The following is a 56,812-nucleotide window of genomic DNA, read 5'->3' as shown; positions in this document are numbered from 1 at the left end:
GTGAGCGGATCATGGCCGATCAGCGTCTTGACCTGCGGATGCGCGGCGAGGATCGCGCGCCGGCGGATCGCATGCGGGCGAGGCTCGGCCGTCTTCAGAAAGCCTTCCGCCGGGGCGGCGGCGTCGACGCCGGCGGCTTCCGTGAATTGCGTCGCTTGCAAGCTCATTCTCATCTCCTGAAGATGGACCGGCCCGATCCCAGGACGGTCCGCTTCATGTCGATCTGATCCAGCGCAGGCGCCCCGGCGCTGCGGCGTTTGGTCCGCGTCAGAGGCGTTTTTCGTAGATGCGGTGGATCTTGTCGAGGCTCGCGCCGGCGAGCTCGATCGGCCGGCGCATGCCCATGTTGTCCTCGAGCACCCAGCCGAACTCGACCTCCCGATAGGCGCTGCCGGAGCTGCGCCGCCTGATCTCCTCTATGAAGGCGAGGATCACCGCGCCTCCCGCCGCCTTGCGCTGCAGCGCCCGGCGCAGGCCGAACAGCAGCAGGCGTCCCGACCTGAACTTGTGCCCGCGCACGCGCGAGACAAGCTTCGGCAGGCCGAACGGAAGCAGCCGGCCGCCAAGATCGGCTGTGATTTCATTCAGGTTGGGCAGTACGATGGCGAAGGCCTGCGGCTCGCCGTCGAGCTCGATCATGAAGCCGCCCTCGGGCGGCATGACGAGCTTCAGCGCGTCGGCGCTCGACATGAACTCCTCAAGGGTGAACGGGACGAAGCCCCAGTTCTCCGCCCAGGCGTCGTTGAAGATGTCGACGATGATCGCCGCCTCGGCCTTGAGGTTCTTCATGTCGAAGCCGCGGATCTTCAGCCGGTCGCGCCACTCCGGCCGATTTATGATCACGGGCTTCGCCGTCCGGTCCTTGTCCGTCACATGGTAGCTGTAGGAGACGAGGTCGCGCGCCTTGACGTAGCCGAGCCGCTCGACGAGCGGGCCGAGCCAGGGCGGGCTCCACGCCGAGAAGATCATCGGCGGCGCCTCGAATCCCTTGACGAGGACGCCCGGCTCGCCCCAGACGGAGGGCGAGAAGGGGCCGTGGATGACGTGCGCGCCGCGCTCGGCGAGCCAGCGCTCGGCGGCGCCCGTCAGGGCCGCGACGACGGCCTCGTCCTCGACGGCGTCGAGGCAGCCGAACTGCGCGCGCGAGGCGCCGACCGGATCGGGATGGTCGGGCTTGTAGGCCTGCGCGAGGATGCGGCCGGCGGGCGCGCCGTCCTTGAGGGCGAGGAAGAATTTCGCCTCGACCTGCCTGAAATGCGGATTGAGCTTTGGCGCGAACAGCGTCCAGCGCTCGGCGTCGAGCGGCGGCGCGAAGCCGGGCAGGCCCGTGTAGAGCTGGCGCGGCAGCCGGCAGAAGGCGAGGAACGCCCTGAGGCCGTCGGCCGGAACGACCTCGATCCGCGACGTCGAGCCTGCGTGCGCTTTCGCGTCCAAATTCCTCGCTCCGGCGCTTTTGCGGCCATGCGCCGCCCTGATGCGAAAAGGCGCAGCCTCGCGGCTGCGCCTGGATGTTGCGAGGCCTCGCGTCGCGCCCGTCAGGGCGCGAGGGCCGCTCCGGCGGCGGCGGGCCGCTCCTTGGCGACGGCGGCGCGGGCGGCGAGGCAGTCGATCACGCCCTTGACGTCTTCCCGCGTATGGGCGGCCGAAATGAAGAAGCGCAGGCGCGGCTGGTCCTTGGGCACGCCGATCTGGATGATCGGCGGCACGTAGAAGCCGTTCTCCAGGAGATGCTGGGAGGCCGCGAGCGTCTCGAAGCTGTCGGGGAACAGGATCGGCGCGACGCCGCGCCCGATCGCCGGCCCTGTGTCGAGCCCGGCCTCATGGGCGAGCGCGACGAAGGCCTCCGCGTTCTCGCGCAGCTTTCTCACGCGCCAGCTCTCCTCCTGCGCGAGCCGCAGGGCGGCGGAGGCGGCGGCGCAGATGACCGGCGACAGGCCGACCGAATAGACGAAGCCCGGCAGCGTGTAGCGCATCCACTCGACCACCGCCGACTTCGCCGCGACGAAGCCGCCGCAGGAGGCGAGCGACTTCGACAGCGTGCCGACGATGAGGTCGACGCGGGCCGGATCGACGCCGGCGAATTCGCACAGGCCCCGGCCCGTGTCGCCGAGCACGCCGACCGAATGCGCCTCGTCGACCATCAGCCAGACGTTGTGGCGCTCCTTGAGCTCGATGAGGCGCTCGAGGTCGGCGACGTCGCCGTCCATGCTGTAGAGGCTCTCGACGACGATCAGCACGTTGCGGTAGCGCTCGCGCCGCTCGCGCAGCAGGAAGTCGAGATGGTCGAAGTCGTTGTGCCGGAAGGTCACCGTCTGCGCGACGGCGCCCTTCGAGCCGCTGACGATGCTGTTGTGCGACAATTCGTCGATGAACAGCGCGTCGCGGCTGCCGAGCAGATGTGAAATCGTCGTCACATTGGCGAGGTAGCCTGAGACGAGGACGAGCGTCGATTCGACGCCGAGAAAGCGCGAAATATCCTGCTCGAGCGCCGTGTGCAGCGAGCGCTGGCCGCCGACGAGGCGCGAGGCCAGCGCGCCGACGCCCTGCGCCTCAAGCGCCTCGGCCGCCGCGCGCTTGACCTCCGGGTGCGTCGAGAGGCCGAGATAATCGTAATTGGCGAAGCTGACGAAGCGCCGGCCGGCGGCGGCGGCCTCGCGCCGCAGCGTGTCGACGGGCGCGAAGAAAGGGTCCCCGCCTTCGAGATAGGCCTTTCCGGCGAGGCGGAAACGGCGCGTGGCGTGGTCTTCGAGGCTGTTGAACTTGCTCACGTAAGCCGGCTGTCCATTGGTTCAGGAGCTTGAGATCCCGCGCCGAATGGAGCGCCCGCGCGGCGTTGGGGGCCGAGCAATAGCATCGAGGCGGCGGCGGAGCAAAAGCGTATTGGCGGGCGCGGCGCGCCGGCGGTGGGCCAACGCTAGGAAGATTATAGTTTTCAAAATGTTAATATGCCTGTCAATTCCGATTACAAAACGTAACAATCGCCGCCGGCCCGACGCGCTCCGCTTTTCGCGCGATCGCGATTTCGCGCCCGCGCGCGAGCGGCTAGCATCAAGGCGAGACCGTTGAGATTGGTCACGCTCATCGCGATTTCGCGCCCGCGCGCGAGCGGCTAGAATGGCCGCGCAGGAGGACGCCCCATGAACGACGTAGTGCTGCGCACGCCGATGCAATATCTCGATCGCGCCAATGACGCGCTGCGCGATCTCGGCCTCCTGCCGGCGAAGGTCGAGCCGGCGCCGATCAACGCCCTGCTCGAGAAGATCTCCGACCTCGCGCCGGACAAGATCGCGGTGATCGCCAAGACGCTCGGCGAAGCCTCCGTGTTTAACGAGGTGGTGCGCGACGAGACGGCCTCGATGTCGATCGGCCAGCGCTACCAGGACATCGCGAAGAGCTTCGATTCGATCCGCGACGACGCCAAGTCCATGGTCGACCAGCTCGACGACGGCAAGATCGACATCTTCGAGCGCGTCGGCAACGTCTGGATGAAGATCTCGCGCGGCGACGTCGGCGACAGGTTCGACAAGATCCGCGCGACCTATCTCGAGGTCGCGGCCGCGACCGCCGACCAGATCCGCCGCGAGGGGCGCATCCTCGACGCCTACCGCGAGTTCCGCGGCGCGCTGAAGCACGCCGAGGTGATGGCGCTCGAGGTGCAGGAGAAGGCGCAGGAGTCGCTCGAAAAGGCCAAGGCCGGACTCAAGGCGGCCGCCGACGCGGTCTCCGGCTTCGCCGGGACGGCGCCCGCCGAGCGCGCCGAGCTCGAGATGACCCGCGACGCGCACATGAACCGCGTGCAGGACGAGGAGAAGCGCTTCCAGATCGCCAAGGACCTCGCCGACAACCTGACCATCGGCTACAACACCTCCGAGGTGGTGATGGCGCGCCTGATGCAGACGACGCACGCCAAGGAGCGCGTCTACGCCCAGTCGGTGAGCTTCTTCTCGACCAACGAGAGCGTGCTGACCGCGCTGCGCGCCTCGTTCAGCGGCCTGTTCGGCCTGCACGAATCGACCGCCACCCTCGACGCGATGAAGGAAGGCGTCTCGAAGTCGCTCGAGGCGCTCGCCGAGGTCGGCGGCTCGGTGCAGGACGCGGCGCTGCGCTCGGGCTACGGCCCGACGGTGCGCGCCGACGCGGTGAAGAAGCTCGTCGACAGCGTCGTCTCCTATCAGGAGCATGCGCTCGACGTCGTCGACGAGATGCGCGCGATGGCGACGAGGAACTCGACCGAGATCCGCGACGCCGTGGAGGCGGGGAACCGGCGGATCGCCCGCCTCGTCGCCGAAGGCAGGGCGCTCGGCGTCGATGGCTGAGGCGGCCGCCCCGACGACGCGTCCGCAAGGCGAAGTCAGGCTCGACGACCTCATGCTGGCGATGGACGTCGTCGACACGCTGCGCCGGCAGGACGCCTTCCTCGCGCGCGAGCTCGACGAGGAGGGACGCGAGGAGGAGCTCAAAAGCCGTCTGCGCCGCATCTACCGCGAGCAGGGGATCGAGGTCTCCGACGCGGTGATCGACGAGGGCGTCAACGCGCTGAAGGACGCCCGCTTCGTCTATGCTCCGCCCAGGCCCGGGCTCTCCCGCGCCCTCGCCCTGCTCTGGGTCTCGCGTCGAAAGGCCGGAATTTTCCTCGCCGCCGCCTTCGTCCTCGCGGCCGCGCTGCTCGGCGGCTTTCTTCTGCTGCGCGAGCGCAAGGTCGAGAGCATCCGCATCGAGCACCTGACGGGAGCGCCGTCCGCGCCTGCGGGCGCTCGCGCAAGCGGCGATCAATCCGGAACGCGCGCATGATGACCGGCCAGCAGGCCCTGTGGCGGATCGAGCAGGCGACGGCGGCGGCGCGCGCCGAGGAGGAGCGATGCCGCGCCGAGCTCGCCGAGGCCGACGCCGAGCTCGCCCGGCTTTCGACCGCGCGCGGCGCGCTCTTGCGCGAGCTGGCCGGGGCGCGGCTGGAGGCGCTGCGGCGCGAGGGCGTCGTCCCCGACTACGCCTCCGCCGAGGCGCGCGCCCTGAAGCTGCTCGACGGCGAAAAGGCCGCCCTCGACGCCCTGCGCGGCAAGATCGCCGCGGCCGAGGGCGCCCGCGCCGCGGCCGAGGCGGAGCGCCGCGCGCAGGCGCAGGCGGCGGAGGCGGCGCTCGCCGCCCTTGAGGAGAGACAGGCGGGCGTCGAGGCGCAGACGCGCGGCTCGGCCTCCTGGCTCGCGGCCAGGGAGGCGCTCGACGAGGCGCAGCGCACGCTCGACGCCGCCGAGCGCAAGGCGGCGTCCTCCGAGGCCGACCGCGCGGCGAAGGGCGCGCCCTACGAGGCCGATCCGCTGTTCATGTATCTGCTGCGGCGCGATTTCGGCGGACGGGATTATCGCGCGGGCGGGCTGACGCGCTATTTCGACGGGCTCGTCGCCAGGCTCGTCGGCTATCAGGACGCGCGCGCCAACTACAGGATGCTGAACGAGATTCCCGTCCTGCTGCGCGAACACGCGGCGCGGCGGCGGACCGCGCGCGAAGCCGCGCGCGAAAAACTGGCGGCGGTCGAGGCGGAAGGGCTCGAGGCGGCCGGGCTGAAGCCTCTCATCGAAGAGGCGCGCGCCGCCCGTGAAAAGCTCTTCGCGACCGACGCCAGGCTCAAGGCCGCCGACGCGACGCTGACGCAGCTCGACGCCGAGCAGGACCGGGCGCTCGCCGCGCGCCAGCGGCAGGTCGAGGACGAGGCGATCGGCCTCGTCGCGCAGGCGGACGCCGGCGCCGCCGTCGCCGAGCTCTACCGCAAGGCCGCGGCGACGATGTCGGACCGCGACGACGCGCTGGTGCGCCAGATCGAGGCCGGCGACAGGACGCTCGCCGCCGCGCAGCGCAAGCGCGTCGACCTGCTGTCGCGCGCGCGGGGGTTGGCGCAGCGCCGCCACGAGATCGAGGCCGAGCGCGCCCGCTTCCACCGCGCCGGCTACGACAATCCGCGCGGGGGCTTCTCCAACGAGGGCGCGATCGCCGACGCGCTCGCCGGCTTCCTCAAGGGCGCTGTGACCGGGGCGGTGCTCGGACAGGTGCTCCAGCAGGGCTACAGCGAGCGCGGGCGGCGCGCCGGCGGCGGCTGGCTCGACGCGCCTTCTGACGCCGGCTCGTCGCAAGGACCCTGGGGCGGACGAAGCGGCGGCGGCGCCTGAACCCGCGCCCGCCTCGCGCGCCTTTTCGTCCACAGCTTTCGGCGCCTCGAAATGCGGCGCCGGGAAACCGGGAACGCCCCCATGAGTTTGACGCGCTCCATCGCCCTTCGGGGCTTCGCGCTCGCCATTCTCGCCGCAGTGGGGTCCGTCATTTCAGTCTGTTGCGCCGAAGAGACGCTTTGCCAGGGGCGCAGGTTCGACCTCGTGCGGGCCGGCGGGGGATTCGCAACTCATATCCGCGCCGCCGCCGCCGGCGCGAAAGGCGCGTTCCTGATCGACTACGGCGCGACGCGCAGCTCGCTCTCGGCGGACGATTTTCCCGGCGCGCGCGGGCCGATCAGCGCGGACGTCGACCTGCCCGGTTTTTCGCGCGGCTCCTTCGCGCTGCGGCGCTACCGCATGTCGCGCCAGCCCGAGGGCGGGCTCTCGGGAGTCATCGGCACGGATTTCCTGTCGCTGATCACGGCTCAGATCTCGGACGAGGACGTTTATCTCGGCGAAGAGCCCTGCGACGGCGCGGCGCTCGAGGCGAGAGGCTTCACGCCGATCTCGCAACGCGGCTTCTTCTCGGCGGACCTCGCCAGGACGACGCCGGGGCGTCCCAACGTGCCCGTCGTCTTCGTGCGGATCGGCGGGCTGCGCGCCTTCGCCCAGATCGACACGGGCTACGACGATTCGCTCGAGCCGCACAGCGTCGACGTCAACGAGCCGTTCTTCGACGCGCTCGAACACGGCGGCGCCGCGCTCGAGCGCGGCCGCGACATCTGGGTCGCGACCTGCGACGGCCGCGAGAGCCGGCGCGTCTACAGGGTGGTCGGCCGGCCGCTGATGATCGAGAACGAACAGGGCGCGCCGATCCGGCGCGTCGACGACTTCGCCCTGATCGTCAAGCGCCCGAACGGCTGCGGCGGCATCGCCCTCATGTCGACGCCGGCGGCGCAGCTCGGCGCGTCCTTCCTGAAGACCTTCGGCACGACGATCTTCGATCCCAAGGCCGACCGGGTGTGGATCGGGGGCGAGGCGGGCGGGCGCTGAGCCGCGTCAGTCCTCCACGATCAGCAGCAGGAAGACGATGAACAGCGCGAGGTGGGAAAGGCCCTGCAGCGCGTTGGTGCGCCCGCTCGAGAAGGTGACGACCGACAGGGCGAGCGTCAGCACCAGCAGGACGAGGTCGGCGCCCTCGACGCCGAGCGAAATCGGCAGGCCGAGGACATAGACGAGAACGAGCATGATCGGCACGGTGAGGCCGATCGAGGACAGCGCCGAACCGAAGATGACGTTGATCGCGCGCTGGAGATGGTTCGCGCGCGCCGCGCGGGCGGCGCTGAGCCCTTCGGGCGAGATCACCAGCAGCGCGATGGCGACGCCGCCGATGAGGGTCGGCAGGCGCAGCGTCTCGATGATGTAGTCGACCGGATGCGCGAACTGCTCGGCCAGATAGACGACCGGGACGAGATAGGCGACGAGCATCGCGGCGTGGAAGCCCGTCGAGCGCGGCGGCGCGTGGTCCGGCGCATGCGGCGGCGCATTCGGCGGCTCCTGCGCCTCTGCGGCGTCGACGAAGAAGCTGCGGTGGCGCCCGGTCTGGATGGCGAGGAAGACGCAATAGAGGCCGACGCAGACGAAGGCGAGCGCGAAGCGCTGCGCCGGCGAGTACGTCGGGCCCGGCGTCGTGGCCGTGAAGCCGGGCATGACCACGCAGAGCACGGCGAGCGGCAGGATGACGCCGAGATAGGCGTTGGCGCCCTGCAGGTTGTAATGCTGCTCCCTGTGCCGCAGCCCGCCGATCAGCAGCGACAGGCCGACGAGGCCGTTGAGGTTGATCATCACCACGGCGAGCAGCGTGTCGCGCACCAGCGTCGGGTTCGGGTCGCCGTGCAGCATCACGGCGGAGATGCTCATGACCTCGATGAAGGTCACCGCCAGGGTGAGGATCAGCGTGCCGTAGGGCTCGCCGAAGATCTCGGCGAGGCGCTCGGCGTGGCGCGCGGCGCTGAAGGCCGAGCCGATTATCACCGCGAACAGGCTGATGAAGGTCGCGGCGAAGACGAGCGGGTTGGCGAGGCGCGCGTCGAGGCCGCCCCCGAGCGTCCAGAACGCCGCGCAGGTCGCGAGGGCGACGCCGAGGAACCAGTCGTCGCGCCATCCGGCATGACGGCGCGCGGCCATCGGACGCCTCCTCTCGAACCGCCGGACCGGCGCCGGCCCGATTCGGCCCCGAACTTACTCGATCACCATCAAAAGATCGCGCGCGTCGATCTGCGCGCCGGGGGCGACGAGGATTTCCGCGACCTTGCCGGAGCAGGCGACGTGCAGGGCCGTCTCCATCTTCATGGCCTCGAGCGTCGCCACGACGTCGCCGGCCTTGACCTCCTGCCCGAGCCGCACGGCGATGGTCGAGACCGCGCCGGGCATGGGCGCGGCGACATGATGGTCGTTGCCGTCCTCCGCCTTGCGCCGCGCGACCGCCGTGACCGCCGCCGAGCGGTCCTTGACGCGGACGATGCGCTGCTGGCCGTTGAGCTCGAAGAACACTTTCTTGTGCCCTTCCTCGTCGACGTCGCCGAAGGTGACGAGCAGGATGACGAGCGTCTTGCCGGGCTCGATCTCGACGGCGATCTCGTCGCCCGGCTGCATGCCGTAGAAGAACGCCGGCGTCGGCAGCACGGAGACCGGGCCGAAACGGCGGACCGTGCCGGCGAACTCGACGAACACCTTCGGATACATGAGATAGGAGGCGAGGTCGTCCTCGGTGAGCGCGCGCCCGACGAGCTTTTCGGCCTCGACGCGCGCGGAGCCCAGGTCGATCGGCGCCAGCAGCGCGCCGGGACGGCCCTCGATCGGCTTCTCGCCCTTCAGCGCCTTGGCCTGCAGCGCCGGCGGCCAGCCGCCCGGAGGCTGGCCGAGGTCGCCCGCGAGCATCTCGACGACCGAGGTCGGGAAGGCGATCTCGCGCTCGGGGTCGAGCACGTCGGCCGGCGTCAGGTTCTGGCTCACCATCATCAGCGCCATGTCGCCGACGACCTTGGACGACGGCGTCACCTTGACGATGTCGCCGAACAGGTCGTTGGCGGCGCGGTAGGCCTTGGCCACCTCGTGCCAGCGCGTTTCGAGGCCGAGGCTGCGGGCCTGCTCGCGCAGATTGGTGAACTGGCCGCCCGGCATCTCGTGCAGATAGACTTCGGAGGTGCCGCCCTTGAGGTCGCTCTCGAAGGCGGCGTACTGCATGCGCACCGCCTCCCAGTAGAAGCTGAGCTGGCGGATGACCTCGGGGTCGAGCCCCGTGTCGCGCTCGCTGTGGCGCAGCGCCGCGACGATCGAGCCGAGGCAGGGCTGCGAGGTCGCCCCCGACAGGGCGTCCATCGCCGCGTCGACCGCGTCGATCCCGGCGTCGATGGCGGCGAGCGCCGTCGCCGCCGAAAGCCCCGAGGTGTCGTGCGTGTGCAGATGCAGCGGCAGCCCGACCTCCTCGCGCAGGGTCTTGACGAGGACGCGGGCGGCGGCCGGCAGCAGCAGGCCGGCCATGTCCTTGATCGCCAGGATGTGGCAGCCGGCCTTCTCGAGCTCCTTCGCCGCGCCGACGTAGTATTGCAGCGAATATTTCGAGCGGTCGGGGTCGAGGACGTCGCCGGTGTAGCAGATCGCCCCTTCCGCGAGCTTTCCGGTCTCGAGCACGGCGTCGATCGAAACGCGCATGTTCTCGACCCAGTTGAGGCAGTCGAAGACGCGGAAGATGTCGATGCCGTGCGCCGCCTGGCGCACGAAATATTTCACGACGTTGTCGGGGTAGTTGGTGTAGCCGACGCCGTTGGCGCCGCGCAGCAGCATCTGCGTCAGAAGGTTCGGCGCGCGCTCGCGCACGAGGGCGAGGCGCTCCCAGGGATCCTCCGACAGGAAGCGCATCGAGACGTCGAAGGTCGCCCCGCCCCAGCATTCGAGCGAGAGGAGCTGCGGCAGCCCGACGGCGTAGGCGGGGGCGGCGGCGACGATGTCGCGCGTGCGCATGCGCGTCGCGATCAGCGACTGATGCGCGTCGCGCATGGTGGTGTCGGTGACGAGCACGCGCTTCTCGTCGCGCATCCATTGCGAAAAGCCCTTCGCGCCGAGCGCCTCCAAGCGCTGGCGCGTCCCGTCCGGGATCGGCGAGCCCTCGACATAGGGCGCGACCGGCGGGCGCGCCGAAGCCGGCGGCCTCGCCCGTCCGCGCGTTTCGGGATGGCCGTTGACGGAGACGTCGGCGACCCAGGTCAGGAGGCGCGTCGCGCGGTCCTGACGCTTGCGGAAGTCGAACAGCGAGGGCGTCTCGTCGATGAATCTCGTCGTGTAGTCGCTGGCCGCGAAGGCCGGGTGGTTGATGATGTTGTGCAGGAAGGCGAGATTGGTCGCGACGCCGCGGATGCGGTATTCGAGCAGGGCGCGGTCCATGCGCCTGATGACCTCCTGCGGCGTCGGCGCCCAGGCGGTGACCTTCTCCAGCATCGGGTCGTAGTAGCGGGTGACGATCGCGCCCGAATAGGCGGTGCCGCCGTCGACGCGGATGCCGAAGCCCATGGCGCCGCGATAGGCGGTGATGCGGCCATAGTCGGGAATGAAGTTGTTTTCCGGGTTCTCGGTGGTGATCCGGCATTGCAGCGCGTGGCCGGACAGCCTGACGTCCTTCTGCTCGGGGATCCCGGTCTCGTCGAGGGCGCCGATGCGCCCGCCCTCGGCGATGCGGATCTGCGCCTTGACGATGTCGAGGCCGGTGACGACCTCGGTCACCGTGTGCTCGACCTGGATGCGCGGATTGACCTCGATGAAGTAGAATTTGCCGGTGTCGGCGTCGAGCAGGAACTCGACCGTGCCGGCGTTGACGTAATTGGCCGCCCGCCCGATCTTGAGCGCCGCCTCGCACAGGCCCTGGCGCGTCGCCTCGTCGAGATAGGGCGCGGGCGCGCGCTCGATCACCTTCTGGTTGCGCCGCTGGATCGAGCAGTCGCGCTCGAACAGATGCACGAGCGAGCCGTGCTGGTCGCCGAGGATCTGCACCTCGACGTGGCGGGCTCGGCGCACCAGCTTCTCGAGATAGACCTCGTCCTTGCCGAAGGCGGCCTTCGCCTCGCGCCGCGCGCTGGTGACGAGGTCGATGAGCTTGTCCTCGCTCTCGATCGGGCGCATGCCGCGCCCGCCGCCGCCCCAGGACGCCTTGAGCATGACCGGATAGCCGATCTCGCGGGCGAGCCGCCTGATCTCGGCGGGATCGTCGGGGAGCGGCGGCGTCGCCGGCATCACCGGCGCGCCGGATTTGACCGCGATCTCGCGCGCGGCGACCTTGTTGCCGAGGTCGCGCATGGTCTGCGGCGAGGGGCCGATGAAGATGATTCCGGCCTGCGCGCACGCCTCGGCGAACTCCGGGCTCTCGGACAGGAAGCCGTAGCCGGGATGGATCGCGTCGACCTTGGCCTGCCGCGCGGCGCGGATCACCTCCTCGATCGACAGATAGGCTTCGAGCGGGCCTTTGCCGACGCCGATCTGATACGCCTCGTCGGCCTTGAAGCGATGCAGGGAGAGCTTGTCTTCCTCAGCGTAAATCGCCACCGTCCTGATGCCGAACTCGCTCGCCGCGCGGAACACGCGGATGGCGATCTCGGACCGGTTGGCCACCAGAAGACGACGGATGCGCGCCATGGGTACTCGCTGTCAGTTGGGATCGAAAGGCCGCTCGGCCGCAGGGGGCGGGAAGGCGACGTTCAAGCTCGCGCCCATTTAGGCGCAGGATAGGATATAAGGGAATGGCGCGGCCGGCGAGCCGGCGACCGCCTCCACCTTAACAGACCTCCGTCGAAGCAAGAAGCAAGCCTCGAGCGTCACGAGCATGCGGACCCGCCCCCCGCCGACGCGCGGCCCCGGAACCCGAAGCGGCGCGCGCGCCCTGCTGGCCGCCGCGCTCCTTTCGGGCGCGTCAGCCGCGGCGCAGGATTGCGCCGATCCGCCGCCCGACGCCGCAGGACGCAAGAGAATCGAGCGATTCTCCGCCCGCGTCGCGGACGTCGACGCGCGGCTCGAACTCATCCTCGCGGACGGGCGCAGGGTCAAGGTCGCGGGCCTCGACCCGCCTCGCCCGACGCCCGACGCGCCCGACCTCGACGAAACGACCGCGCGCCGCCTCAAGAGCTGGCTGGGGGGTCGCGACGCGCTCTTCGTCCCGCTCTACAAGGCGCCCGACCGCTGGGGCCGGATCGTCGCCGAGGCCTATGCGCCGGTCGGCGCCGGGAAGGCGCCGGCCTCGGTCGCGGGCGTTGCGCTCGAGGCCGGGCTCGCGCGGTTCGAGGCCGGCGAAGCCTCGCGCCGCTGCCGCGCCTATCTGCTCGGGCGCGAGGGCGCCGCGCGCGCCGCCGGCCTTGGCGTTTGGGCCGATCCGTATTATGCGGTTCTCGCGCCGGGCGACCGGGCCGCCTTCGCCGAACGCGCCGGGACCACGGCGATCGTCGAGGGCGAGGTGGTCGACGTCGAGACGTCGGATTATCGCGTCGCGCTGCTGTTCGGCGAGCGGCGCGGGCGCGATTTCTCGGTCTCGATCGAACGGCGCGACCTGAAGCGTTTCACCGCGGCCGGCCTCGATCCCGCGGCGCTGAAGGGCGGGAAGGTGCGCGTGCGCGGCGTGCTCGACCTGCGTTTCGGGCCGCGGATCGAGATCGAACGGCCCGAGGAGATCGAGTTGATCGCCCCTGCTGACATGCCGGCCGCCGGCGCCGCCGCGCCGGAGCCGCGTTGAGCGAGGGGCGCGTGATCTTCGTCGTCATCGAGCGTCTTCGTTCGCGGCGCGGCCTCGCCGGCGCGCTGGCGGCCGTCGCGCTCAGCCTTTGCGCCTGCGCCTCGATCGAGCCGCAGGGCGAGCCGCCGGCGCAGGCGGCGGCGCCCGCGCCGCCGCCCCGCCCGGCGGCGATCGAGACGAAGCCCTCGCCCGAGCACGCCCGCATGTCGGCGCTGTTCGACGGCGACTACAAGGATCCGCCCGCCGAGCGCTACCTGAACGACGTCCTCGCCAAGCTCGCCAGGGCCGACGAACATCCGGGCGAGCCCTATCGCGTGACGATCCTCAATTCGCCGATCGTCAACGCCTTCGCGCTGCCGCCGCGCGAATTGTTCGTGACCCGCGGCCTGCTCGCGCTCGCCAACGACGGCTCGGAGGTCGCGGCGGTGATGGCCCATGAGATCGCCCACCTCACCGCCCGCCACGCCGCCCGCCGCGAGGAGGAGGAGAAGCGCGCCGCGGTCATCACCCAGGCGGCGAGCGTCGTGCAGGACAAGAAGAAGAGCGAGGAGGTCGAGGCCTCGGCGCAGCGCACGATCGCGACCTTCTCGCGCCAGCAGGAGCTCGAGGCCGACCAGATCGGCATCAGGACCGTCGCGCGCGCCGGCTACGACCCTTACGGCGCCGCCCGCTTCCTCAGCGCGCTCGGCCGCTCCTCGACGATGCGCGGCGCCCTGATCGGCCAGAACGCCGGCCCCGAGCGGCCCGACATCCTCGCGACCCACCCGTCGACGCCCGAGCGGGTGAGCCTCGCGCGCGCGGCGGCGCGCCAGATCGGCGCGCCCGGCGTCGGGACGCGCGACCGCAACGCCTATCTTTCGGCGATCGACGGGCTCGCCTTCGGCGATCCGCCCTCCGAGGGCATGGCGCGCGGGCGAAAGTTCCTGCACGCGCGGCTCGGCCTCGTCTTCATGGCGCCGGACGGCTTCACCCTCGAGAACGCTTCGAAGGCGGCGCTCGGCGTCTCGGCCGACGGCGACGAGGCGCTGCGGCTCGACAGCGTCAAGGCGCCGGCGGGCATGTCGCTCGAGGCTTACATGGGCTCGGACTGGATCGAGGGAGTCGATCCGGCGACGATCGAGACCCTCGACGTCAACGGCGTCCCGGCGGCGATCGCCAGCGCCAAGGCCGGCGACTGGAGCTTCCGCCTCGCCATCCTGCGCTTCGACCCTGGCGAGCTCGTGCGGCTGATCTACGCCGCGCGCAAACCCTCGGCCGAAACGGAGAAGCGCTTCCGCGAGGCGCTCGCCTCCTTCCGCCGCGCGAGCCCGGAGGATCTGCGCGCGCTCCGCCCGCAGCGCCTCGACGTCGTGACCGCGAAGCCCGGCGACACGGTCGACTCGATCGCCGACAAGATGGCCACGGGCGAGCCGAAAGCCGAGCTGTTCCGGCTCATCAACGGGCTCGAGGCGGGCGCGGGCGTCGAGACGGGCGAGCGCTACAAGATCGTCGAGGCGCCCTGAACCGCAAATCCGCGATTGCATCGGGGCCGCCTTGAGCTAGCATCGACCGACCATCGAAAGAAACGGCGATTCGAGGACGTCCCATGCGCGCGCTCTGGCTGCTGCTGCTCGTTCCTTACGTCGGGTTGCTCTGGGTTCCCTTCTACAACCACCTCGAGCCTCGCCTTTTCGGCTTCCCCTTCTTCTACTGGTATCAGCTGCTCTTCGTGCCCATCACCTCCGGCCTCATCTACGTCGTCTACCTCGCCGTGAAGGACGACGCGCTCGGCCGCGAGAGCGGACCTTCTGGCGGCGCGCATCACTAGGCGCGAGCCGCCCCGCCGCGCTCCCGGCGGCGAAACTTCCTGAAGACATCCAGCGAGGGAACGGCCCATGACCTCCGGCCTCGACATTCCCGCCCTCGTCGTCTTCGTCTTCTTCTTCGCCCTCGTCACCGTCATGGGCTTCGTCGCGGCCCACTGGCGGCGGCCGAAGACGCTCGCCCATCTCGACGAATGGGGCCTGGGGGGGCGCCAGTTCGGCACCTGGATCACCTGGTTCCTCGTCGGCGGCGACTTCTACACCGCCTATACGGTCATCGCCGTGCCGGCGCTGGTGTTCGCCACCGGCGCCTTCGGGTTCTTCGCCCTGCCCTACACGATCATCGTCTTCCCGTTCGTCTTCGCCGTCATGCCGCTCCTGTGGAAGATCGCCAAGGACAACGGCTACGTGACGGCCGCCGATCTGGTGCGCGGGCGGTACAATTCGCGCGCCCTGGAGCTCGCCGTGGCGGCGACCGGCGTCGTCGCCACCATGCCCTACATCGCGCTGCAGCTGATCGGCATGGCGGCGGCGATGCACGCGCTCGGCATTCCCGGCGAGGCGCCGCTGATCATCGCCTTCCTGATCCTCGCCTTCTACACCTACTCCTCGGGGCTCAGGGCGCCGGCGCTGATCGCCTTCGTCAAGGACATCATGATCTATATCGTGGTGTTCGTGGCCATCGCCTTCATCCCGATCAAGCTCGGCGGCTACGAGGCGGTGTTCGCGGCGGCCGACGCCGCCTTCAAGGCGAAGGGCTCGGGCGGCATATTGCTCGCCCCGACGCAGTACGCCGCCTACGCCACGCTGGCGCTCGGCTCGGCGCTCGCCGGGTTCATGTACCCGCACACGCTGACCGCGATCTTCGCGAGCTCGGGCGCGAACACCATCCGCAAGAACGCGATGCTGCTGCCCGCCTATACGATCCTGCTCGGCCTCATCGCCCTGCTCGGCTACATGGGCCACGCTGCGGGCCTCAAGCTCACGAACAACAACGACGTCGTGCCGGCCCTGTTCAAGACGCTGTTTCCCGGCTGGTTCGCCGGCTTCGCCTTCGCCGCGATCGCCATCGCCGCGCTGGTGCCCGCCGCGGTGATGAGCATCGGCGCGTCGAACCTGTTCGCGCGCAACTTCTGGAAGGCCTACGTCGACCCCAACGCGACGCCGCAAGCCGAGGCCAAGGTCGCCAAGATCACCTCGCTGCTGGTCAAGGTCGGCGCGCTGCTCGTCATCATCTTCCTGCCGACGCAATTCGCGCTCGACCTGCAGCTATTGGGCGGCATGTGGATCCTGCAGACCTTCCCGGCGCTGGTGTTCGGGCTGTTCACGAGCTGGCTGGTCGCCGAAGGGCTCCTCGCCGGCTGGGCGGCGGGCTTCCTCGGCGGCACCATTCTCGCCTGGTCCGACGACTTCAAGCCGCTGCACTGGTTCGGGACAGGCGCCGACCGCTTCGCGATCTACTCGGGCCTTCTCGCCCTCGCCCTCAACATCGTCGTCGCCTCCGCCGTCACCGCTTTCGTGCGGGCGCGACGTCCGGCGCCCACGGAAATTTAGCCCGCCCTAAACTTTTTGCGTAGGCCAAGACGAGCGTTGGGCGTTTCCGCGCCCTCCGCTTTTGGATATGCTGCCTCCAGTCGCCAGCGCGAACGCCGGCCCGGCAGGGTCGGGCGTCCACCCTATTCTCTCGTTCTCACGCATGCGCCCGCCCGGAAATTCTTCGGCTTTTCGGACGCATGCTCCAGGAGCGCCGTAAATGGACAAATTCGACCGCCCCCGTGAAATCATCGAATTCTGCCTGAAGCCCCTCGGCCTCGACGCCGCCGGCGACTCCTACAAGGAGGCCTATCGGCGGCTCGAGCACGTGATCAAGACCTACCAGCTCATGATCATCAAGGAGAAGATGCCGGTGGTGGTGGACTTCTCCAAGATGAAGACGATCACCATCAACGAATCCGCCCACGGCGACGACTGATCCCGCGCCCGCGTCCTCGCCGGGAGCGTCATTCATGCAGTCGGCGGCGCCTGACCTTTCGTGCCGCTGCTGCGTCGTGGGCGCAGGCCCGGCCGGGCTCGCCCTCGCGCTGCTGCTCGCCCGCGCCGGCCTCGAGACGATCGTCGTCGAGAAGCACGCCGATTTCCTGCGCGACTTCCGCGGCGACACCATCCATCCCTCGACGCTCGAGGCGCTGAACGACCTCGGCCTCTACGACGCCTTCCTGCGCCGTCCGCATCAGGAGATGCGGACGATGTCCGCCCGCTTCGGCGACGAGACGTTCGCGCTCGCCGACTTCGCCCGCCTGCCGACGCGGGCGAAATTCGTCGCCTTCGCGCCGCAGTGGCATTTCCTCGACTTCCTGGCCGAGGCGGCGGGGCGCTATCCGCAGTTTCGCCTCCTGCGCTCGACCGCGGCGGTCGATCTTCTGACCGAGGGCGCGCGCGTCGCCGGCGTCGCGGTCGAGGGCGAGAGCGGACGCTTTTCGATCCGCGCCGACCTCACCTTCGGCTGCGACGGCCGCCATTCGGTCCTGCGCGAGCGGGCCGGGCTTTCGCCGCAGGTCCTCGGCGCGCCGATGGACGTCCTGTGGTTCCGCCTGCCGCGCGAGGGGGACGAGAAAGCCGACGCGTTCCTGCGCTTTTCGCCCGGCCGCGTCCTCATCCCGATCGACCGCGGCGATTACTGGCAATGCGCCTTCGTCATCCCCAAGGGATCGGCCGACGCGCTCAAGGCGCGCGGGCTCGCGGCGCTCGTCGAGACGATCGCCCCGCTCGCGCCTTTCCCGCGCGCGCGGTTCGAGGCGCTGCAAAGCGTCGACGACTTCAAGCTCCTGTCCGTCGCCGTCGACCGGCTGCCGCTCTGGCACAAGCCCGGCCTCCTCTTCCTCGGCGACGCCGCGCACGCCATGTCGCCGATCGGCGGCGTCGGGATCAACCTTGCGATCCAGGACGCGATCGCCGCGGCCAACCTGCTCAGCCAGCCGCTGACGAGCCAGCCCCGGCCGCCGCGCGACTGCCTCGCCAGGGTGCAGGCGCGGCGCGAATTTGCGGCGAAGGCGACGCAGGCCGCGCAGGTCGCGATCCAGAACCATGTCGTCGCCCCGACGCTTCGCGGCGAAAAGGTCGAGGCGCCGTGGCCGCTGCGGCTCGTCGGCGCCGTCCCCGCCCTGCGCCTTCTCGTCGGACGCATGATCGGCCTCGGCGTGCGGCCCGAGCGGGTGCGCTCGCCCGCGGCGGCGCCGATCGTCCGGGCGCCCCTCGGCCCAGGTTAAGGCGACGCCGCCATAATGTCGGCGCAAGCGGCGGTCAGCATTCAAGGCGTGAGCTTGGCCGCTGGACGGGCGGTCATGCGCCGCTTTTTTGCAACGCTGCGAAAAAAAATCGCGCGCGCCGGCGGTCCGCGTCGTTTCGGCGCGGCGCCCGCTTTCGAGTTTCGCTAAACTTTTCTGCGATGCTCTGGTGAGACAGGCGCGCCCGACCGCGGCGCGGCTTCCATGAAGGCGAGGCGGCGGCGCGCGAGGCCGCAGCTTCACAGCAGGCGTCGAGGATCATGAACCGCGAAACGTCGTCCACGACCCCGCCGCGCCCCGTCGCCAGCCGCCCGCGGGCCGCCCGCGTCCTCGCCGCCCTCCTCGGCCTTGTCGGCGCGCTCGGCTTCGGCGCGCCGCGCGCGGCGGCCGCCCCCACCCTGCTCATGGACATGCCGAGCGGCATGGTGCTCTATGAGGACGACGCGACGCGGCCATGGTTTCCCGCCTCGCTCACCAAGATGATGACCGTCTATGTGGCGCTGAAGGCGGTGCGGGACGGGCGCATGTCCTTGCAGACGCCGCTGCGCGTCACGGCGCGGGCGGCCGCCATGCCGCCGTCCAAGATGGGCTTCCGGCCGGGGACGATGGTCTCCCTCGACACGGCGCTCAAGATCTTGATGGTGAAGTCGGCGAACGACGTCTCGGTGACCGTCGCCGAGGGCGTCTCGGGCTCCGTCGAGGCCTTCGCCGACGAGATGAACGCCGCCGCCGCCTCGCTCGGCATGCGCAGCTCGCATTTCGCCAATCCGAACGGCCTGCCGAACCCGCAGCATTATTCGTCGGCGCGCGACATGGCGCTTCTCGCCCGCGCGCTCTACCTGACCTTTCCCGAGCAGGCCGGGCTGTTCAGCATCGGCGCCCTGGAGCTCGGCGGCAAGGTGATGAACAACCACAACAATCTGCTCGGCCGCTATCCGGGGACGGACGGCATGAAGACCGGCTTCACCTGCGCCGCCGGCTTCAACGTGGCGGCGACGGCGACGCAGGGCGGGCGCAAGCTCATCACCGTCGTGCTCGGCGCCCCGACCGTGGCGCTGCGCACCGTGCGGGCGGCGGCGCTGTTCGACCGCGGCTTCGCCGGCGTCGACCGGCCGATGGCGCCGATCTCCGCCCTGCCGGCGCAGGGGGGCGCGCCGCCCGACATCGGCGCCTCGGTGTGCCGCAACCGCGGACCGGCGATGGCCGCCTACGCCGCCGAGAACGAGCGGCTGATCGCCCCGCTCGAGGCCGCCTCGGCGCAGGCCTTCGCCTCGCAGCAGAGCTACTCCTATTATGACGCGAGCGCGCTCTCGCGCCTGTCGCCCATGGCGACCCGCATCGCGCTCGTGCCGCGCCCCAATTTCGACCCGGTGTCGATCCGCGTCGCCGGCTACGCCGGGACGGAGTCGGCCGGCTCCGAGGCCGAGGACGACGCGCCGGCCGCCGCGCCGACGATCGCGCCGAGGCCGGCGGCGAAGGCGCAGCCCGCCGTCAAGGCCAGGGCGGCCGCGAAGTCCCATGCCCATGCGCATGCGAGGCCCGTCCCGCCGGCGAGGGCGCTCGCCGCCAAGACCAAGGTCGTCGCCGACGACGAGGACGACGACGCGCCGAAGGCGAAGGGCCAGGGAAAACACGGCGCCAGGCACGCGGCCAAGCCGGCCAGGGCGGCCGCGCACAAGGCCGAGCCGGCGCAAGGCAAGCACGCCGCCAAGCCCGCCAAGGGCAAGCCGGCCGAAGCCAAGGCGGACGCCAAGCCGACGAAAGCGGCGCAGGCCGGGCGCAAGTCCCAGGCCACGGCCGTCCAGTGAGCGGCGAGGCCGCGGGGAAGGAGACGGCGGCCGCGCGGGCGCAGGAGCCCGCGCCCGACGATCCGTTGCGCCGGCGCCCGCCCGCGCCGATCCCGCTCGCCGTCGTCACGGGCTTCCTCGGCGCCGGCAAGAGCACGCTGCTCAACGTCCTGCTGCGCGACCCGGCGCTCGCCGGGACCCTCGTCGTCGTCAACGAATTCGGCGAGATCGGGCTCGACCATCTGTTCATAGAAAGCGCCGGCGAGAACCTCCTGACGATGAGCTCGGGGTGCCTGTGCTGCTCGATCCGCGGCGACCTCGTGACGACGCTCGAGGACGCGCTGCGGCGGCGCGACAACGGCCGCTGCCCGCCCTTCGACCGCGTGGTGATCGAGACGACGGGGCTCGCCGATCCGGCGCCGGTGCTGCACACGGTGATGAGCCACCCCTATCTCGTGCTGCGCTTCCGGCTCGAGGGCGTGGTCACGCTCGTCGACGCCGTCAACGGCGCGGCGACGCTCGACGCGCATGAGGAGGCGGTGAAGCAGGCGGCCATGGCGGACCGTCTCGTGGTGTCGAAGACCGACCTTCTTTCCGGCGAGGCGGGCGCGCGCGCCCGCGCCGAGCTCGTCGCGCGCCTGCGGCGGCTCAATCCCGGAGCGCCGATCCTCGACGCGGCCGCCGGCGAGGCGAGCGTCGAAGCGCTGCTCAACGCCGGGCTGTACGATCCCTCCACCAAGACCCTCGAAGCGCGCCGCTGGCTCAACGCCGAGGCTTTTTCGCACGAACACGAACACGAGCATGGGCATGATCACGAGCGCGGGCACGCCCATTCCCATGACGTGAACCGGCACGACGACCGCATCCGCGCCTTCTGCCTGCGCGCTCAGGCGCCCATCGAGCCCGCCGCCTTCGACCTGTTCGTCGAGCTTCTGCGCAGCGCGCACGGCCCCGGCCTTTTGCGGGTCAAGGGTATCGTGGCGCTCGCCGACGATCCCGAGCGGCCGATCGTGGTCCATGGCGTGCAGCACGTCTTCCATCCGCCGGCGCGCCTGCCGGCCTGGCCCGACGCCGACCATTCGACGCGAATGGTGTTCATCCTCAAGGACATAGAGCCGGAATTCGTCGAAGGCCTGTGGCGCGCCCTGGCCGGCGCGCCCGCGCCCGACCGGGCGGACGCCGACGCCCTCCTCAACAATCCGCTGGCGCCGAGGAAAACCGGCCTGCTCGGCTAATTCCGCGCCCGCGCGAACTTTCGCGAGCCACGGCCGTTCTCCATCGCGAGGAATCGGGACAGGGAATGGCCGAGGGCCAGCGCATCGACAAGTGGCTGTGGTTCGCGCGCGTGACGAAAACGCGCAGCCTCGCCGCCCGGCTCGTCGCCGACGGCCACGTGCGCGTCAACGCCCGCCGCGTCGAGGCGCCGGCCAAGCCGGTCGCGCCCGGCGACGTGCTGGTCGTTTCGCTCGAGCGGCAGGTGCGCGTCCTGAAGGTTCTGCGCCTCGGCGAGCGGCGCGGCCCCTATTGCGAAGCGAGGTCTCTCTTCGAGGATATCGGCGAGCGCCCGCCGGCCGGCGCCTGAGGCGCGACGTGGCCTGCGACGGCGCGATCCTTGATTATCATCGGCAAAGGCGCTAGAGCCGGCTTCGCCGGACCGGACCGGCCCTCTCTTGAGCCCGCGACCGCGCGGCGCGGTCCGGCGGACGCCCGCCTTTGGACGCGGCGCGCCGATTTTCCCTTGAAGAGCTCAGCGCCGGCGCGGCTCAGAGCCGCGCATTTCCTGACGGGCGATCTCGAGAAGCCCGCAGGCTGCGGGCGGCGTCCGCGAAGGAGCAGGTGATGGCCTACGTCGTCCTCGAGAACTGCATCAAGTGCAAATACATGGATTGCGTCGAAGTCTGCCCGGTCGACTGTTTCTATGAAGGCGAGAACATGCTCGTCATCCACCCCGACGAGTGCATCGACTGCGGCGTCTGCGAGCCCGAATGCCCCGCCGAGGCGATCAAGCCCGACACCGAGCCGGGGCTCGAGCAATGGATCAAGCTCAACGCCGAGATGGCCTCCTCCTGGCCGAACGTCACCGTAAAGCGCGAAGCCATGCCCGACGCCAAGAAGTTCGACGGACAGCCTGGCAAGTTCGCCGAATTCTTCTCTCCCGCCCCTGGCCGCGGCGACTGAAGTCGCCGACGACAAAAATGTGAAGCCGCCGACGCGGCGCCAGCGCTCGCAGCGCGGCTTTTTCGTGTGTTTACGGGGCTTTTTCCGGTCGCGCAGCCTGTTTCTTGTCTATCGCGGCGCCGCGCCGGCGGTGGACAGGCATGCGCGCGCCGCGGGAATGCTTTGATTCTTTTGAAGCTCCATGATATATAAACTGGACGCAGGTTGTTGGGTTCGGGATCGACTTTCGTCACTCTTCGCGTTTCGGCGCTGTTCCAGGTCGAAGCGTGACGTTGCGAATTAGTTCCGTCAGCAGGAGCTTTCGGACCGCAGCGTTTGATTCTCGTCTCCTTGCGCCCGTTTGAGGGCTTTCGCGAATGGCCTGTCGCCATCGTCGCGAATTTTCGTCGGCGGCGAACTCCCCGGTTCGACGCCGAAATGATCGTTCCGTCTCCAACGCGGAGCAAACCAGGGAGCGCCGATGAGGTCCGCCACCAAGACCGTTCCGTCAGCGAGGGCGGAGTCCGCCGCAGTTGAGCGCGCCGCCCGCAGCCGCGGGCCTGACGTCGAAGCGCAGGACGTTCCGCCGGGGCCGGCGTCCGCCTCGGACGTTTTATCTTCTTCGCCGGACGACGCGCCCTGCGCGCGATGCAGCTCCAGCCAAACGGCGGCGCCGGGCCGCCCCGAGGCGTCGTCCAGTTTCGCCCCGGAGACAAACGAGCAGGCCAGAGTGACAAAGAAAGTCGAGAAGAAAGCGGCCGTCGACGCGGCGGACCTCGTTTCCCGCGGCGCCGGCCAGAAGCCGCTGGCCGCGCGCGCGGCCGAGAAGCCGTCGGTCAAACCCGCCAAGCCTTCCGGCGCGCGTCAGGGATTCAAGCCGAGCGAGTTCATCGTCTATCCGGCCCACGGCGTCGGCCAGATCCTCGCCATCGAGGAGCAGGAAGTCGCCGGCTTCAAGCTCGAACTGTTCGTCATCAGCTTCGTCAAGGACAAGATGATCCTGAAGGTGCCGACGCCCAAGGTCGCGAGCGTCGGCATGCGCAAGCTCGCCGAAGCCGACGTCGTGCGCAAGGCGCTCGACACGCTCGCCGGCCGGGCCCGCGTCAAGCGCACGATGTGGTCGCGCCGCGCTCAGGAATATGAGGCGAAGATCAATTCGGGCGACCTCATCTCCATCGCCGAAGTCGTGCGCGACCTCTATCGCTCCGACTCGCAGCCCGAGCAGTCCTATTCCGAGCGCCAGCTCTACGAAGCCGCGCTCGACCGCATGGCGCGCGAGGTGGTCGTGGTGCAGAAGCTCACCGAGACCGAGTCGCTGAAGCTTATCGAGGCGCAGCTTCAGAAAGGGCCGCGGCGCGGCAAGGCCGAGGAGGCCGACGTCGAAGAGGCCGACGCCGAGATCGAGGAAGCCGCCTGAGCGGTTCCGCCGGACGACTCCAAAAAAGCCCGGCGACCGCACCGCCGGGCTTTTTCGTCGCCGCGCCGGGCGTCGGGCCGCCCTTGAAACGCTCTGGCGCGCCGCCATATCCCGTTGACGCGTCGGCCTCTTCGGGCCTGCGCAATTGCTTCGGCGCACGGCTTTCCGCCGACGCGGACGAGGTTTCCAGAGAGCTTCGCCGATGTCGCGCGGTTCGGGGTCGCACAGCCTGTTCGTGCTCGGCTTCAAATCCGTCGAGCGCCGCCCCCCGCATGCGGGAAGGTCGGGCTCCGACGGTTATCCGCCCTATGACATCGAGCGGATTCCCGCGGCCGACGGCGCGCCCGAGCGGCTGCGCGTCACGCTCGCGGTCGCCGGCTTTCCGGCGGAGCGGCTCGAGATCGTCGAGTTCGTGGGACAGCTCGTCGTGCGCGGGCGCCAGAAGGAGGACCGCGCGGGCGAAGACGCGCGAGAGCATTTGCATCGCGGCATCGCCGCGCGTCAGTTCCAGCGCGTGTTCCTTCTGGGCGAGGCGATGCGCGTCAGCAAGGCGCTGCTTGAGCGTGGCCTGCTGTCGATCGAACTTTCGCCCGGAATGGATGCGCGGACCGGCCCGGACCTGGCGCCGGCGCGAGAAGGAGACATGACATGACGCCAGTCGACGACGGCGAAGCCCCGCTGACCCGGGACGAGCTCGCGCAGCTCTGCGGCGGCCGCGTCGCCTATCTGAAGCCGATGCGCTCGGAGGAGGTCAACCGCCTGTTTCGGGAGGCGCCGGCGATGCGGCCGGGCCTCAGCCTGTTCGCGCTGCTGGCCGCCGACGGCTCGCCGATCGCGCTGACGCAATCGCGCGACGCGGCGTTCGCCAACGCCCGCGAGAACGAACTCGAGATGGCGAGCCTCCATTGAGCGCGCCGGCGAAGCTTTTCCAGGAACCTTCTCCCGCAAGGCCACGTTCGACGGACGCGCCGGCGAGCCGGCGAATTCGCCAGGGAGGAGTTCATGGGACGCAGTTTGATTCTGTGGCTGGTCGGGGTGCCGATTCCGATCATCATCCTGCTCTGGCTGTTCGTTTTCCGCTGACCGCGCCGCGGGGGCGCCGATGAGCGCCTCGCCGCCCCCGCCCGACTCCCCCGAGGCCGCGCCCTATGACGCTCTGGGCGAGGCGAAGCGCATCCTGCGCGAGGCGCGCGCCGCCTCGCTCGCCACGCTGACGCAGGACGGCTCCCCCTTCGCGAGCCTCGTCAATTTCGCCGCCGCGCCCGACGGCTCGCCGATCCTGCTCATGTCGCGGCTCGCCGCGCACACCCGCCATCTCGAACGCGATCCGCGGCTTTCGCTTCTCCTCGCCGAGAGCGGCGCCGGCGACCCGCTCGCCCATGCCCGCCTCACTCTGGCCGGCGGCGCGCGACGCGTGGAAGGGGACGAGCGCGCCGTCCTGCGCGCGCGCTTCCTCGCCCGCCATCCCCGCTCGGCGCTCTACGCCGATTTCACCGACTTCTCCTTCTGGAGCGTGAGCCTCAAGAGCGCCCATCTCAACGGCGGCTTCGCCCGCGCGGCCAATTTCGCCGCGGCGGCGCTGCTTACGTCGCTCGAAGGCGCGCAGGCGCTCCTTGCGGCCGAGCCGGGCGCGCTCGCGCATATGAACGCCGACCACGCCGACGCGCTCGAGCTTTACGCGCACGTCTTCGCCGGACGTTCGGGAGCCGGCTGGACCGCCGTCGGGATCGATCCCGAAGGGATCGACCTCGCCCGCGGCGACGAGAGCGCGCGGGTGGCGTTTCCACGCCTCGCGCGCGATTCCGGCGAGCTTCGCGCCATTCTCGTCGAGCTCGCGCAGGCGGCGCGCTCTGGAAAGGCCACGCAGAAATGACGGGCATGACGCCAAGCGTCGCGCAAGCTCATGATAAGTATCGCGGCAGGAAATAAAGTTTACAAATAGCACAGGCCGCCACATGAACCAAATGGGCGAAGTCGTCAGCCGGCGATGCGAGTAAACTCCGCCGGGCGCGTCCCGCGCATCGCGCCGCGGCGCAGTAACTCGACGTCCATATAGCCAAAATGGCGGATGCCGCGTTGCAGCGCAAACGCGTAAGCTACCCTATGCCAGCCGTCCCGCGCAGGGACGCGGGCCTCGCCGGAGCTGCGGCCCCGACCATTTGGCGGAGAGACAATGTCCAAATACATCGGTGTGTTCAATCCCTCCTTCACGGCCGACGCCTTCGGCCTCGTGGCGGCGGGGACGGTCTATTACAATCTCGAGGCGCCGCAGCTCTACGAAGAAGCCATCCGCCGTGGCGAGGCGCGCATCGCGAAATTCGGACCGCTCGTCGCCGACACCGGCGCGCACACCGGCCGTTCGCCCAAGGACAAGTTCATCGTCCGCGACGCGCTCACGCAGAACGACATCTGGTGGGACAACAGCGCCCCGCTCTCGCCGGAGCATTTCGACGTCCTGCATGAGGACATGCTGGCGCACGCCGTCGGCCGGGACCTGTTCGCCCAGGACCTCTACGGCGGCGCGGAGCCCGCGAACCGCGTCAAGGTCCGGGTCCTCACCGAATACGCCTGGCACTCGCTGTTCATCCGCAACCTGCTGATCCGCCCGACGAGCGAGGAGGCGAAGGCCTTTTCCGCCGACCTCACCATCCTCGACCTGCCTTCCTTCAAGGCCGACCCGGCGCGGCACGGCTGCCGCACGGAGACGGTCATCGCCATCGACTTCACGCGCAAGATCGTGCTCATCGGCGGCACGAGCTACGCCGGCGAGATCAAGAAGTCGGTGTTCAGCTATCTGAACTTCGTGCTGCCGGCCAAGGGCGTGATGCCGATGCACTGCTCGGCCAACGTCAGCAAGGAAGGCGCCTCGACGCTGTTCTTCGGCCTTTCCGGCACCGGCAAGACCACGCTTTCGGCCGACGCCTCGCGCACGCTCGTCGGCGACGACGAGCACGGCTGGAGCCCCGAGGGAATCTTCAATTTCGAGGGCGGCTGCTACGCCAAGGCGATCAAGCTCTCCAAGGAGGCCGAGCCCGAGATCTACTCCACGACCGAGCGCTTCGGCTCGATCATGGAGAACGTCGCGCTCGACGAGGCGACCCGCGCGCCCGACTTCGACGACGCCTCGAGGACCGAGAACACGCGCATCGCCTACCCGCTCTACTTCATCCCGAACGCCTCGGAGACGGGCCGCGCCGGCCATCCGACGAACGTCGTGATGCTGACCTGCGACGCCTTCGGCGTGCTGCCGCCGATCGCCAGGCTCGATCCGGCGCAGGCGATGTACCACTTCCTCTCCGGCTACACCGCCAAGGTCGCCGGCACCGAGAAGGGCGTGACGGAGCCGCAGGCGACGTTCTCGACCTGCTTCGGCGCGCCCTTCATGTCGCGTCATCCGAGCGTCTACGGCAATCTGCTGCGCGACCTCGTGCACAAGCACGGGGCCAATTGCTGGCTCGTCAACACCGGCTGGACCGGCGGCAAGTACGGCGTCGGCCGGCGCATGCCGATCAAGGCGACCAGAGCCCTGCTCGCGGCGGCGCTCGACGGCTCGCTCGCCAAGGCGGCGTTCCGCACCGACCCGTTCTTCGGCCTCGCCACGCCGATGGCCGTTCCGGGCGTCGAGTCGGCGATCCTGAACCCGGTCGACACCTGGGCCTCGCGCGAAGAGTTCAACGCGCAGGCGGCCAGGCTCGTCGCCATGTTCCGCGAGAACTTCGTGAAATTCGCCTCGCATGTCGATCCGGAGATCATGAAGGCGCAACCGGCCGCCGCCGCCGCTTAGCCCTTCCGCCGGCCGACTGAAAGCCGCCCTTCGGGGCGGCTTTTCTTGCGCGGTCGGCGCGCTAAAATCGAAGCGCCTTCGCCTCCCTGACGCCGGGAAGCTCGCGCACCGCGGCGAGCACGCTCTCGGGCGTCTCGCCGTCGATCTCGACGAGCGCGATCGACGAGCCGCCCTCGCGGTCGCGGCCGAGCGCGAAGGTCGCGATGTTGACGCCGGCGTCGCCGAGCAGGCTGGCGAAGCGGCCGATGAAGCCCGGCCTGTCCTCATTGGTCACATAGATCATCGAGGGGCCGATGGCGGCGTCGACCTTGATGCCGTTCACGCTGACGATGCGCGGGCGCCCGTCGTTGAACGCCGCGCCGCTGACGCAGCGGCTCGCCCCTCCCGCCTCGACGCAGAGCGAGACGACCGAATCGAAGTCGCTCTGCGCCGCCCGCGTCACCTCGTCGATGACGACGCCGAGCTCGCGCGCGACGAGCGGCGCCGAAACGACGTTGACGTTGGCGAGCAGCGGGCGCAGCAGCGCGGCGATCATCGAGGCGGAAAGCGCCTTGATCTTGAGGTCGGCGACCTCCCCTTCGTAGGTGATCGACACCTTGTCGATGTTCGAATCGATCAACTGGCCGACGAACGAGCCGAGCCGGTCGGCGAGCGCGATGAACGGCTTGAGCTTTCCGGCCTCCTCGGCGGTGATCGAGGGGAAGTTGACGGCGTTGGAGATCGCGTCGCGCGTCAGGTAGTCCGACATCTGCTCGGCGATCTGCAGCGCGACGTTCTCCTGCGCCTCCTTGGTCGAGGCGCCGAGATGCGGCGTCACCACGACGGACGGATGGCGGCGCAGCGCCGCCTCGGCGGGCTGCTCCTTTTCGGCGAGGTCGATCGCCGCTCCCGCGACATGGCCGGAATCGAGCAGGGCGAGCAGCGCCTCCTCGTCGATGAGCGCGGCGCGGCAGGAGTTGACGATCATCACGCCGGGCTTCGTCCGGGCGAGCTTCTCGCCGGACAGGATGTTCTTGGTGTGCGGGGTCACCGGCGTATGAAGCGAGATGAAGTCGGCGCGGGCGAGCAGCTCGTCGAGGTCGACCTTCTCGACGCCGAGATCGAAGGCGCGTTCGGGCGACAGGAACGGATCATAGGCGATGACCCGCATCCTGAGGCCGACGGCGCGGTCGGCGACGATCGAGCCGACGGCGCCGCAGCCGATGAGGCCGAGCGTCTTGCCGGTGATCTCGACGCCGAGGAAGCGCGTCTTCTCGAACTTGCCGGAGCGCGTCGAGGCGTCGGCGGCCGGAATGCGGCGCGCCAGCGCGAACATCAGGGCGACGGCGTGCTCGGCGGTGGTGATGGAGTTGCCGAACGGCGTGTTCATCACGATCACGCCGCGCGCAGTGGCCGCGCCGAGGTCGATGTTGTCGACGCTGGTGCCGGCGCGGCCGATCACCTTGAGCCTGCCGGCGCGCTCGAGCAGCTTCGCGGTGACTTTCGCGCCGGAGCGAACGACGAGTCCTTCATAAGCGCCGACGCGCTCGGCGAGCGCGACCCGGTCGCGGCCGAGCTCGGGCGCGTAATCGGCCACGACGCCGCGCCCGGCGAAGACGTCGAGGGCGGCGGGGGACAGCGGTTCGGCGATCAGGACGCGCGGCGCCAAGCGGATGCGGGCTCCAGGCCTTGAAGCTTCAACGCCCGGGCGGGGCTTCGCCTCTTCTATGGAGGGCCGCGGCGCTGCGCGCAAGGGGCGCGCGGCTCAGGCGCGCGGCCTGAAAAAACGACGGGCGCCGTCGCGCGACGGCGCCCGCGAAAGAGTCGGAAAGGCGGCGCGTCAGGCCGCTTCCGCAAACATTTCGTCCTTGACCCGCGCGTAGGCGTGGTCGAGCCAGCGGGTGAGGCATTCGAGGTCGGCGGCGTCGACGGTCGCGCCGCACCAGATGCGCAGACCCGGCGGCGCGTCGCGATAGGAGCTGACGTCGAAGCCCGCGCCCTCCTCCTCGAGCAGGCTCACCATTTCGGCCGCGAAGGCCGCCTCCGCCACGCGCCCGCCGCGCGCAACCTCGGGATCGACGACCTTGAGGCACGCCGAGGTCGTCGAGCGAATCGCCGGATCGGCGGCGAGGAAGGCGACCCACGGCGTGCGCTCGACCCAGTCGGCGAGGACGCGGGCGTTGGCCTCGACGCGGGCGCAAAGCGCCGACAGGCCGCCGATCGACTTCGCCCAGTCCAGCGCGTCGAGATAATCCTCGACGCAGAGCATCGACGGCGTGTTGATCGTCTCGCCCTCGAACACCGCTTCGAGGATGCGGCCCTTCTCGGCGAGGCGATAGAGCTTCGGCACCGGCCAGCTCGGGATGTGCGTCTCGAGCCGCTCGGCCGCGCGCGGCCCGAGGACCAGCATGCCGTGGCTCGCCTCGCCGCCCAGCACCTTCTGCCAGGAGTAGGTGACGACGTCGAGCTTGTCCCAGTCGAGCCTGGTCGCGAACGCCGCCGAGGTGGCGTCGCAGATGGTCAGGCCCTTGCGGTCGGCCGGAATGACGTCGGCCGAAGGAACGCACACGCCCGAGGTGGTGCCGTTCCAGGCGAAGATCACGTCATTGTCGAAATCGACGGTCGCAAGATCGACGATCTCGCCGTAGTCGGCGACGCGGGCGCTGGCCTGCGGCAGGCGCAGCTGCTCCATGAGGTCGATCGCCCAGTGCTCGCTGAACGCCTCCCAGGCGATCGCTTCGACCGGACGCGGGCCGAGCAGCGACCACATGGCCGCCTCGACCGCGCCGGTGTCGCCGCCCGGAACGATGGCGATGCGGTGCGTCGCGGGAATTTCGAGGATTTCGCGGGTGAGGTCGATCGCGCGGCGGAGCTTGGCCCGATTGCCGGAGGCGCGGTGCGAACGTCCGGGGTTATAGCCGGAGATCGCTTCGAAGCTCCAGCCCGGCCGCTTCGACGCCGGGCCGCACGAAAAAAAAGGCCTCGCCGGCTTCCCGGCGGGGGTCGCATTGGTCATTTTCCGTCATCCTTCCAGATGTCCGCCCTTCGTTGGGGAAGGGTGTCCCACTTATCTGGATAGGGTGAAACGCCGTCGCGGTCAAGGCGCGGTTCGCCGCAGGCTGCGCGCGCGGCGGCGCCTTCCGGCCGATTCGCGCAGTCCGCGCGGCGGAAATGTTCGATTTCGCGCGAATTTGCCGCGCCGGGCCGCGCGCGGGCGTCCGATCGGCCGCCGTCGTCCGTCTTGCGCCGCCCTGCGCTCGTCATATAGTCCGGCGAAGTCCTCGCCTGTTTATGAGACGCCTTTTCCGGAGATCCCATGGCGCAGCAAAAGAACGACGTAAAGAAAGTGGTCCTCGCCTATTCGGGAGGCCTCGACACGTCGATCATCCTGAAATGGCTCGAGACGACCTATGGCTGCGAGGTCGTGACCTTCACCGCCGACCTCGGCCAGGGCGAGGAGATCGAGCCGGCGCGCCAGAAGGCGATCCTGCTCGGGGTGAAGCCGGAGAACGTGTTCATCGAGGACCTGCGCGAGGAGTTCGTGCGCGACTACGTCTTCCCGATGTTCCGCGCCAACGCCCAATATGAGGGGCTCTATCTGCTCGGCACCTCGATCGCCCGTCCGCTGATCGCCAAGAAGCAGATCGAGATCGCGAAAAAGACCGGCGCCGACGCCGTCTGCCATGGCGCGACCGGCAAGGGCAACGACCAGGTGCGCTTCGAGCTGTCCTATTACGCGCTCGACCCGGAGATCAAGGTGATCGCGCCGTGGCGCGAATGGGATCTCGCCTCGCGCACGCAGCTCATCGACTTCGCCGAGAAGCACCAGATCCCGATCGCGCGGGACAAGCGCGGCGATGCGCCCTTCTCGGTCGACGCCAACCTGCTGCACTCCTCCTCCGAGGGCAAGGTGCTGGAGGACCCGGCGCAGGAGACGCCCGGCTATGTCTATTCGCGCACGATCGACCCGGAGGACGCCCCCGACAAGCCGACCTATGTCGAGATCGACTTCGAGAAGGGCGATCCGGTCGCGGTCGACGGGCAGGCGCTGTCGCCCGCGAGCCTGCTCGCGCGGCTCAACGAGCTCGGCCGGGCGAACGGGGTGGGACGGCTCGACCTCGTCGAGAACCGCTTCGTCGGCATGAAGTCGCGCGGCATGTACGAGACGCCCGGCGGGACGATCCTTTACGTCGCCCATCGCGGGATCGAATCGATCACGCTCGACCGCGGCGCGGCCCATCTCAAGGACGAGCTCGCGCCGAAATACGCCGAGCTGATCTACAACGGCTTCTGGTTCTCGCCCGAGCGCGAAATGCTGCAGGCGCTGATCGACAAGAGCCAGGAGCTCGTGACCGGCCGGGTCCGCGTCAAGGTCTATAAGGGGTCGGCCTTCGTCGTCGGACGTTCGAGCCCCTATTCGCTCTATGACCAGGAGCTCGTCACCTTCGAGGAAGGTGCCGTCGCCTACGACCACCGCGACGCGGCCGGCTTCATCAAGCTCAACGCCCTGCGGCTGCGCACGCTCGGCAAGCGCGCGCGCAAGATCGCCGGCTGAGACTTTTTCGCTCATGCGTCGTTCATCGCGACGCGCGCATTCTCTTCCGCGATCTGGTGTGGAGACCTTTCATGCAGCAAAGCCCCGACCGTCTTCGGTTGCTTGCGGCGCTCGCCGCCCTGACGATCGCGCAGGGCGCGGCGGCGGCCCCCGCGCTCGATCCGGCGGTGCCGTCGGTCGCCGCGCAGTCGGCGCCTTTCGCCGACGCGCAGTTCTTCTTCGGCGGACGCCAGTTCTGCTGGTATCCTGTCGGCTGGAACGGCCCCGGCTGGTACTGGTGCGGCTATCCCTGGACGAACGGCGTCGGCTGGGGCGGCCCGGTCGGCTGGCGCGGCTGGGGCACGCCGCCGCCTCCGCCCGGCGGGTGGCGGCCACCGCCGCCCGGCTGGCGGCAGGGGCCGGGACCGGGCGGGCCGGGCTGGAACGGACGTCCTCCGCCGGGAGGCGGGCCGGGCTGGAATGGACGTCCGCCGGGGGGTGGGCCGGGCTGGCATGGCCATCCGCCGGGAGGCGGCCCGGGCATGCGGCCGCCGGGCGGCCATCCCGGCGGACGTCCGCCGGGAGGCCATCCGGGCGGCGGCCGTCCGGGCGGCGGTCCGCATGGCGGCGGCCACCATCGTTAGGCCAACGCCCGCCCGCGGGAGCGCTCCGTGCCCCTGTTGACCTCCGCCCTTGCGGCTCTCACCTTGTTTTCCGGCGCCGGCGCGACGGCGCCGGCGATGGTCGAGGCCGTCCAGTACTATCGCGACGGCCAGCGCCAGTGCTGGTATCCGAACGACCTCGACGGGCCGGGCTGGCGCCCGTGCGGCTACAACTGGCGCCGCGACGCCGGCCCGCGCGCGAGCCCGCCGACGCCGGCGCAGCGCGGCCAGCCCTATGGGACGCCGCAGACCTGGGGCGGGCGCCAATGGGGTCCCGGATACGGCCCGGTTAAGCCGCCAGCTCCCCCGCGCGGCGGCCCGCGGCCGCCGAGGCCGCCGAGCGTCCCCGCGCCGGTCTGGCGCACGCCCGACCCGGGCCCTCCGGGGCCGATCTCCTCGCGCACGCCGGGCGCGGTCAATTCGCGCGTGGATTCGCGAATCGACAGCCGCGCGCGCTGACCTCACTCCAGCGCGTCGACGACCCCGTCGATCAGATTGACGCCGAGGAGACGCGCCGTCGTCGCCTTGCGCGTCAGCGGACGCAGGAACGACGGCGCGGCGGCGATCTCCTCGAGCAGCGTCCGGCGCGCGGCGAGCGCCTCCTCGAGCGTGGCGCGCGCGAAGCGCGCCGTCTCTCCCGGACGCAGCTGGGCGAGGCGGCCGAGGTCGGCGAAGATCACATGGCCGAGCTTGGGATAGCCGCCGGTCGGCTGGCGGTCGGCCGTCAGAACGAGCGGCTGGCCGTCGCCGGCGATCTGCACGGCGCCTTGCGCGAGGCCGTCGGAGACGATGTTGAAGCCGCGCGCATGTTCGATCGCCGGGCCGCGGAAGGCGTAGGCCATGCGGTCGGCGCGCGGCGTCAGCTCATAGACGCCGGAGAAGAACGTCTCCAGCGCGGCGGGCGAAAAATAATCGTCCTGCGGCCCCGGCAGCACGCGGATCGGCGCGCGTGAGCCGGGCGCGAGGAAAGGCGCGGCGAGCTCCGCCTCGTCGAGCGCGGGCTGATCCTCCAGAACCTCCAGCGCGTCGCCGGCGCGCAGCATCCGCCCGTCGAGCCCGCCGAGGCTCGAGCGCAGATGCGTCGCGCGCGAGCCGAGCGCGAGGGGAACGTCGAAGCCGCCCGCGACGCCGAGATAGCTCCAGGCGCCGGACGCGCCCGGACGCGCCGAGAGAACCTCGCCCTCGCGCAACGTCAGCCGCGCGGCGGCGGGCGGCGTCTCCCCGCCACGGCGCCAGTCGAAGGCCCCGCCAGCGTAGGCGAGCGTAAGGGCGCCGCCCTCGGCGGCGACGGAGAGGCCGCCGAGGGCGATCTCGATCGCCGCGTCGCGCGGACCGCCGCCGAGCATGGCGGCGACGGCGGCATAGGCGGAAAAATCCATCGGGCCCGCCGGCGTCACGCCAAATCGCTGGAAACCGAAGCGCCCGGCGTCCTGGATCGTCGCCCCCGGCCCCGCCGCGACGATCCTGAGCCGCGCCATTCAGCCGCCCGCCGGACTGAGGCCGGCGCGCCGGGCGGACAGATCGGCGAAGCGGGCGGCGTCGACCGGCTCGAAGACGATCTCGTCGCCGATCCGCGCCTGCGCCATGGGCTCGCGCGCCGGATCGAACAGGACGGACGGCGTGCGGCCGATCATGCGCCAGCCGGTCGGCATCGACACGCTGGCGATCAGCGCCTGGCCGCCGGCGATGAGCAGGGCGCCGGGCGGGACGGGCGGGCGCGGCGTCGGCCGGCGCGAGATATCGAGCGCCGCCGGCAGGCCGCCGAGGAACAGATAGCCCGGCGCGAAGCCGTACATGTAGACGCGGTAGCGCGCGCCCGCGTGCAGCGCGGCGACCTGCCCGCGCGTCAGGCCCAGCGCCTGCGCGACCTCGGCCGTATCCTCGTCGAAGGGCGGATCGTAGCAGGCGGGAACGCGCCAGCGCCGCGCCGCCGGCGCTTCGCCGGGATGCGCGGCGAGGGCGAGCAGGCGACGCGACAGCCCGGCGAAGGAGACGACCCCGGGGTCGTAATGCACGGTCAGCGAGCGATAGGTCGGGACCGCCTCGACGACGCCTGCGAGATCGGCCGCGGCGAGCGCCGCGTCGAGCGCGCCGACGCGGGCGTTGAGCGCCGGGTCGATCGTCTCGCCGAACTCGACGGTGAGCGCGCCCTCCCCGGCCATGAGCACGCGCGGCGCCTCCGCGCTCATGACGGGCGCGCGAAGGGCGCGATCTCGACGCCGCCCGCCTCGAGCGCCGCGCGCAGCGTCCGCGCCGCCTGCGCCGCGCCGGGATGGTCGCCGTGCAGACAGATCGAATCGGCCTTCAGCGGCAGGCGCCCGCCGGAAAGCGAAACGACCTCGCCCTCGCGCGCCATGGCGAGCGCGCGCGCGGCGATCTCGTGCGGGTCGGTCAGCACCGCGCCCGGCGCGCCGCGCGGCGCGATGAGGCCGTCGTCGCCATAGGCGCGGTCGGCGAAGGCCTCGCAGGCGACCTCGAGCCCAGCGGCGCGGGCCTCATGTTCGAGCGGGCAGCCGGCGACGGCGAGGAAAGCGAGGCTCCCGTCGACGGCGCGCACGGCGCGGGCGAGCGCGCGGGCGACGTCCTTTTCGACCATGGCGAGATTGCTTAGCGCGCCGTGCGGCTTGACGTAGGCGACGCGCGTCCCGACCAGCGCCGCCACCGCCTGCGCCGCGCCGATCTGATAGGCGAGAAGGCGCTCGATCTCGACGAGGGCGAAGCGCTGCGGCCGCCGGCCGAAGCCCCAAAGGTCCGGGTAGCCCGGATGCGCCCCGACGACGACGCCTTTTCGCGCGGCGCCGGCGAAGACCCGCGCCATGATCTGCGGATCGCCGGCGTGGAAGCCGCAGGCGACGCTGGCGCTCGTGACCACGTCGAGCATCGCCTCGTCGTCGCCCATGGCGTAGGGGCCGAAGCCCTCGCCGCAATCGCAGTTCAGGTCGATTTTCGCGCTCATGCTCCCGCCCGGCCGGCGCGCGGCCTATTTCGGCGGCGGCGCGCGGCCCTTGAGCTGCTGGTCGATCAGCATGTTGGCGATGGTCATGCGCCGCGCCGCCTGATTGCGCAAGGCCGGCGCGAAACGGTCGGGGTGGTTCTTCTTGGCGAAGTCGCGGCGGATGCGGCGCAGGTCGCCGATGGCGAGGTTGGAGGTGAGGCCGAGCTCGCGGGCGATGGCCGCGTCCTCGTCGAGAGGAGCGGGCGGAGGGGCGGCCGGCGGCGTGGACGCGGCTTCCGGCCCCTGCCGGCGCCGGCGGCCGAGCGTCGCGGCGAAGCTGGCGATGAGGCGGCGCATCGCGTGGACCGGATTGGGCGCGCGGCGCGCGCGCGCCGACGGCCCGCCGTCGGCCGGCTTCGCGCCCGCGTCCTGCGCGCTCTTCGCGTCCGGCGCGGCGTCCTCGGGCGGCCCTTCGACGTCGGCGAAAGAGGCGCGGGACGCCGTGGACGAAGGGCGCGCCTCGTTCGGCGAGGCGGCGTCGCGCGGCCCTGCTTCGGCGGCTCGGGCGGCCTGCGCGGCGCGGGCGCGCGCCTGCGCGGACGCGAGCCAGGACGTGTCGATCGCGGGACCGGACTTTTCGGGCGCGGCCCGCCCGGCGGGCGCCTCGGGGCGCGGACGCGCGGAGCCCGCGCGCGGGGCGGCCGGGCGCGGCTCCGGTTCGGCGCGCGCGGACGTCTGGCCTTCGAGCCCCGCGAGAATGTCGCCGAACGCCGGAGCGCCGGCCTTTCTCGTCCGGTTCATGCCGCGAACTCCCTTGATGAGCCTTGTGCAGCGGCGAGTCTCGCCCGGGCGCGGTTTAATTTGCGTTAAGCATGATGCGTCGATTGCGGCGGCTGAAGCGCTGACGCTTCTAACGAAACCTTCATTTGAAGCGCGCCGGCCATACCTCTAGAGCCGACTCGTCCGCTGCGGCGTTCCGATGGGCCGACCTTTCGGCGCCCGGAGCGGACGGCGCCATCGTCACTGGAGCAAGACACCAATGCGCCTGCCAATTCTAGCCGCCGCGACGCTCGCCTGCAGCGTTTCGCTCGCCGCCTTCGGCGCCTCGGCCGAGGACCGTCCCCCGCCGCCGCCGCCCGGCAAGCCCGGCGAGCCGCCGCGCCCGCCCCGCCTGTCGCCGGCCGACCGCGAAGCGCTGTTCGACGCCCGCGTCGCCGCCCTGCACGTCGGCCTCAAGCTGACGCCCGATCAGGAGAAGCTCTGGCCGCCGGTCGAGAACGCACTGCGCGCCGCCGCCAAGGCGGCCGCGGAGCGCCGCGAGAAGATGCGCGCGGATCGTCCCTCCGACATGATCGGCTGGCTGAGGTTCGCCGGCGAGAGCGCCGTGGCCCGCGGCGAGGCGCTGAAGGCGCTCGCCGACGCCGCCGCGCCGCTCGACAAATCGCTGAGCGAGGACCAGAAGCGCCGCCTGCCGCTGCTGCTGCATAGCGTTCGTCCGTTCGGGCCGGGGATGGGCCCGATGCGTTCGCATCACATGATGGGGATGGGGATGGGGATGGGATCGGAGCGCCCCGGTCCCGCCGAGGCCGGCCCCGCCGGCGCGCCGCCGCCTCCCCCGCCGCCGCCCGCTGACGACGACGACGACTAGCAGCAGGCGCGCCTGCTGCTGTTCACGACGTTCCTGGACGGCGCGCCCGCGCGCCGTCCAGGCGAATTCAGGCCGGAAGGTTGAGGGCGGCGGCGACGTCGCCGAGCGTCGCCTTCTCGGCCTCGCTCACCGTGACGCCTCCGAAGCCGAGGAAGCCGCCCTCGGAGGCGGATTCGGCCACGCGCTGGGCGACGCTCCGCAGCCAGGCCTTGAAGCCGGGCGCATCGCCCGGCGCCTTGGCGTCGACGAGCGCGCCGACGGCGCGAAGCGCGGCGATCGCCGCGTCGCGGATGTCGGCCGGCGCAGTCTTTCCGGCGACCGCCGCCGCCAGCGCCTCGCGCGCCTGCGAGCGCTCGCCGCCATCCTCGAACGCCGTCGCCACGGCCTTCTCAAGCTCGCCGGCGGAGGCGTCCTTGCGCGCGTCGAGCAGCGCCTTGCCGCTCGCAAACCCCTCCTTCAGCATGCCGAACAGGCCGCTCGGCTCGGCGCAGGTGACCGCGACGCCTGCGAGCAGCGGCGCCGACAGCACCTTCGCCCATTCCGCATCGGTGAAATCAGACTTTCCCGCCATATTCGTTTCTCCCCGTCGCTCCGGGCGTCGTCGCGCCTTCGGCTTCATCGTTCGGCGCGCAGCGGCACGAGCATGCGCAGCGTGAAGCCGTCCGGATCATAGACGACGTTCACCTCGGCGCCGATCTGCTGCGACAGCACGCGCTTCAGAAGCATCGAGCCGAATCCCTCCCGGCGCGGCGGCTCGACCTGCGGCCCGTCGCTCTCGCGCCACTCCCAGCGCAAGGCGGCGCCCGAGGGGACGTCGGCGAGGCTCCATTCGACGTCGAGCCGCCCCTCGTGCGCGGCGAGCGCGCCGTACTTCACGGCGTTGGTCGTCAGCTCATGAACGGCCATCCCGAGCGGCACGGCGATCTGCGAGGAGAGCTCGACCGGCGGACCCTTGAGGGTCACGCGGCCGCAATCCTCGCCGGCGTAAAGGTCGAGCTCCTGATGCAGCAGATGCTCGAAGGACACGCACTGGTCGAGCTCCTCGGTCATGATGGCGTGCGTCTTGGCGAGCGAGGCGATGCGCCCGGCGAACGCCTCCTGGAACTCCTCGATCGTCGTCGAGGTCCGCGCCGTCGTGTTCATGACTCCCTGCACGGTCGCCAGCGTGTTGCGCACGCGATGGTGCAGCTCGCGGATGAGCAGCGCCTGCCGCTGCTCCGCGCGCACGATCTCGGTCGAGTCCGAGCCCTCGATGAAGACCGACGACACCGCTCCCGCCTCGTCGCGCACCGGCTGGCAGATGATGTCGAGGAAGCGCTCGACGAGCTCGCCTTCGGCGTTCTCCACGAGGACGCGCATCTTGCGGCCGGCGAAGGCCTCGCCGTCCCGGATGATGTTTTCGAGTAGCTCGTAATAGCCCTGCCCCGCGAGCTCGGGCAGCGCGTCGCGCAGCCGCCGCCCGACGGGATCGCGCCCGCCGATGAGGGCGAGGCAGTTCGCGTTGGCCGATTCGAACACGAGCTCCGGGCCGCGCAGGACGCACATGAAATTGCTCGCCTGCATGAACACCCGGTTGAGATGCTGGGTGGCGGCGAGCAGCGTCTGGTTCAGCGCCTGGATCATCTCGATCCGCCGCCCCGGCGTCTCCTCGCGCGGCGCGGGCTCGCCGAGGCCCGAGATGTCCTGCGTGGTCTGCATGATCCAGGCGACCCGCCCGTCGCCTGAAAGGATCGGCACATGGGCGCAGCTCCAGCGGCGCGGCTCGAGCCCGCCCTTGGCGCCCGCGATCGGGTGGTCGAGCATCGGCAGGGCGTCGACGACGCCCTTCTCGCGCACACGCTCGAAGGAGGCGCGCAAGGCTTCCCCCGCCGCGCCGTCGGAGGGAAAGACGTCGAACAGTTTGCGCCCGACGAGTCCCTCGCGCGCCCGCCCGGCGACGTCGAGACAGGCGTCGTTGGCGGCCAGAATATTGAAATCGGGGTCCATCACCATGGTCGGCGTCGGCAGGCGGTTGAAGACAGCCTCGAAATCCATGTGATCGACCAGTCTCGTTCCAATCCGCCGCAACGCATCCGCGCGTCGATCCGGTCGCCATCTCTTCGAAGGTCGCGCCCGCACTACGACATAAAAGGCGAGACCACAAGAACTCGGCGTCCGTCCTGCGCTCTTTCGATGGTTAGATGGCGCGAATATTCACACGAACGCGCAACCGGCTCGACGATCAACTGCGCCGCTGCGGCTCATTACAAAAAAGCTGGGACTCCGTGGAACGAAGCTTTCGCCGTAACTGGCAACGCTGCTCGCTTGTTTTGGTTGCAGCGATCGCCGCGACGGCGCTGGCGTTCGAGTCCCCTTTACGCCATCCTGCCGCTCCCTGTCTCCACCGGATAGAGCCCATGCCACCATCCGAGCGGCCCGTCGCGGCGGGAGACCACGTGTTTCTCGTCGACGGCTCCTCGTTCGTCTTTCGCGCCTACTTCCAGTCGATCCGGCAGGACGCGAAATACAACTACCGCTCGGACGGCCTGCCGACCGGCGCCGTGCGGCTGTTCTGCGTCAAGCTCCTGCAGTTCGCGCGCGAGGGCGCGGCGGGCGTGAAGCCGACGCATCTCGCGATCATCTTCGACAAGTCCGAGAACTCCTTCCGCAAGGAGCTCTATCCGCCCTACAAGGCGAACCGTTCGGAGCCGCCCGAGGACCTCGTCCCGCAGTTTCCCCTGATGCGCGCGGCCGTGCGCGCTTTCGGCCTCGTCCCCATCGAGCAGGACCGCTACGAGGCCGACGACCTCATCGCCGCCTACGCGCGGCAGGCGCGCGAGCGGGGCGCGGACGTGACCATCATCTCCGCCGACAAGGATTTGATGCAGCTCGTGCGGCCGGGCGTCTCGATGTACGACCCGGCGCAGGGCGAGTCGGGGGCGAAGGGCTCGCGCGCCGAGCGGCGCATCGGCGTCGCCGAGGTCGAGGACTATTTCGGCGCGCCGCCGGAGAAGGTCGTCGACGTCCAGGCGCTCGCCGGCGATTCGACCGACAACATCCCCGGCGCGCGCGGGATCGGCCTCAAGACCGCGGCCCAGCTCATCGGCGAATACGGCGGCCTCGACGCGCTGCTCGCGCGCGCCGGGGAGATCAGGCAGCCGAAGCGGCGCGAAATCCTCACCGACCCCGAGAGCGTCAAGCTGATCCTCCTCTCGCGCGAGCTCGTGCGCCTCGTCGACGACCTGCCGCTCGAGACGCCGCTCGACGACCTGCGCTTCGCTCAGCCGGACGGGGCGGCGCTCGTCGCCTTCTTCAAGGCCATGGAGTTCACGACCATCACCCGCCGCGCCGCGGAGATCTTCGAGGTCGACGCGGCCGAGATCGAGCCCGACCCCGACTACGCCGGGCCAAGGGGCTGGCGCGGGCGCGGCGGCGTCTTCCTCAAGCCCGAGGCCGTGGCGGCGCCGCCGCCGCCTGAAGGGCCGTCGGAGGCCCCGGCGCCAGGCGGCCCGAAGCGCAACGCCCGCTACGGCGCGCAGGCCGCGCCCGAGGCGATCGCGACCGGCCCCGGCGCCCTCGCGGCGGCGCGCCTCGCCGCGGCGAAGACACAGAGCTTCGACGTCAAGGCCTACGAGACGATCTCGAGCCTCGAGCGCCTCGACGCCTGGATCGCCGAAGGTTTCTCGGCCGGCCTCGTCGCCGTCGACACGGAGACCTCCTCGCTCGACGCGATGGAGGCCGAGCTCGTCGGCGTCTCGCTCGCCCTCGCTCCCGGCCGCGCCGCCTATGTCCCGCTGCGCCACAGGAGCGGGCCGGGCGGCGACCTGTTCGAAGGCGACGCGCTGCTCGCCGGCCAGCTCGACGAGGGCGCGGCGCTCGCCCGCCTGAAGCCGCTGCTCGAGGCGCCGGACGTGCTCAAGATCGCGCATAACGCGAAATTCGACGCCCTCGTCCTCGCCCAGCGCGGGATCGAGCTCGCCCCGTTCGACGACACGCTGCTGATGTCCTACGTGCTCGACGCCGGCCGCAGCGACCATGGCATGGACGTGCTGAGCGAGAAGTACTTCGGCCACAAGCCGATCCAGTTCGGCGAGGTGGCGGGCTCTGGACGCAGCTTCATCGGCTTCGCGCGCGTTCCCATCGACAAGGCGAGCGAATATTCGTCCGAGGATTCCGACGTCGCGCTACGCCTCCATCGCGTCCTTACGGCCCGTCTGCCGGCCGAAGCCATGGCGACCGTCTACGAGACGCTGGAGCGCCCGCTCGCGCCCGTCCTCATGCGCATGGAGCGGCGCGGCGTCATGATCGACCGCGCCATCCTCTCGCGGCTCTCCGGCGAGTTCGCGCAGGACATGGCGCGGCTCGAGGCGCAGATCTTCGAGACGGCGGGCGAGAGCTTCAACCTCGGCTCGCCAAAGCAGCTCGGCGACATCCTGTTCGGCAGGATGGGCCTGCCCGGCGCGAAGAAGACGGCGACGGGCGCATGGTCGACGGCGGCGAGCGTGCTCGACGACCTCGCCGCCGAGGGCAACGCGTTCGCGCGGCTGATCCTCGACTGGCGCCAGCTCGCCAAGTTGAAGTCGACCTACACCGACGCCCTGCCCACCTACGTCAACGCGCGCACGGGGCGCGTGCACACCTCCTACGCGCTGGCGGCGACGACCACCGGGCGGCTTTCCTCCTCCGAGCCCAATCTGCAGAACATTCCCGTCCGCAACGAGGCGGGGCGGAAGATCCGCCGCGCCTTCGTCGCCCCGCAAGGACGCAAGCTGATCTCCGCCGACTACAGCCAGATCGAATTGCGCCTGCTCGCCCATATCGCCGACATCGCGCAGCTGAAGCAGGCCTTCGCGGAAGGGCTCGACATCCACGCCATGACGGCGTCGGAGATGTTCGGCGTCCCCATCGCCGGCATGCCGTCCGAAATCCGCCGGCGCGCCAAGGCGATCAACTTCGGCATCGTCTACGGCATTTCGGCGTTCGGCCTCGCCAACCAGCTCTCCATCCCGCGCGAGGAGGCGGGAGCGTACATCAAGCGCTATTTCGAGCGCTTCCCCGGCATCCGCGCCTATGTCGAGGAGACGAAGAAATTCGCCCGCGAGAAGGGCTATGTGGCGACGATCTTCGGGCGCAAGTGCCATTATCCGCGCATATCGGCCTCGAACCCCTCCGAGCGCGCCTTCAACGAGCGCGCCGCCGTCAACGCGCCGATCCAGGGCTCGGCGGCCGACATCATCCGCCGCGCCATGGTCCGCATGGACGACGCGCTGGAGGCGGCCGGCCTTTGCGCGCAGATGCTGCTGCAGGTGCATGACGAGCTGGTGTTCGAGGCGCCCGACGCCGAGGTCGAGGCGACCATGGAGATCGCGCGCAAGGTGATGTGCGAGGCGACCGAGCCGGCGCTGAAGCTCACGGTCCCGCTGCAGGTCGAGGCGCGGGCGGCGCAAAACTGGGACGAGGCGCATTGAGGCCGCAGCGCTTGATCGAGATCAAGGCCGGCGCGCGAGATCGGAGGTTCGATGGCGGCTTGCGGCTTTTCGGCCGCCCGTCGTCGCCTCTTCCGTCCGCGTCCGGCGCGCCGCCGACGCGTCCCGTCAGTCCCAAGCGGGCGGCTGCGCCATGCCGGTTTTCACCTTCGAGGTCACGAGCGAAAACGGCGTCGCGGTCGACGTCGCGGCGCTGCCGAGCCGCAAGGCGGCCTGGTGCTACGTCGAATTTCTGGCCTCCCAGCTCAAGTCGAAGCGGGGCGCGCGCATCACCGTCAAGGACGAGGCCGGCGGCATCCTCATCCATGCGGGCGCCGCGACCGCGCTCGCCTCGATCGGCTGGTGCGCCGACGCGGCCTGCCCGCTCAAGGCGAAGCCAAAGCCGGCCGACTGAAGGCCGCGCGCCTCAGGCGTAGAACTTCTCGCCCTTCTCCGCCTTGGCGACGAACGCTTCGCCCGGACGGTAGATCGGGCCGAGCTCCTCATACGCCTTCGCCCTGTTCGCGACCGTCCCGAGCCCGAGCCAGTCGGCGTAGCGCAGCGCGCCGCCGAGGTAGCGCGGCAGGCCGAGGCCAAGGATCAGGCACATGTCGATCTCGCCGGGCGTCGAGCCCGTCCCGTCCTCGAGGCAGCGGGCGGCCTCGAACAGCATGGGGATCATCATGCGCTCGCGGATTTCGGCGTCGGTGAGACGGACGGCGCCGGTCCGACCGGCCTTCAGGAGCTCGAAGACGGCGGGCTCGGCGGTCCTCGCCGGGCGGCCCGTGTCGTCCCTGCCGTAGACGTAGAAGCCGCGCCCGTTCTTCTGGCCGAGACGCCCGTCGGCCATCAGCAGCTCATAGGCGCCAGGCTTCGGATGCTCCATGCGCGCGGAAAAGCCTTCCGAGACGATCTCGACGACGTGCTGGCAGATATCGAGGCCGATCACGTCGGAGAGCCAGGCGGGCCCCATCGGCCAGCCGAAGCCCTCCATCGCGCGATCGACGTCGCGGAAGTCGACGCCCTCGCTCACGAGCTTGAGGAAGGCGATCAGATAGGGCGTCAGCACGCGGTTGACGACGAAGCCGGGGCAGTCGCCGACGACGATCGGCGTCTTGCCGAGCGTCAGGGCGTAGTCGACGATGGTCGCAAGAGCCGCGTCCGAGGTCTGCGGGCCGCGGATCACCTCGACGAGCGCCATCGCCGGCACCGGATTGAAGAAGTGCATGCCGAGGAAATTGCGCGGCCGCGACACGCCCGCGGAAAGGTCCTTGACGCGCAGCGAGGAGGTGTTCGAGACGATGAGCGCTTTCTCGCCCACCGCCTCCTCGACGTCGCCGAACACGGCGAGCTTGATCTTGAGATCCTCGACGATCGCCTCGACCACGACGTCGACGCCGGCGAGGTCGGCGAAGCTTTCGGTCGCGTGGATCGCCGCGGCCGCCGCGTCGGCCTCCTCGGGCTTCATCCTGCCGCGCTCGACCTGCTTGTCGAGCAGATTGCGCGCATGCGCCACTCCATTGTCCAGCGCCTTGCGGGAGACGTCCTTGAGCACCGCCGGCACGCCCTTCAAGGCGCTCTGGTAGGCGACGCCCGCGCCCATCACGCCGGCGCCGAGCACGCCGACCCTGCGCACCTTCGCGGCGCCTTTGGCGTGCGACTTCGCTATCTTGCGCACCGCCTGGTCGTTGACGAAATTGCCGACGAGCGAGGTCGCGGCCTGCGAGGCGGCGACCTCGGCGAAGCGCTTCGCCTCGAGCGCCAGCGCCTCCTCGAGCGACAGCTCCGCGCCTTCCCGCAGCACCTCGACGGCCTCGTGCGCGGCCGGATAATGCGGCAGCGCCCTGGCGGCCTCGATCTGCGCGCCCGACAGCAGTTCGTCGACCTTCTCGCGCGGCAGGCCGAGGCTCGCGGCGCCCTCGCGGCGACGCTCCGCCCATCCCGCGGGATCGGCGGCGGCCGCCTTCAAAAGGCCGAGCGCGACGTCGAACAGCTCCTCGGGCGGGCAGACGGCGTCGGCCGCGCCGTCCTCCAGGGTCGTCAGCGCGCCCTGCTGCGCGCCGGAGACGATCCAGCGCGCCGCCTCGGCGAGGCCGATGAGGCGCGGCAGGCGCGCCGTGCCGCCGTAGCCGGGGAAGATGCCGAGCGTGACCTCGGGCAGGCCGACCTTCGCCGTGTCGGAGACGACGCGGTAGTCGGCGGCGAGCGCGAGCTCGAAGCCGCCGCCGAGCGCGAGGCCGCCCACCGCGGCGACGCTCGGCGCCGGCAACGCGGCGAGGGCGGAGACGATCTTCGCGTTCGCCGCGACGAAGCGCTCGACCGCCTCCCGGCCCGCCTCGAAAACCTCGGTGAACTCGAAGATGTCGGCGCCGACGACGAAGGTCTCCTTGGCGCTGGAGACGAGGACGCCCCTGAGGCCGGGCGCGGCGGCGAGCGCGGCGAGCGCGGCCTCGAGCTCGCGGAAGGCGAGCCGGTCGAGCTTGTTGACCGCCTCGCCCTTGCGGTCGAAGCGCAGCTCGTGGAAGCCTTCGCCGACTTCCCTGACCTCGATCGACTCGCCTTGGAAGATCATGTGCGGGCTCCCCTCGCGCCAAGACCCGGCGCGCGGCGCCGCGTCAAAAACGCGCCAGCTTTATCACAGCCGCGGACGAAGGAAAGATTACGGCCGCCGCGGCCATGATTTGCGCGGCCCCGCTCACGCGCCGCCGCCGAGCCGCCGCGCCGCCTCGACGAGGGCGCGCGCGTAGGCGTGGCGCGGCGCCTCCAGCACCTCCTCCGCCGCGCCCGTCTCGACGATCTCGCCGTCCTTCATCACCGCGACGCGATGGGCGAGCGCGCGCGCCGCCGCAAGATCGTGGGTGACGAGGAGGTAGCTCAGGCCGCGCTCGCGCTGCAGCGCGGCGATGAGGCGCAGGACGTCGCCGCGCAAGGCTTCGTCGAGCGCGGACGTCGGCTCGTCGAGGACGACGAGGCGCGGCGCGAGGATCAGCGCCCGCGCGAGCGCGATGCGCTGGCGCTGGCCTCCCGAGAAGGCGGACGGGCGCGCGAAGCGCCGCGCCGGGTCGAGGCCGACCGCGCGCAGCGCCTCCGCCGCCGCCTCGTCGCGCTCGCGCCGCGACAGGGAGGGCTCGTGGACGGCGAGCCCTTCGGCGACGACGTCGGCGACGCGAAGGCGCGGCGACAGCGCGCCGAAAGGATCCTGAAACACCATCTGCATGTCGCGGCGAAGCGGACGCAGGGCCTTCTCCGGCAGCGCGCCGATCTCGCGGCCCATGAAGCGGATCGAGCCTTCGCTCGGCGCGAGCCGCAGCGCCGCCCGCGCCAGCGTCGTCTTGCCCGCGCCGGATTCGCCGACGACGGCGAGCGTGCGTCCACGCTCCAGCGTCAGGCTCACGCCTTTCAGGATTTCGCGCGACGGCGGGGCGAAGAGGCCGCGGCCCCCCGCCCGCACGCTCACGCGCTCGAGGCGCAGGATTTCGGCCGCCTCGCCGGACGCTTCGCCTTGCGCCGGCGCGCGGCCCCGCGGCGCGGCCGCCGCAAGCGGGCGCGCCGCGCCTGCGCCGCCTTCGACGAGGCGCCCGTCCGCCATCACATGGACCACGCCGGCGAAGCGGCGGGCGAGCGGCAGGTCGTGGGTGATGATGAGGACGGCGAGGCCGAGGCGCCGGCGCAGTTCGTCAAGAAGCTCCATCACCTGCGCCGCGACGGTGGCGTCGAGCGCGCTCGTCGGCTCGTCGGCGAGCAGCAGCGCCGGCTCGCAGGAGAGCGCCATGGCGATGGCGACGCGCTGCAGCTGGCCGCCGGAAAGCTGGTGCGGAAAGGCGTCGAATTTCCGCTCCGGCTCGGGCAGGCGCGCGAGCCCGAACAGATCGATCGCCCGGGCGCGCGCCTGCGTCCGCGAAAGCCCCGCCCTGAGGCGCAGCACGGCGCAAAGCTGCGCGCCGACGCTGAGGAAGGGATCGAGCGAGGCCGCCGGCTCCTGGAACGCCATGGCGATGCGCCGCCCGCGCAGCGCGTCGAGCCGCCGGCGCGGCAGGGTCAGGAGATTCTCGCCCGCAAAGCGCGCGGCGCCGGAGAGCCGCGCCCCCGGCGCGTTGAGGCCGAGCAGCGCGAGCGCCGTCTGGCTCTTGCCCGAGCCCGAGGCGCCGACGAGCGCCGCCGCCTCGCCGCGCGCGAGGGAGAAGCTCACGCCGTCGACGACGGCGCGCGCGCCGTAGACGACGCGCAGTTCCTCGACTTCCAGCAACGGCGCGCTCAAGAGGCGCGTCCGGCGACGCGCGCCTGCAGCGTCTCGCCGAGGCTCTGCAGCGCGGCGAGCGTCGCCCCGAGGAACAGCGCCGGAAACAGCAGAAGATGCAACGCCCCCTGAATGTGGCGCGCGCCCTCGGCGATCAGCGCGCCCCAGCTCGTCAGCGGCTCCTGCACGCCGAGCCCGAGGAAGGAGATGAAGCTTTCAAGCAGGATGGCGCGCGGGACGAGCAGGGTCAGGAAGGCGAGGATCGGCGCGGCGGCGTTCGGCAGGATGTGGCGCGCGAGGATGGCGAAGGGCGAGGCGCCGAGCGCCCGGGCGGCGGCGACGTAGTCCTTCTCCTTGAGGGCGAGCGTCTGTCCGCGCGCGATGCGCGCCATGTCGAGCCATTCGACCGCGCCGACGGCGAGGAAGATCAGATCCAGACGGCGCCCGAAGGTCATGACCAGCACGATGACGAGGAAGATGAAGGGCAGCGCGTAGACCACCTCGACGACGCGCATCATGAGGGCGTCGACCGCCCCGCCCATGAGGCCGGCGAAAGCGCCGTAGGCGACTCCGACGACGAGCGCGACGAGCGAGGCGGCGAGGCCGACGGCGAGCGAGACGCGCCCGGCGATCAGCGTGCGGGTCAGAAGGTCGCGGCCGTTGGCGTCGGCGCCGAACGGGAAGAGCTCGCGCTTGACCGGCGCCTCGAGGCTCATCTCGCGCCCGCCTTCGCGCGCCTCGAGAAGCCGCGGCGGGCCCAGCATGTCGGAGGGCGGCTGGTCGCCGAGCGCCGCGGCCTCGATCGGACGGTCGGCGGAAATCCGCATGAGCAGCGCTTCGCCGGCGTCCTCCGCCTCGTCGAGCCGGGCGCCGAGGCGCGACGCGAAGGCTTCCGCCGCGGCGAGGAGCTCGCCGGCGCTCGGGCGCGCCTCGAACGAGGGCTCCGCCAGCACGTAATCGGGATAGACCCGGTCGAATGGATGCGGCGACAGCATGGGGCCGAACACGCAGGCGAGCGCGACGGCGGCGAGAAAGAAGGCGCTCGCCGGAACGCGCGCGAGAACGCTCACCGCGCCGCGCCGATGCGCGGGTCGAGGCGCATGTAGGCGAGGTCGACGAGAAGGTTGAAGGCGATGACCATCGCCGCCACGACCACCACCGTCCCCATGACGAGGGGATAGTCGCGCCCGAGCGCCCCTTCGACGAAATAGCGCCCCATGCCCGGCACGCCGAAGATGGTCTCGACGGCGACCGAGCCGGTCAGCAGGCTGGCGGCGGCGAGGCCGAGATAGGAGAGCGTCGGCAGCGCGCCGGCGCGCGCCGCCCGCGCGAGGATGTGAAGGCGCGGCAGGCCGAAGGCGCGCAGCGTGCGCACATAGGGCTCGGCGAGGGCGTCGCGCATCCCGGCCTGCATGAGGCGCGCGACGATGGCGATCTGCGGCAGGGCGAGGGTCAGCGTCGGCAGGACCTGGTTGCGCCAAGCGCCGTCCTCCCAGCCGCCGACCGGCAGCCAGCGCAGCCTGAGGCCGAAGCCGAGCTGCAGCAGCGGGCCGACGACGAAGGCCGGCAGCGCGACGCCGGCGAGCGCGACCGCCGCGACGCAAAAGGCGCCGACGCGCCCCCTCAGCGCGCCGGCGACGCCGAGCGCGCCGCCGATAAGCAGCGCCAGCGCCAGCGCCTGCGCGCCGAGCCGCAGCGAGATCGGCAGCGCGTGGGCGAGCAGCTCGCCGACCGAGAAATCGCGCCAGTGCAGGCTGGGCCCGAAGTCGCCGCGCGCGAGGCTCTTGAGATAGAGCCAGAACTGTTCGGGAAGCGGCAGGTCGAGCTTGTAGACGCGGCGCAGGTTCTGCGCGACATGCGGGTCGAGCGGACGCTCGGAGTCGAACGGCCCGCCGGGCGCGAGGCGCATCAACAGGAAGGACAGCGCGACGACGACGAGAAAGGCCGCGGCCGAGCCGATAAGGCGGGCGAGGATGCTGTTCAGCGCGCGGGCGGGCAAGGGAATCCGGCGTCTCGCGGGGTGGGCGGCGCCAAGTCTAGCTCGCGCGGAGCGCGGGGCAAGCCCGGCTCAGGAGCGTTTGGCGCCCCGGCGACGGCCGCGACGAACGCTGCGCCGGCCTCGCCCGAGCCCCGTCGGCGCAACCCGCCTTGCGGGCGTGAGCCCTCTCCGTTCGGGCCCGTCCTCGCGCCCGCTTTTGCGCCGGCGCGAAAAATCCTCTATTGCGCAGCGCTCGCGCCCCGTCGCACGGCTCGGGGCTGAGGAAGACCGCCGACCGATGACAGAGACCGCCGCAACCCGCATCGAGACCCGCTTCGCGCAGCTCGCCGCAGAAGGGCGCGCCGCCCTTGTCGCCTTCGTCATGGCCGGCGACCCCGATCCGGCGACGAGCCTTGAGATCCTGAAGGCCCTGCCCGGCGCCGGCGCCGACGTGATCGAGCTCGGCATGCCGTTCACCGACCCGATGGCCGACGGGCCGGCGATCCAGGCCGCGGGCCTGCGCGCGCTCGGCGCCGGCATGACGCTCGAGAAGACGCTGCGGCTCGTCGCCGACTTCCGCGCGAGCGAGCCGGACACGCCGCTGGTGCTGATGGGCTACTACAACCCGATCTACGTCCACGGCGTCGAACGTTTCCTCGCGGACGCGGCCGCGTCCGGCGTCGACGGGCTGATCGTCGTCGACCTGCCGCCGGAGGAGGACGCCGAGCTGTGCCTGCCGGCGCTGAAGGCGGGGCTCAACTTCATCCGCCTCGCGACGCCGACGACCGACGACGCGCGGCTGCCGGCGGTGCTCGCGAACACCTCGGGCTTCGTCTATTACGTCTCGATCACCGGCACGACCGGCGCCGCCACTCCCGATTATTCGACGACGGCGCAGGCGGTGGCGCGCATCAAGCGCCATACGCCGCTGCCCGTGGCGGTCGGCTTCGGCGTGCGCACCCCGGCCGACGCGGCGGCGATCGCGGCGGGGGCCGACGGCGTCGTCGTCGGCTCGGCGCTCGTCGGCGCCCTCGCCGCCTCCCTCGACGCGCGCGGCGCCGCCGGCCCCGGCACGGTCGGCGCGGTGAGCTCGCTCGTTTCGGCTCTGGCCAAGGGCGTGCGCGGCGCCGCGGCGACGGTCTGAGCAGGACCGCGCCGCCCCTCACATTTCTGTCGCAAAAGGGCGCGCGCGCCCTTAAATAACGCATCTGGCGCGCGCCTTCCCTTTTCAAAGGCGCGAGAGCGCGCCGCACCCGGACCGCCCATGAACTGGATCTCCAACGTCGTCCCTCCCAAGGTCAGGTCGTTCTTGCGCCGCGAGACTCCCGAGAATCTATGGGTCAAGTGCCCGGAGAGCGGCGAGCTCGTGTTCCACAAGGACCTCGAGGCCAATCTCTTCGTGGTGCCGGGCTCGGGCTTCCACATGCGGCTCGCCCCCAAGGCGCGGCTCGCCAACCTGTTCGACGGCGGCGTCTACGATGAGCTGCCGACGCCGGACGTGCCGCTCGACCCGCTGAAATTCCGCGACATCAAGCGCTACGCCGACCGGCTGAAGGAATATCGCCTCAAGACCGAGTCGCCGGACGCGGTCAAGCTCGCCGTCGGGCGGCTCGAAGGCGTGGAAGTCGTCGCCGCCGTGCAGGATTTCGACTTTCTCGGCGGCTCTCTCGGCATGGCCGCGGGCGAGGCGATCGTCACCGGCATGGGGGCGGCGCTCGAGCGCCGCAGCCCCTTCATCATCTTCACCGCCTCGGGCGGCGCGCGCATGCAGGAGGGCATCTTCTCGCTGATGCAGATGCCGCGCACGACCATCGCCGTGCGCCGGCTGCGCGAGCAGAACCTGCCCTACATCGTCGTGCTCACCAACCCGACGACCGGAGGCGTGACCGCCTCCTACGCCATGCTGGGCGACGTCCAGATCGCCGAGCCCGGCGCGGTCATCGGCTTCGCCGGCCCGCGGGTGATCGAGCAGACGATCCGCGAGCGCCTGCCCGAAGGCTTCCAGCGGGCGGAGTATCTCGAGGCGCACGGCATGATCGACATGGTCGTGCACCGCCACGACATGCGCGAGACGCTGGCGCGGCTCGTCTCGATCCTGACCCACACGCCCCGCCCCGCCGCAGCCGCCTGAGCCGCCGCGCCATGACCGCCGCGCCCGGCGCAGCTCCCCTCGACGACCTGCTCGCGCGGCTGTTCCTTCTGCACAAGAAGGACATCGAGCTGACGCTCGGGCGCATGGAGCGCCTGCTCGCGGCGCTCGGCTCGCCGGAAAAGAGGCTGCCGCCGATCGTCCATGTCGCCGGCACCAACGGCAAGGGCTCGACGATCGCCTTCCTGCGCGCGATCCTCGAGGCGGCCGGCAAGCGCGTGCATGTCTACACCTCGCCGCATCTCGTGCGCTTCCACGAGCGCATCCGTCTTGGAGCAAAGGGCGGCGGGCGCCTCGTCGACGACGAAACCCTCTACGCCGCGCTCAAGACCTGCGAGGAGGTCAACGACGGCCAGCCGATCACCTTCTTCGAGTTCACCACCGCCGCCGCCTTCAGCATCTTCGCGCAGGCGCCGGCGGACTATCTGCTGCTCGAGGTCGGCCTCGGCGGGCGCGGCGACGCGACCAACGTCGTCGAACGCCCGGCCGCCTGCGTGATCGCCTCGATCTCCATCGACCATCCCGAATTCCTCGGCGCGACGGTGGAGAAGATCGCCTGGGAGAAGGCCGGCATCCTCAAGCGCGGGACGCCGGCGGCGATCGCCGCGCAGACCGAGCGCGCGCTCGGCGTGCTGCTGCGCGAGGCCGCGCGCGTCGGCGCCCCGGCGCTCGTCGCCGAACGCGATTTCTCGGCGCGGCTCGAATGCGGGCGGCTCCTCTACGAAGACGCCGGCGGGCTCCTCGACCTGCCGCCGCCGCGCCTGCCCGGCCGCCACCAGGTCGACAACGCCGCGACCGCGATCGCCGCGGCGCGCCTCGTCGAGCCGCACATCCCCGCGCGCGCGATCGAGCGCGGCCTCCTCGAGGTCGAATGGCCGGCGCGCCTGCAGAACGTCCTCAAGGGCCGCGTCGCCGAGCTGGCGCCGAAGGGCGCCGAGATCTGGGTCGACGGCGGCCACAACGAGGACGGCGGGCGCGTGCTCGCCGAGGCCATGGCCGATTTCGGCGAGCGCGCGGAGCGCCCGCTGATCCTCATCTGCGGGACGCTCACGACCAAGGACACGGTCGGCTTCCTGCGCGCCTTCAAGGGGCTGGCGCAGGAGGTGATCGCCGTGCCGCTCAGGGCCGACCAGTACGGCAAGCCCGCCGCCGAGGTCGCCGGCGCGGCGCGCGAGGCGGGAATCGAGGCCGCCTCCGCCGGCGGCGTCGAGGATGCGCTGCGCTACCTGCGCGCGCGCGAATGGCGCGTTCCGCCGCGCATCCTCATCTGCGGCAGCCTCTATCTCGCCGGCGAGACGCTGGCGCTCAACGGCACGCCGCCGCGCTGAGCGGGCGGCCTGCTCGCGACGCTCGCGCGCGGTTGCGCGCGGTTGTATAAGAGGCGCTGCGGCGCGCTTCGCGTCGCGCAAGCCGCCGGTGACCCTTGCGCCCGATCCCGCTCGTCGTCCTTCGCCTGGCCCTTCCCCTGGCCGTCGCCGCCTGCGCGCTCGCGCGTCCGGCCGCCGGCGAGCCCACGGAAAACGCCTCGCCCGCGCCAAAGACCTGCGACACGGCCGGGCTCGCCCTGCCGCCGGGCTTCTGCGCCACCGTCTTCGCCGACAAGCTCGGCCACGCGCGCCATCTCGCGGTCGCCGCCGACGGAACCGTCTACGTCAACACCTGGAGCGGCCCCTACTACAAGGACAAGCCCGCGCCCGACCAGGGCTTCCTCGTCGCCTTGCGCGACAAGGACGGCGACGGGCGCGCCGACGAGGTCGGACGCTTCGGCGAGACGCCCGCGCAGGGCGGGCGCGGAGGCACCGGGATCGGCCTGTTCGAGGGAGCGCTCTACGCCGAGATCAACGACCGCATCGTGCGCTATGCGCTGAAGGAGGGCGAGCTCACGCCATCGAGCGCGGCGCAGACCGTCGTCTCCGGGCTGCCGGTCACGGGCGACCACCCGATGCATCCCCTCGCCTTCGGGCCGGACGGCGGCCTCTACGTCGATCTCGGCTCGGCGACCAACGCCTGCGAGGAGCATAACCGCATGCCGGGCTCGCCCGGCCGCGAGCCCTGCGACGAGCTTCTCACGCGCGGCGGGATCTGGCGCTACGACGCGCGCGGAAGCGATCAGCTCTTCTCCTCCGCCGAGCGCTACGCCACGGGCCTGCGCAACGCCGAGGGGCTCGCCTTCGATTCCGCGGGACGCTTCTACGCGACCCAGCACGGGCGCGACCAGCTCGCCGAGAACTGGCCGAAGCTCTATTCGCGCGAGCGCGGCCGCGAGCTTCCCGCCGAGGAGCTGGTCGAGGTCAGGCAAGGCGGCGACTACGGCTGGCCGCGCTGCTATTTCGACCCGAAGCTCGGCCGCCTCGTGCTCGGCCCCGAATATGGCGGCGACGGCGAGAAGGCGGGCCTTTGCGCCGACAAGATCCCGCCGATCGCGGCCTTCCCGGCGCACTGGGCGCCCAACGCGCTCGCCATCTACGAGGGGACGAGCTTCCCCGACGCTTACAAGGGCGGCGCCTTCATCGCCTTCCACGGCTCGTGGAACCGCGCGCCGGCGCCGCAGCAGGGTTACGCCGTCGTCTTCCAGCCGCTTTCCGACGGCGAGCCGTCCGGCGGCTATGTACTGTTCGCCGACGGCTTCGCCGGCGAGCACAAGGACCCCAGCCGCGCCGCCCATCGCCCGTCCGGCCTCGCCGTCGGCCCCGACGGCGCGCTCTACGTCTCGGACGACCAGGGCGGCCGCATCTGGAAGATCACCTATTCCGGACGCGCCGACGTCGGTCTCGCCCCGGCTGCGCCCCCGGCCGGCGAAGTCGCCTCGGCCGCCGCGGCGGCGCCGCTCGACGAAGCCTCGCTTCCCGTCCACGCCGGCTCCACGCGCGAGGAGGTCTTGCGCGGGGGGAAAATCTTCCGCGGCGAAATCGGCGACGCCACCTGCGGCGGCTGCCACGGTCCCGACGGCAAGGGCTCGCCGATCGGCCCCGACCTCACGAGCGGCCATTGGCTGTGGAGCGACGGCGACCTGCAGGGGATCACGCGCACGATCGAGAACGGCGTGCCGCAGCCCAAAGAGCACGGCGGGGCCATGCCGCCGATGGGCGGCGTCGAGCTGAAGCCCGAGGACCTGCGCGCCGTCGCGTCCTTCGTGTGGTCGATCGGACACGCCGGAGCGCCGGCCGGCGGCGCGAATTAGGCATGGCGATGAATTGTGATAGAGCGGAACAAGATGTTTCCGAAGTTCCAGGATTGGTTTGGCGAGCCGGCCGCCTTACGCTACCACTCCCAATTGAAAGTAGTATAGGTGCTTTGACAACTATTTTTGCTCTCTCTATTCCTTTTTTGGTTGTTACCGGACGCCATGACCCTACTAAAAAATGCCTCTTTCAACAGCTACCTTCCGTTAGACATATTATATCACGGGATCCATTAATTGCGAGCATCGCATGCAGCGCACAGCCAACGCTTATGTCGTTGACTATAATGCGTCTTATATTAATTGCATTCACCGTCTATTACTATATTCCTAAATACCAAAAATTATATAACTCCGCATGGCGAACAGCGCCTTATGCTAAAGATATCTGCCTAATATCGATGACGCTTGGGGGCATTTCTTTGCTTTTTGGTATATTTATAACATCTGATATTCATGGTACTTTACAAACACTATTTTATATAAAAGGACTTATATCATTCTGAATATTAATGCTATCAGAGGGAATTATTTGCACTATATTATTTACATACATGTATTTTAAATACTGGCGAAAAGCCGTGCGGCAAAGCCCCGCCGACGCTCCGTCCTAGCCTCACGCCACCTCCGCCGCCTTCGCCGGCTTCAGCGGCGCGGCTTTGACGGCGACGCAGACGTCGAGCGCCAGCGTGTCGTCGGGCGCGCCGACATAGCCGCCGGAAATCGGCAGCGCCTGCGAGGCGAGCCGCGTCTCGGCGACGCGCACGAGGTTCTGGCCGGCGAGCAGGCCGTTGGTCGGGTCGTACTCGACCCAGCCGGCGCCCGGCAGGTAGACGCCGCACCAGGCGTGCGTCGAGGCGCCGCCGCGCAATTCGCCCCTGGTGTCCTCCTCGTACAGATAGCCGGTGACGAAGCGCGCGGCGAGGTTCAGCGCGCGCGCCGCCTCCATCATCAGCACGGCGAAGTCGCGGCAGGTGCCGGTCCCGCGCTCCAGCGTTTCGGCGGCGCTCTGCGTGCCCTCCTCGTGGCGCGCGCCGTATTTGAGCTCGTCCTTGATGGCGTGGGTCATGTCGGAGAGCAGCTTCAGGGTGCGCGTCTCGCCGGGGCCGGAGACGAAGCGCCGCGCCCAGGCGTCGACGGCGCCTTTCGGATCGGGCTCCTGCCGCTCGGCGAGCCGCGCGAGGTCGGCGATCTCCTGCGAAGGGTAGGAGAAGGGGAAAAGCTCCGCCGCCGGATCGAGGCTGCACGGCGGCAGATCGGCGCCGATCGGGTAATGGGTGAGGTTCAGCGAGGAGACGACGCTGAATTTTTCGACGCGGATTTCCGGGTCGAAAGACAGATAGCAGACCGAGTTGTTGAAGACGTCATGGGCCCAGCGCACGGCCGAGGGCTGCGGATCGACGTTGAGGCTCGCGTGGTTGAGGCGCAGGTCGTGGCTGTCGCGCGGGCGCAGCATCAGGCGATGCGTGCCGAGCCCGACGGGATTGCGGTAGCTGTAGTCCGTCCGGTGGACGATCTCGATCCGGGCCATGGCGCGTCCCCAGCCGGCCTTTTCGCGGCGGTTTTGCGCGACGCTAGCAGATCGGGGAACGAACGCGCATCATTTTCGCGGTTCACCCGCCGTCGAACTCCGCCCAGCAGTCCGGCGTCTCATAGACCCGCACTTTGGCGAGCTGCGGCAGGGCCGCGCGCGCGCGCTCGAAGATCCACATCGCGATGAGCTCGGCCGTCGGGTTCTCGAGGCCCTCGACCTCGTTGAGGTAATGATGGTCGAGCCGCGCGAGCAGCGGCCCGAACGCCGCCTCGACGTCGAAGAAATCGACGACGAAGCCCGTGTCGGGATCGACGTCGCCGACGAGCTCCAGCTCGACGCGGTAGGAATGGCCGTGCAGGCGATGGCAGCGATGCGTCTGCGGCACGCGCGGCAGGCGGTGCGCCGCCTCGAAATGGAAGGCCTGGGTGATTCTCATCGGGAAAATGCTCTATCTCATCGCGCGCCGGCCGTCGCCTGAAGGCGGGCCTTCAGGGGATGCCGATCAGCTTGTGCGTCTGCAGGCTGAGGCGCCAGCGCGGATGCTCGAGGCAGTAGCGCACGGCCGCCTGCGTGTTGCGCGCCGCCGCCGCGCCGTCCATCGGCTGCAGGAAAAAATGCGCGAAGTCGAGCCCCGCCACCTCGTCCGGCGCAAGGCCCTCCTGCGGATAGACGAGCTTGAGCTCCGAGCCGGCGCGGACCTTCAGCTCCGTCCCGGCCTTCGGGCTGACGCACAGCCAGTCGATTCCGCGCGGCGGCGCCAGCGTGCCGTTGGTCTCCACCGCGATCTCGAAGTTTTGCGCGTGGACGGCGGCGATCAGCGCCTCGTCGAGCTGCAGCAGCGGCTCGCCGCCGGTGAACACGACGAAGCGCCGCCCTCCCCGCTCGCCCCAGCGCGCGGCGATCGCCGCCGCCAGCGTCCGCGCGTCGGGAAAGACGCCGCCGCCCTCGCCGTCCACGCCGACGAAATCGGTGTCGCAGAAGGCGCAGGCGGCGTCCGCGCGGTCGCGCTCGCGACCGGACCACAGGTTGCAGCCGGAAAAGCGGCAGAACACCGCCGCGCGTCCGGCCTGCGCGCCCTCGCCCTGCAGGGTGAGGAAGATTTCCTTCGCCGCATAGCGGCCCATCGGCGTCGCCCGAAACGTTCAGCCGCTCCGAGAACGCAAAAAGGACCTCTTTCGAGGTCCTTCCGCGAGCCGGATCGGCGAGGGAGGAGGGATCAGATCGCCTCGGAGATCCATTTCTTGAGCTCGCCCTTGGGGGCGGCGCCGACCTTGGTCGAGAAGGCCTTGCCGTCCTTGAACAGCATCAGGGTGGGAATGGAGCGGATGCCGTAGGCGCCGGCGACGCCGGGATTCTCGTCGACGTTCAGCTTGGCGACGGTGACC

General features: G+C 70.5%; 51 protein-coding genes (2 of these 51 running past the window's edge). 30 read left to right on the top strand and 21 right to left on the bottom strand.

From position 1 onward, the window contains the following. From ACE3OG_RS00765 to ACE3OG_RS00755, 3 genes are all read right to left on the bottom strand, one after another. Positions 1-167, bottom strand: partial view of a fatty acid desaturase gene (locus ACE3OG_RS00765; RefSeq protein WP_374305112.1) — the 5' portion only. The gene continues 883 nt to the left of window position 1, outside the view; only the first 167 of its 1,050 coding nucleotides appear in the window; it begins with the start codon at positions 165-167; its stop codon lies beyond the left edge, outside the window. 100 nt (positions 168-267) lie between these two features. Next, positions 268-1,434: a hypothetical protein gene (locus ACE3OG_RS00760; RefSeq protein WP_374305110.1), complete on the bottom strand. Its 1,167-nt coding sequence runs from the start codon at positions 1,432-1,434 to the stop codon at positions 268-270. Between the two features lie 101 nt (positions 1,435-1,535). Continuing rightward, a complete protein-coding gene (locus ACE3OG_RS00755; RefSeq protein ID WP_374305109.1) occupies positions 1,536-2,768 on the bottom strand; it encodes an aminotransferase class I/II-fold pyridoxal phosphate-dependent enzyme in 1,233 nt (410 codons plus the stop codon). Between the two features lie 369 nt (positions 2,769-3,137). On the opposite strand from ACE3OG_RS00755, the gene ACE3OG_RS00750 reads away from it, so the two are divergent. The 4 genes from ACE3OG_RS00750 (at position 3,138) to ACE3OG_RS00735 (ending at position 7,196) form a co-directional block, all read left to right on the top strand. Then, positions 3,138-4,316, top strand: coding sequence for a cell surface protein (locus ACE3OG_RS00750; protein WP_374305107.1), 1,179 nt, complete (start codon positions 3,138-3,140; stop codon positions 4,314-4,316). After that, the gene (locus tag ACE3OG_RS00745; protein ID WP_374305105.1) at positions 4,309-4,791 is read left to right on the top strand and encodes a DUF6384 family protein; all 483 of its coding nucleotides are present in this window, start codon (positions 4,309-4,311) and stop codon (positions 4,789-4,791) included. The genes ACE3OG_RS00750 and ACE3OG_RS00745 overlap by 8 nt, the downstream gene beginning before the upstream one ends. After that, positions 4,788-6,161: a hypothetical protein gene (locus ACE3OG_RS00740; protein WP_374305103.1), complete on the top strand. Its 1,374-nt coding sequence runs from the start codon at positions 4,788-4,790 to the stop codon at positions 6,159-6,161. The genes ACE3OG_RS00745 and ACE3OG_RS00740 overlap by 4 nt, the downstream gene beginning before the upstream one ends. 81 nt (positions 6,162-6,242) lie before the next feature. Beyond that, positions 6,243-7,196, top strand: a complete 954-nt coding sequence (locus tag ACE3OG_RS00735; RefSeq protein ID WP_374305101.1) for a hypothetical protein — start codon at positions 6,243-6,245, stop codon at positions 7,194-7,196. 6 nt (positions 7,197-7,202) lie between these two features. On the opposite strand, the gene ACE3OG_RS00730 is transcribed toward ACE3OG_RS00735, so the two are convergent. Both ACE3OG_RS00730 and pyc read right to left on the bottom strand, forming a co-directional pair. After that, positions 7,203-8,330, bottom strand: coding sequence for a calcium:proton antiporter (locus ACE3OG_RS00730; RefSeq protein WP_374305099.1), 1,128 nt, complete (start codon positions 8,328-8,330; stop codon positions 7,203-7,205). Between the two features lie 54 nt (positions 8,331-8,384). Next, positions 8,385-11,828 (bottom strand): pyruvate carboxylase, encoded by a 3,444-nt coding sequence (pyc, locus tag ACE3OG_RS00725; RefSeq protein WP_374305097.1) that lies wholly within the window; start codon positions 11,826-11,828, stop codon positions 8,385-8,387. A gap of 187 nt (positions 11,829-12,015) precedes the next feature. Here pyc and ACE3OG_RS00720 point away from each other — a divergent pair, with 187 nt between their 5' ends. The 15 genes from ACE3OG_RS00720 (at position 12,016) to ACE3OG_RS00650 (ending at position 27,146) form a co-directional block, all read left to right on the top strand. Beyond that, the gene (locus ACE3OG_RS00720; protein WP_374305095.1) at positions 12,016-12,915 is read left to right on the top strand and encodes a hypothetical protein; all 900 of its coding nucleotides are present in this window, start codon (positions 12,016-12,018) and stop codon (positions 12,913-12,915) included. After that, positions 12,912-14,417 (top strand): M48 family metalloprotease, encoded by a 1,506-nt coding sequence (locus tag ACE3OG_RS00715; RefSeq protein ID WP_374305093.1) that lies wholly within the window; start codon positions 12,912-12,914, stop codon positions 14,415-14,417. The genes ACE3OG_RS00720 and ACE3OG_RS00715 overlap by 4 nt, the downstream gene beginning before the upstream one ends. A gap of 83 nt (positions 14,418-14,500) precedes the next feature. Next, positions 14,501-14,722 carry a DUF3311 domain-containing protein gene (locus ACE3OG_RS00710; RefSeq protein ID WP_374305091.1) on the top strand — a complete coding sequence of 74 codons (222 nt, stop codon included), beginning with the start codon at positions 14,501-14,503 and terminating at the stop codon, positions 14,720-14,722. A gap of 67 nt (positions 14,723-14,789) precedes the next feature. After that, the gene (mctP, locus tag ACE3OG_RS00705) at positions 14,790-16,271 is read left to right on the top strand and encodes a monocarboxylate uptake permease MctP (RefSeq protein ID WP_374305089.1); all 1,482 of its coding nucleotides are present in this window, start codon (positions 14,790-14,792) and stop codon (positions 16,269-16,271) included. Positions 16,272-16,470: 199 nt separating this feature from the next. Beyond that, a complete protein-coding gene (locus ACE3OG_RS00700; RefSeq protein WP_374305087.1) occupies positions 16,471-16,689 on the top strand; it encodes a hypothetical protein in 219 nt (72 codons plus the stop codon). Between the two features lie 34 nt (positions 16,690-16,723). Then, positions 16,724-17,983, top strand: coding sequence for an FAD-dependent oxidoreductase (locus ACE3OG_RS00695; protein ID WP_374305085.1), 1,260 nt, complete (start codon positions 16,724-16,726; stop codon positions 17,981-17,983). 278 nt (positions 17,984-18,261) lie between these two features. Next, positions 18,262-19,809 carry a D-alanyl-D-alanine carboxypeptidase family protein gene (locus ACE3OG_RS00690; protein WP_374305083.1) on the top strand — a complete coding sequence of 516 codons (1,548 nt, stop codon included), beginning with the start codon at positions 18,262-18,264 and terminating at the stop codon, positions 19,807-19,809. Further along, complete coding sequence (locus ACE3OG_RS00685; protein ID WP_374305081.1) at positions 19,806-21,023, top strand: GTP-binding protein; 1,218 nt, start codon at positions 19,806-19,808, stop codon at positions 21,021-21,023. The genes ACE3OG_RS00690 and ACE3OG_RS00685 overlap by 4 nt, the downstream gene beginning before the upstream one ends. A gap of 65 nt (positions 21,024-21,088) precedes the next feature. Next, positions 21,089-21,370 (top strand): RNA-binding S4 domain-containing protein, encoded by a 282-nt coding sequence (locus ACE3OG_RS00680; RefSeq protein ID WP_374305079.1) that lies wholly within the window; start codon positions 21,089-21,091, stop codon positions 21,368-21,370. Positions 21,371-21,627: 257 nt separating this feature from the next. Beyond that, on the top strand, positions 21,628-21,966 hold the full coding sequence (gene fdxA / locus ACE3OG_RS00675) for a ferredoxin FdxA (RefSeq protein ID WP_374305078.1): 339 nt from the start codon (positions 21,628-21,630) through the stop codon (positions 21,964-21,966). 709 nt (positions 21,967-22,675) lie between these two features. Then, positions 22,676-23,362 carry a CarD family transcriptional regulator gene (locus ACE3OG_RS00670; protein WP_374305076.1) on the top strand — a complete coding sequence of 229 codons (687 nt, stop codon included), beginning with the start codon at positions 22,676-22,678 and terminating at the stop codon, positions 23,360-23,362. 202 nt (positions 23,363-23,564) lie between these two features. Then, positions 23,565-24,014, top strand: coding sequence for an Hsp20 family protein (locus tag ACE3OG_RS00665; protein ID WP_374305074.1), 450 nt, complete (start codon positions 23,565-23,567; stop codon positions 24,012-24,014). After that, complete coding sequence (locus ACE3OG_RS00660; RefSeq protein ID WP_374305072.1) at positions 24,011-24,271, top strand: DUF1150 family protein; 261 nt, start codon at positions 24,011-24,013, stop codon at positions 24,269-24,271. The genes ACE3OG_RS00665 and ACE3OG_RS00660 overlap by 4 nt, the downstream gene beginning before the upstream one ends. Before the next feature lie 193 nt (positions 24,272-24,464). Further along, entirely contained in the window at positions 24,465-25,235 is a 771-nt protein-coding gene (locus tag ACE3OG_RS00655) for a HugZ family protein (protein ID WP_374305070.1), read from the top strand. Between the two features lie 300 nt (positions 25,236-25,535). Further along, the gene (locus tag ACE3OG_RS00650; protein ID WP_374305068.1) at positions 25,536-27,146 is read left to right on the top strand and encodes a phosphoenolpyruvate carboxykinase; all 1,611 of its coding nucleotides are present in this window, start codon (positions 25,536-25,538) and stop codon (positions 27,144-27,146) included. A gap of 61 nt (positions 27,147-27,207) precedes the next feature. Here ACE3OG_RS00650 and serA read toward each other — a convergent pair whose 3' ends face one another. Together serA and ACE3OG_RS00640 are read right to left on the bottom strand one after the other, a co-directional pair. Then, positions 27,208-28,794, bottom strand: coding sequence for a phosphoglycerate dehydrogenase (gene serA, locus ACE3OG_RS00645; RefSeq protein WP_374305066.1), 1,587 nt, complete (start codon positions 28,792-28,794; stop codon positions 27,208-27,210). A 171-nt stretch (positions 28,795-28,965) separates the two neighbouring features. Further along, entirely contained in the window at positions 28,966-30,141 is a 1,176-nt protein-coding gene (locus ACE3OG_RS00640; protein WP_374305064.1) for a phosphoserine transaminase, read from the bottom strand. Between the two features lie 300 nt (positions 30,142-30,441). Between ACE3OG_RS00640 and ACE3OG_RS00635 the strand changes: the two genes are divergently transcribed. From ACE3OG_RS00635 to ACE3OG_RS00625, 3 genes are all read left to right on the top strand, one after another. Then, positions 30,442-31,680, top strand: a complete 1,239-nt coding sequence (locus tag ACE3OG_RS00635) for an argininosuccinate synthase (protein WP_374305062.1) — start codon at positions 30,442-30,444, stop codon at positions 31,678-31,680. Between the two features lie 71 nt (positions 31,681-31,751). Next, a complete protein-coding gene (locus ACE3OG_RS00630) occupies positions 31,752-32,303 on the top strand; it encodes a hypothetical protein (protein ID WP_374305060.1) in 552 nt (183 codons plus the stop codon). 27 nt (positions 32,304-32,330) lie between these two features. Then, positions 32,331-32,780, top strand: coding sequence for a hypothetical protein (locus ACE3OG_RS00625; RefSeq protein WP_374305058.1), 450 nt, complete (start codon positions 32,331-32,333; stop codon positions 32,778-32,780). A 2-nt stretch (positions 32,781-32,782) separates the two neighbouring features. Here the strand turns inward: ACE3OG_RS00625 and ACE3OG_RS00620 are convergent, their stop codons facing one another. From ACE3OG_RS00620 to ACE3OG_RS00605, 4 genes are read right to left on the bottom strand one after another with little or no spacing between them, the layout of a single operon-like run. Then, the gene (locus ACE3OG_RS00620) at positions 32,783-33,799 is read right to left on the bottom strand and encodes a biotin-dependent carboxyltransferase family protein (RefSeq protein WP_374305056.1); all 1,017 of its coding nucleotides are present in this window, start codon (positions 33,797-33,799) and stop codon (positions 32,783-32,785) included. Beyond that, complete coding sequence (locus ACE3OG_RS00615; RefSeq protein ID WP_374305054.1) at positions 33,800-34,510, bottom strand: allophanate hydrolase subunit 1; 711 nt, start codon at positions 34,508-34,510, stop codon at positions 33,800-33,802. Then, positions 34,507-35,277: a LamB/YcsF family protein gene (locus ACE3OG_RS00610; RefSeq protein WP_374305052.1), complete on the bottom strand. Its 771-nt coding sequence runs from the start codon at positions 35,275-35,277 to the stop codon at positions 34,507-34,509. The genes ACE3OG_RS00615 and ACE3OG_RS00610 overlap by 4 nt, the downstream gene beginning before the upstream one ends. A 24-nt stretch (positions 35,278-35,301) precedes the next feature. Beyond that, the gene (locus ACE3OG_RS00605) at positions 35,302-36,057 is read right to left on the bottom strand and encodes a hypothetical protein (RefSeq protein WP_374305050.1); all 756 of its coding nucleotides are present in this window, start codon (positions 36,055-36,057) and stop codon (positions 35,302-35,304) included. 238 nt (positions 36,058-36,295) lie between these two features. Here ACE3OG_RS00605 and ACE3OG_RS00600 point away from each other — a divergent pair, with 238 nt between their 5' ends. Further along, positions 36,296-36,904: a Spy/CpxP family protein refolding chaperone gene (locus ACE3OG_RS00600; protein WP_374305048.1), complete on the top strand. Its 609-nt coding sequence runs from the start codon at positions 36,296-36,298 to the stop codon at positions 36,902-36,904. Between the two features lie 67 nt (positions 36,905-36,971). On the opposite strand, the gene ACE3OG_RS00595 is transcribed toward ACE3OG_RS00600, so the two are convergent. Both ACE3OG_RS00595 and ACE3OG_RS00590 read right to left on the bottom strand, forming a co-directional pair. Continuing rightward, positions 36,972-37,475, bottom strand: a complete 504-nt coding sequence (locus ACE3OG_RS00595; protein ID WP_374305046.1) for a hypothetical protein — start codon at positions 37,473-37,475, stop codon at positions 36,972-36,974. Between the two features lie 44 nt (positions 37,476-37,519). Further along, positions 37,520-38,938 carry a sensor histidine kinase gene (locus tag ACE3OG_RS00590; protein WP_374305044.1) on the bottom strand — a complete coding sequence of 473 codons (1,419 nt, stop codon included), beginning with the start codon at positions 38,936-38,938 and terminating at the stop codon, positions 37,520-37,522. 362 nt (positions 38,939-39,300) lie between these two features. Here ACE3OG_RS00590 and polA point away from each other — a divergent pair, with 362 nt between their 5' ends. Continuing rightward, positions 39,301-42,351, top strand: coding sequence for a DNA polymerase I (gene polA / locus ACE3OG_RS00585; protein ID WP_374305042.1), 3,051 nt, complete (start codon positions 39,301-39,303; stop codon positions 42,349-42,351). A 151-nt stretch (positions 42,352-42,502) separates the two neighbouring features. Further along, the gene (locus ACE3OG_RS00580) at positions 42,503-42,763 is read left to right on the top strand and encodes a hypothetical protein (RefSeq protein WP_374305040.1); all 261 of its coding nucleotides are present in this window, start codon (positions 42,503-42,505) and stop codon (positions 42,761-42,763) included. Positions 42,764-42,775: 12 nt separating this feature from the next. Here the strand turns inward: ACE3OG_RS00580 and fadB are convergent, their stop codons facing one another. The 4 genes from fadB to ACE3OG_RS00560 form a co-directional block, all read right to left on the bottom strand. After that, positions 42,776-44,920 carry a fatty acid oxidation complex subunit alpha FadB gene (gene fadB / locus ACE3OG_RS00575; protein ID WP_374305038.1) on the bottom strand — a complete coding sequence of 715 codons (2,145 nt, stop codon included), beginning with the start codon at positions 44,918-44,920 and terminating at the stop codon, positions 42,776-42,778. A 123-nt stretch (positions 44,921-45,043) separates the two neighbouring features. Further along, a complete protein-coding gene (nikE, locus tag ACE3OG_RS00570) occupies positions 45,044-46,594 on the bottom strand; it encodes a nickel ABC transporter ATP-binding protein NikE (RefSeq protein WP_374305036.1) in 1,551 nt (516 codons plus the stop codon). Positions 46,595-46,602: 8 nt separating this feature from the next. Then, positions 46,603-47,655 carry an ABC transporter permease gene (locus ACE3OG_RS00565; RefSeq protein WP_374305034.1) on the bottom strand — a complete coding sequence of 351 codons (1,053 nt, stop codon included), beginning with the start codon at positions 47,653-47,655 and terminating at the stop codon, positions 46,603-46,605. Then, positions 47,652-48,584, bottom strand: a complete 933-nt coding sequence (locus ACE3OG_RS00560; RefSeq protein WP_374305032.1) for an ABC transporter permease — start codon at positions 48,582-48,584, stop codon at positions 47,652-47,654. Before ACE3OG_RS00560 ends, ACE3OG_RS00565 begins: the two co-directional genes overlap by 4 nt. A 277-nt stretch (positions 48,585-48,861) precedes the next feature. Between ACE3OG_RS00560 and trpA the strand changes: the two genes are divergently transcribed. The 5 genes from trpA (at position 48,862) to ACE3OG_RS00535 (ending at position 54,399) form a co-directional block, all read left to right on the top strand. After that, positions 48,862-49,707, top strand: coding sequence for a tryptophan synthase subunit alpha (gene trpA / locus ACE3OG_RS00555; RefSeq protein WP_374305030.1), 846 nt, complete (start codon positions 48,862-48,864; stop codon positions 49,705-49,707). 120 nt (positions 49,708-49,827) lie between these two features. Then, complete coding sequence (gene accD / locus ACE3OG_RS00550) at positions 49,828-50,694, top strand: acetyl-CoA carboxylase, carboxyltransferase subunit beta (RefSeq protein WP_374305028.1); 867 nt, start codon at positions 49,828-49,830, stop codon at positions 50,692-50,694. 11 nt (positions 50,695-50,705) lie between these two features. Further along, the gene (locus ACE3OG_RS00545; RefSeq protein ID WP_374305026.1) at positions 50,706-52,040 is read left to right on the top strand and encodes a folylpolyglutamate synthase/dihydrofolate synthase family protein; all 1,335 of its coding nucleotides are present in this window, start codon (positions 50,706-50,708) and stop codon (positions 52,038-52,040) included. Positions 52,041-52,135: 95 nt separating this feature from the next. Next, on the top strand, positions 52,136-53,893 hold the full coding sequence (locus ACE3OG_RS00540; RefSeq protein ID WP_374305025.1) for a PQQ-dependent sugar dehydrogenase: 1,758 nt from the start codon (positions 52,136-52,138) through the stop codon (positions 53,891-53,893). 2 nt (positions 53,894-53,895) lie between these two features. Next, positions 53,896-54,399: a hypothetical protein gene (locus ACE3OG_RS00535; RefSeq protein ID WP_374305023.1), complete on the top strand. Its 504-nt coding sequence runs from the start codon at positions 53,896-53,898 to the stop codon at positions 54,397-54,399. A gap of 110 nt (positions 54,400-54,509) precedes the next feature. On the opposite strand, the gene ACE3OG_RS00530 is transcribed toward ACE3OG_RS00535, so the two are convergent. From ACE3OG_RS00530 to trxA, 4 genes are all read right to left on the bottom strand, one after another. After that, a complete protein-coding gene (locus tag ACE3OG_RS00530) occupies positions 54,510-55,424 on the bottom strand; it encodes a transglutaminase N-terminal domain-containing protein (protein WP_374305021.1) in 915 nt (304 codons plus the stop codon). A gap of 82 nt (positions 55,425-55,506) precedes the next feature. Continuing rightward, positions 55,507-55,863 (bottom strand): 6-carboxytetrahydropterin synthase QueD, encoded by a 357-nt coding sequence (queD, locus tag ACE3OG_RS00525; RefSeq protein WP_374305019.1) that lies wholly within the window; start codon positions 55,861-55,863, stop codon positions 55,507-55,509. Positions 55,864-55,915: 52 nt separating this feature from the next. Beyond that, entirely contained in the window at positions 55,916-56,551 is a 636-nt protein-coding gene (queE, locus tag ACE3OG_RS00520) for a 7-carboxy-7-deazaguanine synthase (RefSeq protein ID WP_374305017.1), read from the bottom strand. Positions 56,552-56,643: 92 nt separating this feature from the next. Further along, on the bottom strand, positions 56,644-56,812 hold the 3' portion of the coding sequence (gene trxA / locus ACE3OG_RS00515; protein WP_374305015.1) for a thioredoxin TrxA. 152 nt of this gene lie beyond the right edge of the window; the window shows 169 of its 321 coding nt (coding positions 153-321); its start codon lies off the right edge, out of view; it ends in the stop codon at positions 56,644-56,646.

Source organism: Methylocella sp., from assembly GCF_041905455.1.
Classification (GTDB): Bacteria; Pseudomonadota; Alphaproteobacteria; order Rhizobiales; family Beijerinckiaceae; genus Methylocapsa.
The sequence above is the reverse complement of the archived record's forward strand: the minus strand, read 5'-3'. Positions and strand labels throughout refer to the sequence as shown.

Coding starts and splice junctions, on each gene's coding strand:
- ACE3OG_RS00620 (WP_374305056.1), bottom strand. CDS start 33,799: ATGGCGCGGCTCAGGATCGTCGCGGCGGGGCCGGGGGCGACGATCCAG.
- accD (WP_374305028.1), top strand. CDS start 49,828: ATGAACTGGATCTCCAACGTCGTCCCTCCCAAGGTCAGGTCGTTCTTG.
- ACE3OG_RS00735 (WP_374305101.1), top strand. CDS start 6,243: ATGAGTTTGACGCGCTCCATCGCCCTTCGGGGCTTCGCGCTCGCCATT.
- ACE3OG_RS00635 (WP_374305062.1), top strand. CDS start 30,442: ATGGCGCAGCAAAAGAACGACGTAAAGAAAGTGGTCCTCGCCTATTCG.
- trpA (WP_374305030.1), top strand. CDS start 48,862: ATGACAGAGACCGCCGCAACCCGCATCGAGACCCGCTTCGCGCAGCTC.
- ACE3OG_RS00720 (WP_374305095.1), top strand. CDS start 12,016: ATGCGGACCCGCCCCCCGCCGACGCGCGGCCCCGGAACCCGAAGCGGC.
- ACE3OG_RS00690 (WP_374305083.1), top strand. CDS start 18,262: ATGAACCGCGAAACGTCGTCCACGACCCCGCCGCGCCCCGTCGCCAGC.
- ACE3OG_RS00710 (WP_374305091.1), top strand. CDS start 14,501: ATGCGCGCGCTCTGGCTGCTGCTGCTCGTTCCTTACGTCGGGTTGCTC.
- ACE3OG_RS00580 (WP_374305040.1), top strand. CDS start 42,503: ATGCCGGTTTTCACCTTCGAGGTCACGAGCGAAAACGGCGTCGCGGTC.
- ACE3OG_RS00530 (WP_374305021.1), bottom strand. CDS start 55,424: ATGGCCCGGATCGAGATCGTCCACCGGACGGACTACAGCTACCGCAAT.
- ACE3OG_RS00750 (WP_374305107.1), top strand. CDS start 3,138: ATGAACGACGTAGTGCTGCGCACGCCGATGCAATATCTCGATCGCGCC.
- queD (WP_374305019.1), bottom strand. CDS start 55,863: ATGAGAATCACCCAGGCCTTCCATTTCGAGGCGGCGCACCGCCTGCCG.
- ACE3OG_RS00660 (WP_374305072.1), top strand. CDS start 24,011: ATGACGCCAGTCGACGACGGCGAAGCCCCGCTGACCCGGGACGAGCTC.
- ACE3OG_RS00545 (WP_374305026.1), top strand. CDS start 50,706: ATGACCGCCGCGCCCGGCGCAGCTCCCCTCGACGACCTGCTCGCGCGG.
- ACE3OG_RS00610 (WP_374305052.1), bottom strand. CDS start 35,277: ATGAGCGCGAAAATCGACCTGAACTGCGATTGCGGCGAGGGCTTCGGC.
- ACE3OG_RS00650 (WP_374305068.1), top strand. CDS start 25,536: ATGTCCAAATACATCGGTGTGTTCAATCCCTCCTTCACGGCCGACGCC.
- queE (WP_374305017.1), bottom strand. CDS start 56,551: ATGGGCCGCTATGCGGCGAAGGAAATCTTCCTCACCCTGCAGGGCGAG.
- ACE3OG_RS00535 (WP_374305023.1), top strand. CDS start 53,896: ATGGCGATGAATTGTGATAGAGCGGAACAAGATGTTTCCGAAGTTCCA.
- ACE3OG_RS00695 (WP_374305085.1), top strand. CDS start 16,724: ATGCAGTCGGCGGCGCCTGACCTTTCGTGCCGCTGCTGCGTCGTGGGC.
- ACE3OG_RS00595 (WP_374305046.1), bottom strand. CDS start 37,475: ATGGCGGGAAAGTCTGATTTCACCGATGCGGAATGGGCGAAGGTGCTG.
- pyc (WP_374305097.1), bottom strand. CDS start 11,828: ATGGCGCGCATCCGTCGTCTTCTGGTGGCCAACCGGTCCGAGATCGCC.
- ACE3OG_RS00665 (WP_374305074.1), top strand. CDS start 23,565: ATGTCGCGCGGTTCGGGGTCGCACAGCCTGTTCGTGCTCGGCTTCAAA.
- ACE3OG_RS00680 (WP_374305079.1), top strand. CDS start 21,089: ATGGCCGAGGGCCAGCGCATCGACAAGTGGCTGTGGTTCGCGCGCGTG.
- ACE3OG_RS00630 (WP_374305060.1), top strand. CDS start 31,752: ATGCAGCAAAGCCCCGACCGTCTTCGGTTGCTTGCGGCGCTCGCCGCC.
- ACE3OG_RS00640 (WP_374305064.1), bottom strand. CDS start 30,141: ATGACCAATGCGACCCCCGCCGGGAAGCCGGCGAGGCCTTTTTTTTCG.
- ACE3OG_RS00740 (WP_374305103.1), top strand. CDS start 4,788: ATGATGACCGGCCAGCAGGCCCTGTGGCGGATCGAGCAGGCGACGGCG.
- ACE3OG_RS00730 (WP_374305099.1), bottom strand. CDS start 8,330: ATGGCCGCGCGCCGTCATGCCGGATGGCGCGACGACTGGTTCCTCGGC.
- fdxA (WP_374305078.1), top strand. CDS start 21,628: ATGGCCTACGTCGTCCTCGAGAACTGCATCAAGTGCAAATACATGGAT.
- mctP (WP_374305089.1), top strand. CDS start 14,790: ATGACCTCCGGCCTCGACATTCCCGCCCTCGTCGTCTTCGTCTTCTTC.
- ACE3OG_RS00655 (WP_374305070.1), top strand. CDS start 24,465: ATGAGCGCCTCGCCGCCCCCGCCCGACTCCCCCGAGGCCGCGCCCTAT.
- ACE3OG_RS00745 (WP_374305105.1), top strand. CDS start 4,309: ATGGCTGAGGCGGCCGCCCCGACGACGCGTCCGCAAGGCGAAGTCAGG.
- ACE3OG_RS00605 (WP_374305050.1), bottom strand. CDS start 36,057: ATGAACCGGACGAGAAAGGCCGGCGCTCCGGCGTTCGGCGACATTCTC.
- ACE3OG_RS00600 (WP_374305048.1), top strand. CDS start 36,296: ATGCGCCTGCCAATTCTAGCCGCCGCGACGCTCGCCTGCAGCGTTTCG.
- fadB (WP_374305038.1), bottom strand. CDS start 44,920: ATGATCTTCCAAGGCGAGTCGATCGAGGTCAGGGAAGTCGGCGAAGGC.
- ACE3OG_RS00615 (WP_374305054.1), bottom strand. CDS start 34,510: ATGAGCGCGGAGGCGCCGCGCGTGCTCATGGCCGGGGAGGGCGCGCTC.
- ACE3OG_RS00700 (WP_374305087.1), top strand. CDS start 16,471: ATGGACAAATTCGACCGCCCCCGTGAAATCATCGAATTCTGCCTGAAG.
- ACE3OG_RS00590 (WP_374305044.1), bottom strand. CDS start 38,938: ATGGATTTCGAGGCTGTCTTCAACCGCCTGCCGACGCCGACCATGGTG.
- polA (WP_374305042.1), top strand. CDS start 39,301: ATGCCACCATCCGAGCGGCCCGTCGCGGCGGGAGACCACGTGTTTCTC.